The organism is Megalodesulfovibrio gigas DSM 1382 = ATCC 19364, from assembly GCF_000468495.1.
GTDB lineage: Bacteria > Desulfobacterota > Desulfovibrionia > Desulfovibrionales > Desulfovibrionaceae > Megalodesulfovibrio > Megalodesulfovibrio gigas.
This window is the reverse complement of the sequence record NC_022444.1, coordinates 3406739-3460643: the sequence shown is the minus strand read 5'-3', so window position 1 is coordinate 3460643 and position 53905 is coordinate 3406739. Positions and strand designations below refer to the sequence as shown.

Here is a 53905-nt window from a genome sequence, read left to right as displayed (position 1 = left end):
TGTGCAATATGCGGGCTAGGGCGACCACCTGGCGGCTTGGTGGTCAATGAGCACACATTGCGCAAACTTTCCTTATTGCCGGCTCGGCAGATTTTATGCTGACGTCAACGGTCCGTACGCGGATGGTGGCTAGGGTGCATTCCGGGAACGCGGCCTCAGCTTCGGCCACCGTGAGAAAGAGACGTCCATTAAGGGCGCGGAAGCCTCCCGGCTGCTCCCACAACACCAAGCCGGGCGGAATCGGCTTCCGGGCTTCTGCTGAGGACTCCAAGCGGGCGATGCGTCGTGCCATCTTCATAGTTTCCCCTCCATGGCGGCGGCTTCTAAAGCCTGAATGCGCTTCTCTAGCTCGCTGCCTTCGATGGCTTGGCGCAGAACACCAGCGGCGTACACAATGGCCCGTGCGCGGCCTTCCTCCAGCTCTCCCTGCTCAAGCTGGTTGATGACGCTGCCCAGCAGGCGCACCACGTCGTCAAGCGTGCGCAGGCGTCTTTTCTTTTTCACGGCCATAACTCGCAATCTCCAATGATAGCGCGGTTTCTCTGCCGTCTGCATGGCTTTTTTCAGCGGCTTGAGGGTGTTCTATTGCGCTATTAAACGACTGTTTAATACAACATACACCGCATTATGCGTCACTGCAAGGCTGCTCATGGTCGCACCGCCACAGAAGCCGCGCTGCTTCCCTCGCACCGGGGCAGGCGTGCATGGTCTTGCAGGCGCAGACCCAACCACGCGGGGCACATGTCGGTTCCCAGGCGTCCAGCGTTCCGCAGTCCGGGCATGGTGACGATGGACGATCAGGCCACGCCTCACAGCTCGGATGCGTGCCGCCTTGCCTGATTGGTCCCAGCGTAGCGCGTGACGGCGGGGCCGGATCGGGGCGCAGTTCATCCAGCAGGGCCTGCCGATGGGCGGCGGCCAACTGCTTGACCATCTCGGCGCGGGCGGCGTCCAGGGAAGCCAGGCCCACGATGCCCAGCTTCCCGCCTCGCCACACAGGTTCCACGCCATAGCGGCGCAGGGCCGCGACCACGTTCATGAGGTGGCCTCGCTCGGGATTTCCCAGAAGTCCGCGTCCTGCTGCTCCGCCTGTGGCGCAGGTTCTGGCGCAGGTTCTGGCGCAGGCGGCGGGGCTGGCGCATGCAGTTGTGAGGCTGCGAGGAACTGTTCAAGCGCCCCATCCCACACAAGACACCGGACGCCGCGCTTGCCGTTGGCGTCATGCTTTCCGGGGGTCAGCTTCATGCCGCAGGATCGCAGTAGCCCGCCCATGGCGTGCGGGCTGGATATCTTTTCAATTTCGGGAGCAGCAGCGTTGTAGCGCTCATGAACATGCCCCACGGCCAGGCGTTCGTTGTTGGCCTCCCCTCGCAGGGACTCCAGCACAACGGCCAACCGCCGGGAACGCTCTGAGACCTCCACCAGTGTGGCAGGGGCGCATCCCAGCAGCAACTGCACGGCGCTCACGGCCTGTCCCAGGTAAAACATGGACGCGCCAATACCACGTTGGATGGCTGGAACGTCTATCACTCCGTGCGGCTCGCGGCCGGCGGCAAATTCGTGCATGAGGTGCAACACCCCGGCGAGGCGGGCGGCGTAGCCGACAGCCTTCGGCAGGAAGCCGCGCAACTGCTCGGGCAGGTCTGCCTTGCTTGCAAACAGCTCATTGCGCCAGTCGTAGAAGCGGGCGGCGGCCTCGGGCGTGAGGGTCATGACAAGCGGGTCTTGCCGGACGTCTGCCCACTCCAGGGCGCGGGAAACAGCCCGATGCCAGGGCGCGGCATCGGCCTCGCTCCATTCAGCGGCTGTCAACTCATGGGACGCGGCGGGCTCGAAGACCGTCAGCAGACGGAAGATGGATCCATCCACCAGATATTGCCCATCCTCCGACGAAAAGCAGCGGCGGAAAGTGACAGGCTGGATTCCTCCGCAGACCTGCACCCTTGAGCAGGCAATGAATATAGATTTTGATTGGCGCAGGAATCGGGCTGCCCCGCCGCCGTGCAAGGTCAACCACGCCTCGCGGTCTGTTCCCTTGCTTTTGTATTGATTTTGACCATTTATCAGCGCGGAAAACTCTTCCAGGATCACCAGCAGGCCGGCAGTGTGGTGGCCCACCAGGTCTTGCCGAACGCCCTCGAGGGTCAAGTTTGTGGCGAAGTATCCACGCGGTTTCTCGGGGTCCGGGGTTTTGGCTTTTTCGTCGCGTGGCAGTGCGGCATGGGCTCGCACCTGCTCGTCATAGCGCTCATGGGCAGCCATCTGCCGGCGGTCAAATTCCGCCTTCAGCATGTGTGCGGGTGCGGTCTTGCCTTCGCCAGATTCCCGGATATCCGCATGCCAGAAGATGAGCGGCTCTCTCCAGGATGATTTGATCTGCACGTCTGCCATGCGGCCCACGGCGGCGGCGATGATGCAGCAGGCGTACCCCGGCAACGGCGTGGCACTTGTGGCGCAGGACCGGGCCAAGCTCTTGAGGGAAGCCGCAATGGAAGCCGGCAGCACCTCCCAGGGGAACGGCACGCGGGGCAGAATCTTTTGTGCAAGCTCCCATCCCTGCGGGAGCGCGGGCTCTTGCGCGTCCTCCCACACCGGGGCGACGGCCACCAGCTCCCGCAACGCCTCCAGCGTTCCGCCAGCGGCCAGCCAGTCGGATGCATCGCCCTTGGCCGGCAGGCCAGGGAGTTCTACCACCTTCACCGATGCGGCCACGCCATGCAGGTGCTTGGCCACCGCCTCCCCATGGGCGCGGCCCGGTTCGTCATTGTCCGACAGGATGACCACCTGCTTGCCCTGAAAGTGCGGCCCGTACTCTTCACGCCATTTGCCCGCGCCCTGCGCATTAGTCGTGGCCACCAGTCCCAGCTTGCCCAGGGCCAGGGCGTCTTTCTCGCCTTCAGTGATGAAGACTTCATCGGCGGCCAGGACTGCCGGCAGGTTGAACGGGACCAGGGCCACGCCCTGCATGTTGTTGATCCAGCCGCCGCGACCATCCGGCTTGCGTTGGGTGAAGGATTTCGGCTCCCATCGCGTCACCTGAAAGACGACTTCCCCGGCGGCGTCGTGATAGTCGTAGCCGGCCACGACGCGGCGGCTTGGCCTGGGCTTCGCGCTCGGCACGGCGTTGAAGTCAACAACGCGCCCACCTGCGGCGGGGCGCGGCGATGTGTCCAGCCGCAGGACTTCGGCCAGCCTGCGGGCAGCCTCGCCTTGTTTGAGACGAAGGGCGGCGGCGTACAGACTCACGGGGTCACGTCCGCCCTCATCGGTGGAGAAGTCCTTCCAGACGCCGGACGCGGTGTTGATGCTCAGGCTTCTGCCGGGATTGCCGGCCAGGTCGCCTACAAGATATTCCTGGCCCTGGAGCTTGCCGGCAGGGAACAGATTCTCCAGTAGGGGCAAGAGGTTCTGCAAGGTGGCGGTGTTGACGCGGGCAATGAGTTCGGCTATGGTTTCCGCATCTCGTCCGCTTTGATTTTTCCCTTGGAGACCCCGCCGGCCAGCGGGGTTTTCTCGTTTATCCATGGGCCACCTCCTGCACCGGCTGCACCTTCCGGGGGCGGCCACGGCCACGCTTGACACCGGGCGCGGGGGGCGCGGGGGGCGCGGGGGGCGCGGGGGGCGCGGGATCAGCCGGCGCAGGTGGTGGAGCAGCAGGCGGAGTGCTCGCGGCGGTGGAGATGCCCAGGGCAGTCAGGACGGCGGCGCGGTCGAAGCGGGAGGCCCGGCCCAACTTCACGGGTTTTTGAATCTGGCCACTGCGGACCATATTCCAGACGGTTGCGCGGGAAATTCCAAGAATGCCAGCCAATTGAGAATCAGTTACGAGCAGGGGTTCCAAGACGCAATCCTCTTTTTGGTTGCGCCGGGGGCTCCATCGTGGCAAAATTCACACGCTTTGTGTTGCCGCGTCGGGGGGAGCACCCCGGCAGGTTCTTCAAGGCCAGTCGTTGGCGCGGCTGGCCTTGTTTTTTGCTTTATACTCCAGAGAAAAAGCGGTGCCAAGACGTTAACATGTAGCAATAAAAGAACAAAAAAATGGTATCCGCACGGTTGCTGCCGACAATAGCCGGTTTTCAAGGGCTTGTGGTGTGTAATTGTGTATCAAAACGTCGCATTGTGTAACATGCTACGCCGGTTTCTCATCCCGCAACGCGTCCAGGTAGTCTGCCCATGCCTGCAACATCTGCCGGCGCACGGGCAGCAGTTGCGACAGGTTGTAGGTTCCCCGCACGGCGTCCCTCGGCTCATGGCTCAGTTGTCGCTCAATGGCATCGGCTGGCCATCCCTGTTCATTCATCCAGGTTGACGCCATGTGCCGGAATCCATGCGGCGTCTGGCGTCCAGCATAGCCCATTGCGGCCAATGCGGCGGCAAGGGCGTTCTCGCTCATGGGCCTCTCACATTTCCCGCCGTGGCGCGTCCTGGCGCTTGGGAAGACGAATTTGCAGTGCCCGGTCAAGGGCTGGAGCGAGCGCAGCAGCTCCACTGCCTGCGTGGGCAGCGGCACAATCAGGCACTTATGCAGCTTCCGGCCATCCTTGCGGGCGTCCAGCTCGGCAGGGGCATGGTCAAGCCGCAGTTCGGCGGCGTCCAGATCGACTTCCCGCCAAAGCAGAGAGCGCAGTTCGCCGGGGCGCAAGAGCAAAAGCGGCATGAGACGCAGGGCAACGATTGTCACGAAGTCGCCACCATAGGCGTAGATTGCACGCATGAGGCCGCCGATTTCTTTCGGGTGCGTCATGTGGGCGTGGTGGTGTGCGCGGCTCTTGGCTGGCAATGCGCCCCGCAGGGAGGCCGCTGCGTCAAAGGCGGTCAAGCCGCGTGCCATGGCGAAGCGCAGCACCTGGCCGGCAATGATTTTGGTCTTGGCCGCAGTGTCCAGATGCCCGGCCTTGACCATCGGTTGCAGCGCATCCAGCAGAACCGGCGGCGTCACCTCGGCAATGGGCAGGCTGCCCAGGGGCGGCAGCAGGTAATGGTCCAGCCGCTGGCGCACCGTGGCGGCGTGGCGCGGGCTCCATGTGGGTTCCATGCCCGTGAACCATTCTCCGGCTACTGCGCCGAAGGTGGCCCGCTCCAATTCGGCTTCATGTCGTGCGGCCTCGCGTTCCTTCCGCTTCTCCCCGGCAGGGTCCAGGCCATCCAGCAGCAAGCGGCGATGCTCCAGGGCCAGGGCGCGGGCATCGGCAAGCGTCCTATCCGGGTACGGCCCAATCCCGATGGAATTTGCCTTGCCGCTCTTCTCCCAGCGTAGCACCCAGCTTTTGCCACCCGCCGGCCTGATCTCCAGGTAGAGACCCCGCACTGTGCCGTCAGGCAGGCGCTTGACCTTCTCGCCTGGCTTGGCGGCGCGTATCTCCTTGTCAGTCAATGGCTTTTTGGCTTTCGTGGTCATGGCGTGGCCCTCCACCGTGTTTTTGCCATGCAGACTTCATGCAGACAATGCAGACATTGCAGACTTCATGTCTGCGTCTGGGAAGGCGCGCCAGCATTGGCTTTGCAGACAATGCAGACAATCCGGACTTTCCTTCAGGTATTAATTTGCAGGGATGATGCTCCCGGGTAATTTCGGGAAGCATCTCCAGAGAGAATCCATTACCCAGGAAATTACCGGGTAAGAATCTAGCAGTCAACAGACGGGAAAAGACACGGAAAAACAGAAGCAGACAATAATTACTAGCAATAAAAGGAATTTATACACAAAAAAACCCGTCCGAAGACGGGTGTAATCAACTATGTGGCGGAGGGAGAGGGATTCGAACCCCCGGACAGGTCTCCCCGTCAACGGTTTTCAAGACCGCCGCCTTCAACCGCTCGGCCATCCCTCCGCTGTGGAGCGTTTGTGTATACCAGTTTGCCCCGGCGCGCCAGTGCTTTGCCGGCAGTGCCCGTGTTTACGCCACCTCCGCCCCGGACGGGGACAGGCGGAACTGCATCGCCTGCGCATGCCGCCCCAACAGATAGAACGGGTACAGCCCGATGAGCAGCCCTGAGAACATGGCGCCGATGGTCAGCGCGAAGGCCCAGGCCACATAGCCCTTGCCCAGGCGCGCGGCAATGGTTCCCATGAGGTGGAAATAAAAACCCAGATTCACCAGCGGCACCAGGAACAGCAAGAGGGACCAGCCGGAATAGCCCGCCGCCTTGACAACCAGGTACAGGTTCCAGATCGGGATAAGGAACTGCGCGAAGGAGCCGATCCCCAGGGGCGCGCAGATGCGGCCCAGGCACCAGGCCATCAGCACGTAGGAAAGCACGCTCACAGCCTGCAGCACCCACATGAAGCGCATCAGGACGTTGAATGCTCCCAGCGGCACCGGAGCCTGCTGGGCAAGCATGGTCATCAGCTGCAGATGGGCCTGGCGCTCCTCCTCGGACATCTGCGCCCAATGCTCCCGAAATTCCGGATCAAACGCAAGCATGCGCTGCACATATTCTTCCGCCGCCGGATCCGTCGGCAGCGTGCCGGCCGGGGCGAGCGAGTCCATGGCCTGCTGCTCCTGCATGCGGCGCAGGGGGTGGGGCTCGGTGGCGGACTCGGTGGCGGACTCGGTGGCGGACTCGGTAGCGGGCTCGGTGGCGGTGGCGGTGGCGGGGGCGGCTGACGCTGGCCCGGGCCGGCCGGCGTCTTCCTGTTGCCCTGGGCGATCCGCAGTGGCGGCAGTGGTGGCGTTGGCTGGTTCCTGCATAACACGTGGCGCGGGCCGTGTCGCAATGGGTCGCTTGTCCTGGATGACGATGGACCCGTCCTGGCCCTCCCACATGTGCAGCCCCTGGGCCGCGGCAGGAGCGCAGGACAGGGTGAGGGCGCACGCCAGACACACACGCAGCAAGACCAAATGCATGGAATCCCCCCGGAAAGATATGGCGATGGCCAGGATTGTCGAATTTATGCATATTGTTTACGAAAGAACCGTGTTTGGTGCAACTGCTTGTTTGAGTGCGCCGACATGTCGATTGCGCAATCCACCCACTTGCGTTACAGCACGTCGTGTTGCATTTCCGCGCACATCAACCAGTTGTAACGCCATGATCTCCAATACTCTGCAAAGTGTTGCCAGCGACAATAACGCCGGCGTGCATCCCCGCATCCTGCAGGCCATGGCCGACGCCAACCAGGCGGACGCCATCGCCTACGGCGACGATCCCTGGACCAAGGCCCTGGCGGCGCAGTTTCAGGCGCTGCTGGGACCGGACTGCCGCAGCTTCCCGGTGTTCCTGGGCACGGCGGCCAATGTGCTCTGCCTGCAGGCCATGACCCAGCCCTGGGAGGCCGTGATCTGCGCCCCGTCCGCGCACATCAACCGCGACGAGTGCGGCGCCGCGGAGGCCGTGGCCGGGCGCAAGCTCCTGACCACCGCGCCCAACCCGCAGGGCCACGGAAAGATTTTCCCCAGGGATATCGAACCGCTGCTAGGATCCCGCGGCTTCGTGCATCAGGTGCAGCCGCGGGTGGTCAGCATTACGCAGTCCACGGAACTCGGGGTCTGCTATTCGTTGGACGAGTTGCGGGATCTGGCCGATTTCTGCAAACAACACGACCTGTTGCTGCATATGGATGGCGCCCGTCTGCCCAACGCCTGTGCGGCCCTGGGCTGCTCGCTGAAGGAAATGACCGCCGACGTGGGCCTGGATGCCCTGACCCTGGGCGGCACGAAAAACGGCATGATGTTTGGCGAGGCGGTGGTGGTGTTTCGGGACGATCTGGCCGCCGCGCTGCCGTTCCTGCGCAAGCAGGGGATGCAGCTCGTCTCCAAGATGCGTTATCTTTCCGCGCAATTGCTGGAACTGTACGGCACGGAGCTCTGGCTGGAGAATGCCCGGCACGCCAATGCCATGGCCGCGATGCTGGCCGGGCGTGTGGCCGGGGTGCCGGGTCTTGAGTTCGTGCACCCGGTGCAAACCAATGCCCTGTTCGTGCGTGCGCCGCGGCCGCTCCTGGCCCGGTTGCGCGAGGAGTTCTTTTTCTATTTCTGGGATGATGGCGCGAGCGATCGCCCCGTGGCCCGCTGGATGACGTCCTGGAGCACCAGCCAGGAGGCGGTGCAGCGGTTTGTGTACCGGCTGGAGGCCGCATTGCAGGGGTGAGACCAACGGGCCAGCAGTCTCTCCATCACACCTGTTGATAGGCGAGCATGGTATCCACAAACCGTTCGATCTGGTCGGCCATTTCGATCTCCAGATCCCGGAAGGCCACGCCCAGGGCGAGCTTGTCGTGTTCCATGAAGGCGGTCTTGACCACCCCTTGCAGGTAGGTGGTCTCCTCCGAGCCGAACAGCCGGAACTTGAAGATGATCTGTTCCCCGGGCGCCTTGCCCCGCAACGCCTCCAGCTCGCCTTCCTCCACCAGCAGGCGACAGCCGCCGACGGAGATGTTGACGATCACCCCGTGCACTTCCTCTCCGCCCAGGTAGAACAGGATGGGCTGAAAACAGGAGACGCGCTCGTGCTTGCGCAGCTTGAGCACCTCCACCCGGCGGGGGTAGGTGAGGAAGAGCAGCGGGTACGGCTTGACGGAGATGTGGGCTACCTGGGACTGAAATCCGCAGATGCGGCCGCCCTCCATGAGAAACCGCACCGTGAGCTCCATGCGCGGGGTCAGCACATCCAGCAGCTGGCGATTCGTGGGCAGCCTGAGCAGAACGAACTGGTCGCGGTCCATGCCCAGAAAGGTGGATTTGAAGCGCCGCTGGGTGCTTCTGACTTCCACCAGCGCCTCGCCGCCAAGGGGGAGGTCAAGGGGGAGGTTCGAGGCATGCCTTCCAGGTGGTGCGGGTGGTTTGGGGTTGCTGGATGCTGGCATGGGGAACACGCTGGGACAAGGGGTGTCTGGGAAGTTCCACTCCGGAGGATGGGGGTTGAGCATGCCACAGAAATATCGTAGAGGGAAGACTTTCCATCCGCCTTGCATGCCGACAGGCGCAGGTCGTGTCGGTGTTCATCGTCCCTCAGTCCTCATAAGGAGTGTTGTCCATGAAACGACTCGTTGCACTGCTGTTGGTGCTTGGCGCGCTGGGTTCGGCCTCTGTGCTGCATGCCAAGCAGTTCGCCATTTCCGTGACCCAGATTGTGGAGCATCCCGCGCTGGACGCCACCCGCAAGGGCTTTGAGGACCGCCTCAAGGAACTCGGCGTGGACGCCAAGTTCACGGTGCACATCGCCCAGGGCAACATCGCCACAGCCAACCAGATCGCCAGCCAGATCCAGGGCGAAAAGCCGGACCTCATCCTGGCCATCGCCACCCCCACGGCCCAGGCTGTGGTGCAGAAGATCAAGAATATCCCCATCCTGGCCACCGCGGTGACGGACTTTGTGGGCGCAGGCCTTGTCAAGAACATGGACAAACCCGGCGCCAACGTCTCCGGCATGACCGACCTCACCCCCATGGACAAGCACGTGGCCCTGGCCAAGGAGTTCCTCCCCGGCCTGAAGACCCTGGGCGTGATGTACAACGCCGGGGAATCCAACTCCGTTACCCTGGTGAACCTGCTCAAGGCGGAAGCCAAAAAGCAGGGCGTGGCCGTGGAAGAAGCCACGGTGGTGAACTCCGCCGGCGTCATGGCTGCGGCCAAGAGCCTGGTGGGCCGCTGCCAGGCCATTTACGTGCCCACGGACAACACCGTGGTCTCGGCCCTGGAAAGCGTGATCAAGGTGGCGGCGGAAAGCGATCTGCCCATCTTCTCCGGCGACACGGACTCCGTGGAGCGCGGCACCATGGCCTCCCTGGGCTTCGACTACTACGGCATGGGCAAGCAGACCGGGGATATGGCCAAGAAAATCCTGGTGGACGGCGTCCCCGTGGGCGACATGCCCGTGGAGATGCTGAAGGAGCTTAATCTGTTCATCAACAAGAAGGCCGCGGCCGACTTCGGCGTCACTGTGCCGGAAGCCCTGCTGGCCCGGGCCTCCAAGATTATTGAATAATTCGGACAGGCGGGCGTCGTCCCCCTGCACCCCCTGCCAGGGGGATCGTCCCTCTGGCCCCGCATTCGTTCGTGGCGGCCGGCGACTGGTGTTGCCGGCCGCCACGAAATCGAAGGGACCGGGGGAAATCATTTCCCCCGGCGGGGGCGTGGGGGCAGAGCCCCCGGAGTGGTGCCGTTCATGACATGGTATGCGTTTTCCGGAGCCCTGGAGCAGGGCTTTGTGTATGGGTTGATGGTGCTGGGGGTGTATATCACCTTTCGGGTGTTGCATTTTCCGGACCTGACCGTGGACGGCAGCCTGCCCCTGGGTGCGGCGGTGGCCTCGGTGTGCATCACCAACGGCTGGGATCCGTATCTGGCCTGCGTGCCGGCCATGCTGGCCGGGTTCGTGGCCGGGATGGTCACGGGCATCCTGAACACAAAATTCAAGATCCTGCACCTGCTGGCCTCCATCCTGACCATGATTGCCCTGTATTCCATCAATATCCGCATCATGGGCCGGCCGAACATGGCGCTGCTGAACCAGCAGAGCGTGCTGGATCCGCTTTTTTCCCTGGGCCTGACGCAGGCCGTGGCCGGGCCGCTGCTCTTTGGCGTCATGGCTGTGGTGGTGGTGGGGCTGCTGGTCTGGTTTCTGAATACGGAGCAGGGGCAGGCCATGCGGGCCACGGGGGACAACCCGCAGATGATTACCGCCCAGGGCGTGGACACGCACAAGATGATCATCGCCGGGGTGGGCCTTTCCAACGCGCTGGTGGCGCTGGCCGGGGCCCTGGTGGCCCAGAGCCAGGGCGCGGCGGATGTGAACATGGGCGTGGGGGTCATCGTGGCCGGGCTGGCGTCGGTGATTGTGGGCGAGACGCTGTTTGGCGCGCGCAGCATTGGCCGGCGCATTGCCGCGGCCCTGCTGGGGTCGGTGATTTATCGCCTGGCCATCGCCCTGGCGCTCTCCCTCAAGCTGGGGGCCTTCTCCTTCACCCCGTCGGACATCAACCTCATCACCGCCATTCTGGTGGTGCTGGCGCTGGTTTCCCCGCAACTCAAGCAAAAGGTGCAGGCCCGTGCTCGTTCTTGAGAAGGTCGTCAAGTATTTCAACAAGGGCACCATCAACGAGGTCCTGGCCATCAACAGGCTGGATCTCATCGTGGAGCGGGCGGACTTCATCACCATCATCGGCTCCAACGGCGCGGGCAAGTCCACCATGCTTTCCTGCATGGCCGGGACCATCATCCCCGACGCCGGCCGGCTGGTGCTTTCCGATCAGGACGTGACCACCTGGCCCGAGTGGAAGCGCGCGCGCTTCATCGGCCGCGTGTTTCAGGATCCCCTCAAGGGCACCAGCGCCTCCCTGTCCATCGAAGAGAATCTGGCCCTGGCCATGCGCCGCGGCAAACGCCGGGGATTTGCCGCCGGCGTGACCCGCGACGATCGCGACCTTTTCCGCGAGCGGCTCCGGGAACTGGGCCTGGGCCTGGAAGACCGTCTCAAGGATCAGGTGGGCCTGCTCTCCGGCGGGCAGCGTCAGGCCCTGACTCTGCTCATGGCCACCATGGTCCGGCCCGAAGTGCTGCTGCTGGACGAGCATACCGCGGCCCTGGATCCCAAAACGGCCCAGCAGATTCTTGAATTGACACAGAAAATCGTGGATGCCCAAAAGCTGACCACCCTGATGGTCACGCACAACATGCGCCAGGCCATTGCCCTGGGCAACCGGCTGGTGATGCTGCACCAGGGCGAAGTCATTCTGGATCTGGAAGGCGAGGCCAAGCGCGCCCTTACCGTGGACGACCTGCTGCAGCAGTTCTACGCCATCCGCGGGGAAACACTCGCCTCGGACAGGCTGCTGCTGGGATAGGGCAAGTGATCTGTAGAAAAGAGTTCTCGGGGGAAAACCTTTCTAAAGAAAGGTTCTTCCCCNGAGCGCGAGAGGGGAGAACCTTTTGCAAAAAGGTTTCCCCTCTCGCAACGTCCTTTTGCAAAATTAACGTGCCCTAATCAAAATCCGCCAGCAGCGCGCCGATGTGCAGGTCCTTGCCCAGGGTCAGGTTCTGGTAGCGGCTGCGCATGCGCCAGAGGCCTTCCTGGAGCTGCTCCGAGGAGATGCCGTTGCGCAGGGCGGTATAGGCCTCGATGTAGGCAGCCAGGGTATCGCAGACCTTGAGGAGCTGGCCGTCCTTGGGATCAAAGCGATCCTCGTTGCAATGGGCGAACAGGGCTTCTTCGCTCACGGCCTCGCGCTGGCCCGTCTCCTGATTGAGGATGGACGGGACGAACTCGCCGCCCACATCCAGACCCAGGTGAAAGCGCAAATCGGCCACCAGCTCGGGATGCCCGCTGCGCTCCAGGGGCAGGAGCACCCGGCGCTGCAGCTCCTTTTTCTCGTATTCTTCAATAAGTTCAGAGATGTGCTGCACGGATTTCTTCACCGGGGAGATGATGTCCCGGGTGAGCAGTTCGGGCAGGTCGTGGAACAGGCCGGAAAAGAAATTGTTCACCCGCCGGGCGCGGCAGGCATCCACGGCCAGGGAAAAGCAGTAGCCGTAGCAGGCCACGATGTACATGTGGCCGAGGACGGACGTTTCCGGCACGCGCGGCGTCTGGGACCAGCGTTTCTGAAAGCGCAGCTGCCCGCACAGATGCAGGAACCGGCCCAGGGGGGAGGTGTGCCCGGCCAGGAGCTGGTCCACGCCGGGGATGTCCAGCAGGGCGGTGAGGCCGTCCTTGAAGGACGCGTCAATTTCCTGCAGCTCGTCGTCCAGGGGGGAGAGTCCCTTGATGAGATTGAATTCCCAGTTGCTGGCGTACAGATGCGCCGCGGCCAGGATGCGCCGGGCCGGGTCCTGGTCCACGGCCGGGCCTTGCAGCAGCAGATAGGCCCGCAGGCGCTGCCAGAGGTCCTGCCCCAGGGGTACCACCCGCTGCTCCAGCTGCTCCAGCACCCATTCCGTAAGCAGCTGGTAATGATCCGGATTGGCCTTGATCTGATAGAAAATTGGTGGCTTGATGTCTGTGATGATCAGGCGGTAAAAATAGTCGAACAGCGCGCCTTCCACAATGCGCTCGCCCAGATCCAGGGCCTCCTGCCGGGGCATGTCGGCGGCGGCGATGCGGTACAGGGCCCAGGCGGCGATCATCTTGTGCGCCTGCTTGTCCACTTCCTGCAGTTCCATGGGGCGCAGCTTGTCGTTCCAGCGCTTCATGAATGCGCCGGAGAAAATGAATTGCAGCAGGCTTTTGCGGATGGATGGCATGGGGGGTCAGTCCAGAACCTGCACGTCGAGCTGCGGCAGGTCGGCAAGACGGATGCGCATGACGGCGCGCACCGAGCCGTCGGGCTGCAGGTCCACATCGCCCACCTGGAGTAGTCCCGGGGGGATGTCGGCCTGCATGGTGTAGTGCTGGGGAACCTGGCCGCGTTCCTTGCGGTAGGTATCCACACAGAGGAGCAGGTTGCGGGTGGCGTCTTCGCGGGCCTGTTTTTCGATCATCAATGGCGAACCGGCTCCGGGCAGGCCAACGCCTGCGGTCTGGAGGTGCGTGGCTGTCACCTGGCATTCCGGCCGTCCGGCGGCCGTGGGCTGCTGTGCTGCCGGGCTGGGCCTGGCTGCCGGGACTGCCGGGGCTGCCGGAACAGGCTGGGCAGGGGGCGTGACCACCGGGATGGAGCCCGGCACCGTCGCGACACTCGCGGCCGTGGCAGTCGTGGCCGCAATGGGCACGGCCGCCGGCTTGGTCAGGGGCACCGTCTGGGACACCGGCGCCGGCGCGGCGGGCGGGGGGGCGCGTCGGGGCCTGGCGTCGGGCGCACCCAGCCCGTTGAGCACGCCCCGGCGTTCCTGCTCGGTGCCATGCAGGCGGATCAGTACGCGGGTGTACTGTTGGCCGTTGACCAGGGCCTCTTCGAAAAAGACATCGTGTCCCTTGGCGGCCAGTTGATCGCGGTAGGCCTGCGCCCGGGTGCGATCCAGAAACGCCTGGAGCTGGTACACGGTGGCTCCGGCGGCAGTGCCGGCGGCGGGCCGGGGGGCCGGGGGCGCGGCCGGCGCAGGGGGCGCCTGACTGGCCGAGCGCAGGGCGGCCAGCTCCTCTTCGGCAGAGGGGGCAAAGGGGCCGTCGGACCTGCCGGAGGGAGCGGGTGGCGCAGGCGCAACCGGTGCCGGCGCGGCAGGTGCTGCGTAGGGGTCATAATATGGTTGCGCCGGCTGTGCCGCGACGATGGGCACGGACGCAACACCGGCAGGCGCGGGTGCGACTGGTGCGGCGGGCGCTTCACTCAGGGTTGTTTCCTGCAGTGTCCCGGATTGCCCCGCGACCGGGGCCGCCGGCTGGGCGTATTGCCCATTGGACTGGCCGTACCGGGCAGGATCGATGGTGGTTTTGGAACAGGCCGGCAGGAACACCGCGACCAGCGCGGCGCACAGCGCGCCCCTGCCGAGTCTGGTGCTCCAGGCGCAGAGTCGTTGTGTGGATGCGTACATGGGGAGGCCTCCAAGCGTCATGCGGCGGACTCTATCCTGCGCCCCATCAGGGGTCAACGCGCTGTGGTGTAAAAATATCCAGGCCGGGATCTGCCTTCGCCGGAAAAGCGCTTGACACGAGCGCGCCCGGGGGACTATATGATCCGTCTTTGCGTCACAGAAGATTGTGGAGCCCAACCGAACAGTTCCGGTCGCTCCCCGCCGTACGTCGGGAGCGTCCTGATCGTTTTGCTGCAACGAGGACGGCATGAAGACCTTCACCCCCACGCCCAAGGACATTCGCCGCGACTGGTTCGTGGTGAATGCTGAAGACAAGATTCTCGGCCGGCTGGCCACTGAGATCGCCCGCCGCCTGCACGGCAAGCACAAGCCCGAGTTTACCCCGTTTATTGATACCGGGGATTTCATCGTGGTGGTCAATGCCGAAAAGATCAAGGTCACCGGCAAAAAGCTGGAACAGAAAAAGTATTACCGTCATTCCGGCTTCCCCGGCGGTCTCAAGGAGACGGCCCTCAAGGATATGCTGGACCGTCACCCCGAGCGTGTCATCCTGCACGCGGTCAAGGGCATGCTGCCCCGCAACCGCATGGGCCGCGCCCTGCTCAAGAAGCTCAAAGTCTATGCCGGGCCGGATCATCCCCATGCCGCCCAGCAGCCGGCTGTCCTCGACATCTAATTTCGCCCAGCATTCGGAGTGATTCCATGAGCGATTTTCATTACGGTACCGGCCGTCGTAAAACGGCCACCTCCCGCACTCGCCTGTATCCTGGCACCGGGCAGATTCTCATCAATGAGCGCCCGATGGAAGAATATTTCCCCCGTCCCTGCCTGCAGGTGTTTGTGCGGCAGCCGCTGCAGGCCACCAGCAAGCTGGGCCAGCTGGACGTCAAGGCCAGCGTGGCTGGCGGCGGCGTGGCCGGCCAGGCCGAAGCTGTGCGCCACGGCATTGCCCGCGCCCTGCTTGAGCTTGACCCCGAACTGCGCACCGTGCTCAAGCGGGCCGGCTTCCTCACCCGCGACGCCCGCAAGAAAGAGCGTAAAAAGTACGGCCAGCGCGGCGCCCGCGCCCGGTTCCAGTACTCCAAGCGCTAATCGCCTGCCGCTTGGCGGCGGGTATGGCGCACGAGTGCCATGTACCTTCTGTGCTTTCAGCCCGGCCCCGCACAACACGGGGTCGGGCTTTTGGCGTTTTGGTCGTGTCATGGGCCGCTGCAGGCAGTGTGCAATGGTGCCATTGCCTTCCCTGGCCTCCATCGCTAGAGTGCGCCCCATGCAACTGCCTTCCCTGGCTCCCGCCGCTCCCACGCTGTTCGAGGCCCTGCTGCCTGCCCAGACTGCGGGCGCGCCTGCGCCGGTGCTCACCCTGGTGGGCATGTCCGGCTCGGGCAAGTCCACCGTGGGCCGGCTGTTGGCCCGGACCCTCGAATGCGGGCATCTGGATACGGATTCCCTCATCGAGGCCTTCTACGGCATGGAGCTGGAGCCGCTGTACCAGGCCCTGGGGCGCGACGCCTTTCTGGAGGCCGAAGCCGGCATTGTCGGTGGGCTGTGGCTGGCCCGGGCCGTGGTTTCCACCGGCGGCAGCGTCATCTATTCCGCCAACGCCATGCGCCACCTGCAGTCCCGGGGGCCCGTGATCTGGCTGCGGACCTCGCCGGCCACGGTGACGGCGCGGCTGCAGGCCTGCGGGACACGCGGTCTGGCCATCGCGCCGGGGCAGACTCTGGACGCCCTGGTGCTTGAGCGCGAACCGCTCTATGCCGCAGCGGCGGATCATCATGTCGAAACCGACGGCCTGGCCCCGGAGGCCGTGGCCGACCACATCATCCACTGGCTCAAGGAACGCTCCCGCTCATGAATCCCGTGCAACGCTCCCGCCGGCGCAAGCAATGCTTCGCCCGGTTGGCTGATCTGTATTCCAGAATGGATGCCGCCTATCAGGCAGCCGCCGACCGCGTGCAGTTCACCTGCGCAGACTGCGCCCACAATTGCTGCGTGAGCCACTTCCAGCACCACACCATGGTGGAATGGGCGTATTTTCTGGAAGGAATCAAGGGCCATTCGCCCGAGGCGCAGGCGCAGTTCCTGGCGTTGGCGCAGGCCAATCTCACGGAAGTGCAGCGTGCCCTGGCCCTGGGCGAGACTCCCCAGGCCATGTGCCCCATGAACCAGGCCGGGCTGTGCGGCATCTATGCGCATCGCTTCATGATCTGCCGGCTGCATGGCGTGGCGCACGTCATCACGCCTCCCGGTCGGGAGACGCACGCGTTTCCCGGCTGTCCGCGCTATGAGGCCCTGGCCATGACCGGCGCCGGCGATCCCATGGACCGCACGCCGTTCTACCAGGAACTGGCTGCCGTGGACCGCGCCTTCCGCGAGACCCTGGCCGGGCCGCGGCCCAAGGTGGATCTGACCCTGTCTGAAATGCTGCTGCTGGGGCCGCCGCGCTGAACGACGGCCCCGGCCGGCGAGTTATTTCATGCCGAAGGCGAAGCGCACCCAGCGGTATGGCCAGATGGCATACCGCACCAGCAGCACGATGAGGATCGAGGACACCACGGCGATGACGGAGAATTTGCCGGCGATGCTCCAATCCCTCGGGATGACGAACGCGCCGATGATGAGCAGCACCGTCTGATGCAGGATGTAGACCGGCATGGCCGCCGCGGCCATGGCGCGCAGGGCAGGGCCGCCGGCCGGCAGAAAACGCATGCCCAGGCCGAGCAACGCCGCCACCCAGCCGAAGATGCCGCCGCCCCGGACAAGCCGCACGAGCACCACCTTCCAATACGGCAGATCCCCCGTCAGCGGCGAGGCGAAACCGCCAAGCATCATGCCAAGGTAGAGGAGGGTGCAGAGCAGGGCCAGACCCAGCAGCCAGGCCCAGGCCCTGGCTGGCGCGTCCCGGAGTCTGGGAGAGGTCATCAGACAGGCGCCGATGATGAAGTGTGTCAGAAAACAGCCGAAGCTCTCCCAGGTGAAGCGGCCGGGCATGGGCCGCAGCATCAGGTCCATGGCGCTGACCAGGAGCAGAAACGGCGTCAGGGTCACCAGGGCCTGCAACCCTGTCCGCCGGCTCGGCACCAGCCCGGCCAGGGCCTCGGCGCGGCGTTCCAGCCAGCCCTGCGCCCAGGCCGAGCGCAAGGCCAGCACAATGGGCAGGCCGGCCATGGACACCAGAAAGAGCATGCGCAGGAACCACAGATGCCCGGACCAGAACCCCAGGAAAAACGGCGACGGGCCAAGGTGCAATGTGCTAAAGTAGTCTGGATAGAAGGACAAAAAGCTTTCCGTCAGGCCTGCATGGGTGATGCGGTCGAACCAGCACTGCGGCGGCAGCAGCACAAACACGCCGACCCCGTAGTATGGGATCAGGAGACGCAGGCTTCGCTCCTGCACATAGCGCCAGGGGCTGCGGCCGCCCAGGGAAAGCCAGCTGGCCATGCCGGACAGCAGGAAAAACAGCGGCATCAGCCACAAATCCATCACCGCCACCGCCAGGAACAGCGCGGTGCTCGTGGTGGCGTTTTTCATGTGCCAGTCTACCGGGGTGAAAAACATGCAGCAATGGAAGAGCACCACCGCCGCCGTGGCCAGCACCCGCAACCAGTCCATGTATTCGAGTCGTTCGCGCTGCATGGAAACCTCCACAGCGTTTCGGATATTCTGCTCCAAAAAATCAGGGAGACGTTGACTCCTTGAACCTGTCTGACGTGCCTTGTCAAGGCGCGTGTTTTTGCCTAGTTTCACGCATCTTTCATCGATAAGGACAACGCAGCCCATGGCCGATCTCCCCATCCGTGCGATCCTCATCCTCACCGGCAAGCCCATGCATGCCAAGCATGACAAAATGGCGCTGGCGCGGATGAAGCCGGAGAAGATTCACGTCCTTGCCTCAGGCGTCAAGGCGCTGGAGTTGTTGCGCAATTATAGTGTGCCCCTGGTGCTTCTGGATTCCGAGCTGGAGGACATGCCCGGCCTGGAGTTCATGCGCCGGCTGCGCCAGGTGCCGGAATTGCGGCAGACCATGGTCATCATGGTCACGGCCGAGGCCCGGCGTGATCGCGTGCTGGACAGCATCAGCGCTGGCGTCGGGGGCTACATCCTGCGGCCGTATTCCATTGCCACCTTTGAGCGGCATATTCGCCTGGCTCAGCGCACGGAAATGTTTACGGAAATAGAGCAGGAACAGGTGCGCGAGGGCAGGGAGCTGGTGGAAGCCGGCGCCTTTGACGAAGCCATCGAGTCCTTTGAGGAGCTGGTGACGGAGCAGGACGAGTCCCACCGCTACTACGACATGGGCATGCGCTACCTGATGGACGGCAAGTACGGCAAAGCCATCGTCGCTTTCAAGAAAGCCGTGCAGATCAATGATCTGTTCGCCGAAGCCTACAAGGGGCTGGCCGAGGCCTACAAGGGCAAGGGCGAAACCGCCGCCCATGCCCGGTATCTGCAAAAGGCCGCCGAGGTGTACGCGCAGCTGGACAAGCTGGAGGAAACCAAGGAACTCTTTATCCAGATCCTCAAGTACGAGAACAAGACACCAAACCCGTTCAATACCCTGGGCGTCAAGCTGCGCCGCCAGGGCGACTATCGCGGCGCGGTGCACGCCTACCGGCGGGCCATTGAACTCACCCCGGACAACGAGGCGCTGTACTTCAATCTGGCCAGGGCCTTTCTCTTCATGGGCGACCGGGAACAGGCGGAAAAGCATGCCCTGCAGGCTCTCATCATGCGTGGGGAGTTCCCCGAGGCCCTGGATTTGTACGAAGAAATCACCGGCCGGCGGTTCGAGCGTCGCGCCTCGGATGAGCAGGCGCCTTCACCCGTGGACCGCATGCAGGAGCTCGACAACGGCGATTGATCGTCCCTGTTCCTGCTCCTGTTACATGAAGGCCAGCACCACCTCGCCCACCAGCACGGCCACCCAGGCAGCGATGGACAGGCCGGCCGCTGCGGCCGCCATGTCCTTGATGGCCGCCACCCGGCGGTCCTCCCGGGCTGTCAGGTAGTCGCACACCGCCTCCAGGGCGCTGTTGAAGATTTCGGCCATGAGCATCTGGGCCGTGGCCACGGCCACCAGCAGCACATCCACGGTATCGCGCATCAGCAGGGCCACCGCCAGCACCACGGCCGAAAGCGCCAGCTTGTATGCCACGCTGAAATCGTAGCGCATGGCCAGGGCCAGACCGTGCAGGCAGATGCGGATTTTTCTGAGGGGATGATAGCCGGGCTGGCCGGTTCCCAGGAATTTGTTGCGCATTCAGTCCCTCCGTGTGCACTCAATGACTGGTTCCTGCCAGGCTGTCCAGCCGGTGTCGTCCTGGCCGAGCTGTTTGGAAAAAGCCTGCGCGGCGGCCGGTGCAAAGCCGTCGTCGGCGTGCTCCCAGCGCTGCACCTGCAGGCAGGCCGTTGCGTGTTGGCCGCCGAGGGGATTCACGGTCACGTCGAGCAGCAAAAAGCTGTTGGCTTCGCCGCGCAGACGGCGGGAGAGGGCCGTGCCGGCCACCAGCTGCAGCACCCCGGCCGGGGTGGTGGCCGTGCGCAGCAGTTCCACCCGGGAGTGATGGTCGTGTCCGGCCAGTACCACGTCGGCCATGGGCATGGCCGTGACTGCGGGCGGGTGGGGTCGGGGAGTGCCACCGAGGGGGTGATGCACGGCCAGCACCCGCACCTGACCAGCCCCTGCGCCGCCGCACCAGCCTGGGGCCCGACCGGATTTCCAGCGCCAGCGGCGGGTGGAGTCCGCCCCGTGCACCAGCACCTGCTCCGAACGCCAGCACGGCGCCCGATCCATGGTCGCCAGTTGCTGGAACCGTCGCCGCGGTCGCAACAGCCGGGACCACAGGGCGAGCAGGGGGAGATCGTGGTTGCCGGGCACCAGCAGGACGGGGCGGGCCAGGGCGTCCAGCCAGGCCTTGGCCTCCAGGAACTGGCCGGGCCGGGCGCGCTGGGTGAGATCGCCGCTGACGATCACCAGATCCGGGGCGGCATGCTCCAGGGCCAGGGCCAGGGATCGGGCCAGGCCGCCGGGCTGGTCGCCGAAATGCAGATCCGAAAGATGAGCCAGGCGGGTGGTGGACGAAGGGGCGAGGTGGTGGCGCAGCAAGACGTTTCCGCGGTGGCGTGATGGAACAGGGTTGCGTGGATGGGATTTTCTGATACGTTCTGCCCCAGGCGTATATACCCATCCCCAGCAAAGAGTCCATGCCCAGCCGTTCCACTTGTTGCAATCGCAGATATCGCCGGTCCTTGCGTACTGCATGGACCGTTGCCGCCCTTGCAGCCGCAGTGCTGTGGCCCGGCAGGATGGCGCACGCCCAGCCGCCGTCTTTCTGGTGGGACACGCCCGCGCGCCTGCTGGAGAATCACCTGCCAGCCACGTTGACTGCCGCGGGATTGCTGGCGGTACTGGGGTTGATTGCGTTTCACCTTGCGGTGGTCAACACGCGCCGCACGCGGCAGGCCGCAGCGCTGCGCGCCACCAAGGCCCGGCTGCAGGCCGTGCTGGCCGCCATGCCGGACGCCGCCTTTGTATTGGACGATTCCGGCCGCGTGGTGGAGGTCCTTAACGACGCCAGCACCCTCTTTACCCTGCCGGCCAGCGTCTCGCCGCCGCCGGGGGCGCCCCTGGGCCAGGGCCGGTTCCTGGAGGAACTGCTGCCCCTGCCGTGCGCCCGGCTGCTTTCCGGGGCTGCCCGCGCCGCCATGGGGATTTCCACAGGTGCCGACGCCGTGCAAGAGGTGGTGTTCTCCCTGCGCGGCGCATGGTTCGAGGCCCGGGTGGCGCCACTGCGGCATGCGCCCAATGGCGGACGCGACGAAGCCGTATGCGTCATTCGCGACATCACCACCCGCAAGGAGTTGCAGCGTTCCCTGCAGGCGGCCACGCGAGAGGCCGAGGCCATGAACGTCCGGCTCAAGGAACTGGACCAGCTCAAGACGGAGCTGCTCTCTGCCGTGTCCCAGGAAATCCGCACCCCCCTGACCTCGGTATTCGGTTTTGTGGTGCTGGTGCGCAAGGAATTACAGCGCCGGCTGCTGCCGGTCATCCGTGAGGCGGCCACGCGCCGCCCCCCTGGCGATGCCGCTGCCATTGATGCCGCTGCCAGCCGCATCCTGGACAACCTGCGCATTGTGCAGGAGGAGGGGGCCCGGCTGGGCCGTCTGGTGGATGACCTGCTGGATCTTTCCAACATCGAGGCTGGCAAGAGCGAATGGCGCGATGAGGTGATCACCCTGGCGGGCGTGGTGGAAAAAAGTGTGGCCAGCCTGGCCAGCCAGATTGCGGATCGCACGCGGGTGACGCTGCAGGTGGATCTGGCGCCCACGTTGCCGCCGCTGCTGATGGATCGCGACCGCCTGCAGCAGGTGGTGGTCCATCTGTTGGACAATGCCCTGAAGGTCACCGAAGAGGGGCCTGTCCGCATCATCGGCCGGTTGACGGAGACGGGGGCTGTGGAACTGGCCGTGGAGGATGCCGGCCCCGGCATTCCCGCCGCGGATCTGCATCGTATCTTCGAGAAATTCCAGCATGCCCCGGGCGACGAAGGCATCCGGCGCGCGCACAAGGGCTCCGGGCTGGGCCTGGCCATCTGTCGCAACATCGTGCGGCATTATGGCGGCGATATCCGGGCCGTCTCCCCCCCGGGGCCGGGCAGAACCGGGGCCCGGTTCGTGGTGCGGCTGCCACCGGCGCCCATGGTGGCGGAAGGCGGAAGCCGCCAGTAGAGCGCGTTGTTTTTGAAAAGAACTCTCGCAACGTCCTTTTTCAAGGGCAACATGCTCTAGAAGCACACTGCATCCCGATACGCATGCGGCGACACAACAAAACGGGCCGCGCCAAGTGCATGGCACGGCCCGTCTGCAGGGCATGTCTTTTGGGGGATGCAAGTGGAACGGCAGCTATTCGCCGACCTTTTTGCGCTTTTCCCAGAGCTTCATGTCCTTCATCTTCTTGCGGCGCTCACGCTGCAGGCCCTTGGAGACCAGCGGCGCGCCCTTCTTGTAGCCGTACTTTTCGCGGTACGCCTCAGGGGTGAGCCCGTGGGTGCCCAGGTGCTTCTTGGTGAGGATTTTGAAGGTCTTGCCGCACTCAAGGCAGGTGACGGACTTTTCCTTCACGGCCTTTTTGGGGTCCATGGCAGGCCCTTGCGCGCCGTCCTCTTCCACGACCGTATCGCCGCTGATGCCCCGGAAACCTTCCGCAAGCTTCTGCACCATGGAGGTGATTTCCTCTTCGGTCATGGTGCGAACGCTCGCCTGCGCTTTTACAATTTCCAAGGCTTCTTTCAGATAATCATCCATAGGTGGCTCCTCGCGTGAATTGCTGTATGTATGCTCATACAGCACAAGTGCAGCGCTGTAAATACGGGCATGCAATTTTGCCCTGAATTTCACATGCGCAGCGTGCAAGCCATTCATCATGGGCGCAACGCACGCTGCAGCAACGCTATTGCGCACACGGCAGGAGCAGCCCTGCAGAGGCAGTGCATCTGCCGAAGGTGCGGCGAGTTTTTGTTGCACAAAAAAACGCTGCGCAATGGCGCAGCGCAAGGCATCCAAAACGGGAAAGGGGGCTTCGGCCGCACCGCGCCCCATGGTCCTTCATGGTCGAGGCGGCAACTTCGCACGAGGCATGAAGCGCAGTACAGGGGATTGCGGTGCGGGTCAATCCCTGTGTGGCACAGGTGCAGGCTCGCGGAACCATGGCCGGGCCGGCTTCTGGCCCGGATCGGATGTGCTTGACAAATACGGGCCGTGTAGCTAAAAGTACCAATTCGCGCATGCAGCTGTGTCGCAGCGCAGCGTGTCGCATTCTGGAGAGGTGTCCGAGTCGGCCGAAGGAGCTCGCCTGCTAAGCGGGTATCGGGGCTTAAACCCTGATCGAGGGTTCGAATCCCTCCCTCTCCGCCAGCAAATAAAATGAAGGGGTTACGCCTTGCGGTGTGACCCCTTCGTCGTTGTTGCCGGGATTCCATTGCCACCACCATTGAGACCAGCCGTCTGGAAGGCCCCCGGGGGGCCGGTGTTGTTATCGCGCCACGATGCCGGCATCGTGGTACAGACCCACCCCATATTCCTGGCGGCGGAAGAAGTGCTCCGGCGGCGGCCCGAGGATCTGCATTTCCGGGTGCTCGCGCTGCATGTCCAGGGCGATGCGCATCTCCTTGGTGCAGCCGGTGGAGAAGGTGGCGTCCTTGCCGATCCATGCCGCGGGCATGGGCTCGTCCAGCAGCTCGAAGCTTTTCTCCACGTCCGCCACGGTCTGGAATCGCCACACCTCCAGCAGGCCGGAGCGCTGCACCTGTTCCCACATGAACATCAGGTCGTCGCCGTCCAGGCCGGGCTCGAAGTGCTCGGCAGGGTTGATGATGAACGCCCCGCGCAGGTTGGCCCGCAAATGCGTCACAAAGGCCGTCACCACCCGGATGGCGGTTTTGGTCTGTCCGGGGATGGAGCCGATGATGGCGGAATAGAACATGGGCCGTCGGCCCTGGACCTTGGCCTCGCGCATGCTTTGGATGATCTGCCCGGCCTTGGCCCGCAGGCCGGCCTCGGTGTGCTTGTGCACGTGGGCCGGCTTTTCCTTGACGTGCAGGTGGAAGCCGCGCTCGTCGCGGTGGAAGCAGCAGATGGTGCGCGTGAACTGGTGGCCCGTCTGGATGAGCCGGCGCACATGGGGTTCGCCCTTGGCGATGATCACATCCGCTTCCTTCCAGGCCCGGGCAAAGGTGACGGAGGAGCGGTACAGGTTGCAGCGCTCCTGGGAGCCGTCCCCGATGATGACGAACTGATGTTCGCGCAGGGTCTTGAGCAGGGCGTTCTTGCCCAGGCTGCTGTCTGCAATGCAGTGCGCCCCGGCCAGGGCCTTGGCCAGCACGGGATCGCGGTCCACGTCCCAGATGGTGGGCGTCTGGAAGTAGAAGCCGCTTTTCAGGGCCAGGATCACCTTGTGCCCCATGCGCAGCAGGCAGCGGATGATGCGGATATCGAACAGGATCCCGCCCGAGGCGTTGGGCAGGTAGAGGATCTTGAGGGGCTCGGGGTGGTCGGGGCCGAAGATGTCCGTCAGGCGGTCGAATTCGGTGCAGGGCTGGGCCAGAATCTCGCGGGCCTGCAGGATGTTGGGCGTGTCCTCGTGCCAGAGATCCACCCAGGACGAGAGCATGAACAGCCGCTGCAGTTCCAGCAGATCCAGTTCCCAGCGCAGATCCTTGATGCGCGCGCAGGAAAGCGAGCTGGCCGGGCAGGCGTACAGCAGGGACTCCAGCACTGGGCTGTCCAGAAAGGCTTGGGCGCGCTGGTTATACTGCTGCTTGCGCTCAAGGTAGGGATCGTCGATGCCGGTGAGGCTGGAAAAGATGTTCTGCAACCGCTTCATCAGCCGCGAGGGGATGAGGATGTGATGATGCAGCGTGCCCTGGAACTGCCGGCGGGCGAACTGGAAGATGGTGCGGCGGATGTACGGATCCTTGATATGCTGATGCGCCAGACGCACCAAGACCTTCCAACAGACAAGATAGCCGCGCAGCAGCCCCTGGGTGAGCTCCGGCGCCATCAGATCCTGGAACAGCACATCGGAGCAGGGGATGTACACCTGATCCTCATCCAGGCAGACCATGAACCGCAACTGCTCCGGGGAGGCGTTGGAGTGCGGATTGATGAGATATTCAAGGTTGTTCTGGGTGATGCAATGCAGCAGCCAGGCGTCGAGATCGGCATCGACTCCCTTGCGCAGCTCCACCATGTTCTGGATGGGCGGCAGTCTGTCACTCATGCGGGTCCTGTGGGGGTTCGGCGGTCGGAGGGATGGGCGCGGCGGCTTCGCAGCCGTACTCCTGCCAGCTAAGGCCAGGATCGGCATTGCGGTGGAGGAAGCCTTTCACCTTGAGCCGTTGCAGGTAGTTGGACCCCTGCAGGGTGGCAAAACGCAGAGCCCTGGGCAGGCCTTCGATCTGCACCGTGTCCCCCGTCTGCAGGGGCCAGCCCTCCTGGCCATCAATGGTCAGCCAGACTTCAGAGCGGCAGGGCAGCAGCGTCACTTCCGTGCGCCGGGTGCAGGGCAGCACCAGCGGGTAGAAGGTGTCCAGAAACGGGCAGATCGGGGTGAGGCAATAGGCATCCACATCGGGATGGATGAGCGGGCCGCCGGCGGAAACGGCATAGCCCGTGGAGCCCGAGGGCGTGGAGGCCATGAGCCCGTCGCAGCGCAGGGCGCCCAGCCGCTCGTCCTGGACGGCGATGTCCAGCACGGCCAGCTTGGCCACGTTGCCCCGGCTGATGACCAGCTCGTTCACCGCCTTGCCGGCAGCCACGGGCGAGCCGCCGCGGCGGATCATCCAGCCCAGGGCCATGCGCTGGTGCACGGCCACGCCCACTTCCAGCACCTGGGCCAGGGCCTCCCGCCAGGCGCCGGGGCACAGCTCCGTCAAAAAGCCCACCTTGCCCAGATTGAAGCCCAGGATGGCCGGCGATGGCTGCGGCAGTTGCCGGGCCACGCTCAGGAAGGTGCCGTCCCCGCCAATGACGATGACCAGATCGCTCTTGAACTGCGGCTCCACGCTGCGGGCGCGGGAGTTCGAGCCGAGCTGGTTGGTCCAGCAACGCACGGCCACCCCCCGGGACTTGAGCCAGTCCCGCATGGTGTGGGCCAGATCCCTGGCGTCTTCGTCTCCGGGCTTGTCCACCACCTCCACGGCGCGGATGGTGTCCAGCACCTGGCAGACGGCATCGTGAGAATCGGTTGGCATGCAGCGCATCCATGCAGGCCGGGATGCGGCCGCAGAGTTGAGATTCGGCAGAAGGGGCAGCTCCGGTGCCGCAGGTCCGTCGCGCGAGGCGATCAGGTGATGGCGAAGCCGCGTTCCCGGAACAGCCGCAGGCAGTGCCGCACGGCCAGGGGATCGTAGCGTGTTCCGGCATGCATTTCAATCTCTTCCAGGGCCAGGTCCAGGCCCAGGGCGGCGCGGTAGGGGCGGTGGGAGCTCATGGCTTCCACCACGTCGGCCACCATGATGATGCGGGACTCCATAAGGATGGTATCGGCGCGCATGCCGCGGGGGTAGCCGGTGCCGTCCAGCCGTTCGTGGTGCTGCAGCACCATTTCGGCCACCGGCCAGGGGAAGGAGATGCCTTTGAGGATGTCGTATCCCACCTCGGGGTGGGTCTTCATCAGATTCATTTCATGGATGGTGAGCATGGCCGGCTTGGAGAGGATTTCTGCCGGGATGTAGATTTTGCCGATGTCGTGCAGCAGGCTGGCCACGCGGATGCCCTGGATCTGGTCCTCGGTCAGGCGCATGTCCCGGGCGATGGCCTCGGCGATGGTGCCCACCCGCAACTGGTGGCCGGCGGTGTAGGGGTCGCGTTTTTCGGTGGTGGTGGCCAGGGCGGCGACAATCTCTTCCAGGGTGCGGCCCAGGGTGCGCACGCTATCCTTGAGGGCGGCCTCGGTGCGGCGGGCATCGGTCATGTCCCGAAACACGAGGACCACGCCGTGGATGTCGCCCTCCTGTTCCGCAAAGGGCGATTCGCCCACGATGGCCGAGGCGGAAAGGTCGATGGGCCGCTCTTCCCCCTTGCGGGAGACGAGGATGGCGGATTCCTTGAGGCAGAAGCTGCGCCGCTGCCGGAGGGCGTTATCCACCAGAATGCCCAGGTCCTCGCCCGTGTTTTCATCCAGGATGCGCAGGGCGGTCTGCAGGGGCTGGCCCAGGGCATGGCCCTTGGGCATGGCGCACAAATGCTCGGCCACGGGGTTCATGAACCGGATGCGGCCCTCGCGGTCTGTGGAGATCACGGCATCGCCGATGGAGCGCAGGGTGGTGGAGAGCCAGCGTTCGCTGCGTTGCAGCCGGGCATCCATCTTATGCTTGAACAGGGCCATCTGGATGCAGGTTTCCAGCTCCCGATCCTCGAAGGGCTTGATGATGTAGCCGAAGGGCTCGGTGATCTTGGCGCGGTGCAGGGTCTCCTCATCGGCAAAGGCGGTGAGGTAGATGACGGGGATGTTGGCCCGCTTGCGGATGACGGCGGCGGCGTCGATGCCGTCCATGTCGCCTTCCAGCATGATGTCCATGAGCACCAGATCAGGGTGCTGGGTCTCGGCGGCCCGGGCTGCGGCCTCGCCCGAGGAGACGCAGTCCACCACCGCATAGCCCAGGTGGCCCAGACGGCGGCGGATGTCCAGGGCCACGATGGGCTCGTCCTCCACCACCAGAATGCGGGGCTGGGCCTCGGGAGTCCCGGCCGCGCGGTCCTCGATGGACGGGATGGTCGAGTCGCCGAACAGATTGGGCAGCATGCGTCATCACCTTTCGCAGGGGCATGTGGGTGCGTGCCGGCGGGAGGACGTCATGCAGCGAGGCCTCCTTGCCGGCGGTGGGTGGAATTGCCCAGGATGGCTTGCAGCGCCAGGGCCAGGGTCGGGTAGGTGAAGACAAACCCAGCGGCGTGCAGTCGGGTCGGCGTCACGCGTTGGCTGGCGAGCAGCAGTTCCCTGGCCATTTGCCCCAGGGCCAGCTTGAGGATGGCCGCCGGCATGGGCAGGGCGCAGGTTCGATGCAGGGCGCGGGCCAGGGTCTGGCAGAATTCCCGGTTGGTGACCGGGGTGGGAGCCACAAAGTTCACCGGGCCGGAAATATCCGGCGTGTCCAGGCAGAACAGCATGGCCCGGACCTCATCCTCGCGATGAATCCAGGGGAACCACTGCTTGCCGTTGCCCAACGGACCGCCCAGAAAGTATTTGAAGGCCGGAAGCATGCGATCCAGCACGCCGCCGCCGGCATCCAGCACCACCCCGGTGCGCACCAGCACACGGCGAGTGCCCAGGGTCGGCACGTCCCGGGATTCATCTTCCCAGGCCTTGGCCGTCTCGGCCAGGAACCCTTTGCCGGGGGGGGCGGTTTCGTCCAGCAGGGCATCCCCGGCATCGCCGTAGTAGCCCACGGCCGAGCCCTGGAGGAGCACTGCCGGGGGCGACTGCGTGGCGCGCAGGGCGGTAGTCATGGTTCGGACGCTGTAGACGCGGCTGTCGCGGATGCGCTGCTTCTGGGCGGCGGTCCAGGGACGGGCGGCAATGTCCTCGCCGGCCAGATTGACCACGGCGGCCGAGCCGTCCAGGGCGGTGGTCAGGTCGTCATAGGAGCACAGGGCCAGATGGTTGGAGGCCATGGCGGCAGCGGCCCAAGGCAGGGACCGCAAGCCCCGGGAGGCCCCGCCCGGCCCGTCCGGATGGCGTGAGACGATGCGCACCGTCTCGCCGCGCTCCAGGAGCCGCTGCACAAGCAGCCGGCCGATGAATCCCGTCCCTCCAATGACAACAATCGCGCGCGTGCCCGCGTCCATAGGTGTCCCCCCTTGGCGTGTGGTGGAACTGTAATGAACGCATGGTACACCTTCAGTTAAAAAGCGCAAGCGCAGAGCCGGGAACGGGCGCGGCTACATGCCCTGCGCCTTGGCCAGGCAATCCCTGGCATCCTGGGGCCGGCCCAGGGCGTCCAGGGCGCGGGCCAGCTCCTTGATGAAGGGCGCATGTCCGGGCATGAGGGCCACGCTCTGCGAGGCCAGCACCTTGGCCAGCTCGGGATCCTCGCCGGCGTCCAGGTACATGCGGGCCAGCAGATGGAGGGAATGGGCGTCCTTGGGATCGTAGGACAAGGCCTGGTGCAGGCATTCGCGGGCTTCTTCCAGGCGGCCCATGGTGTGATACAGGCGGGCCAGAGGGCGACGGGTGAGGGCATACCCGCCGTGCAGGGCCGCGGCCTTGTTGAACCAGCTCAGGGCCTGAGGCAGGGCGCCGTCGGCTTCGGACAGTTGGCCAAGGCGGATATAGGCATACAGGTGGCCGGGGTCCAGGGCGATGCAGCGACGGAAGGCCTTGCGGGCGGCGGCGGCCTCTCCCTGGCGTTGGCAGACGCAGCCGAGATTGTACAGGGCCTTGGGATCGCTGGGATCCCGGGTCACGGCTTCCTCGAAGTGTTCCCTGGCCTGGGGCAGCCGGGCCAGCCGGGCCTCGCACACGCCCAGGGAGACGCGGGCCAGATTGTTGTTTTCGTCTGCCAGCAGGGCCAGTTTGTATTCTTCCAGGGCGTTGAAGAGGTCGTTCTGGCTGAACAGCTTGTCGCCATGGATGGTCAGGGCCAGGGAATCGCACAGGCCCAGGTGGGGAGCTGGCAGCAGCAGGGCATACTCCAGGGCCTTGCGGCAATTGTCCAGCATGTCCGCCTTTCTGTAATGCAGGAACGGGTAGCCGGCCACGCCCACGGCGGCCTCCACGCCCCGGCGGTCCAGGCGTTCGGCCAGGGCCTTGTGTGCGGCGAGGACGGCTTCTGCAGACTGGCCGGGATGGAAAAAGATGCAGCTGTTGAGGCTGAAGCGGCCGCCCACCGCCTCCGGCCCCAGCAGTTCGCGCGCCAGACTGGCGGCTTCGGCCACCAGCCGTTCCGCGTGCTCGTGGAATCGTTCCCCAGCCTCGTCGCCGTCGGAGGCTTTCGGCCGCACGCGCACCAACGCCAGGGAGAAGACATCCTGAGCCTCGCGGGCATTGCGCAGGTGCTCCAGAAAATCGCGATACAGCAGCAGGCCGGTGAGCAGATCCCGCGCCGGGCCGCCAGGGGTGGCGGCGCCGGGAACGGTCTCGTTGCGCGCATCCCTGACCAGGGTGAGCCGGTCGCCCACCTCCACGGTCCAGGAAGGATCGGAAAGATGCATGACCTCGGCCTGGCTCTGCTCGCGGGAGGTCTCCATGATCAGCAGCTCGCCCTTGAACAGCGGGGAGAGCCCGTTGCCGCCGGCGGCGGTGCGGGGCTTGTCCTTGCCCCAGACCAGGAACCGCTGCCCCTCCTGCGCCCCCAGGGAGGCCCCCAGGGTGATGATGCAGCGATGCATGGGCAGCAGGCGGGAGACGCGGCCGCCTTCCTCCAGGACCTGCCGGAAGGCGAATACCCGTTCCGGCGAGGCGTCCCGGGCGGCAGCGGCGGCCTTGCGGGCGCGGTCCAGGAGCACGCGGGCCAGCTCCGCGGGATTGCGCTCGGCCTGACTGCCGTCGATGTCCTGCGGAAAACAGGCATGTCCGCAACTGGCGGCCACGCGGAAATTGCAGCCCGTCACCTCGTGGGTCAGCACCAGATCGTCCAGGGCCTGCCGCACGGCCAGGGCGGTTTCCCGGCACAGGCGGGGGGTGGCTTCCCGCACGAACACGGCAAAGAGCGCATCGCCAACCCGGGCGGGCAGGGCGGTTTCTGGCAGGGCCTGGGCCAGAGCCCGGGCCGCCTTGCGCAGGGCGTCCTCGGCAAAACAGTGGCCGGCGCGCTGGACAATGTGCTCCAGACCGCCAAGCTGCACGGCCACCAGCCCCATGGCGGCCCGCCAGGGAATGCCCGCGGGCATGGGGTCTATTTCGCTGCAGGCCGGCAGGGCTGCGGGATCGGCGCCATCCTCGACGACGGCGGCGTCCGGGGGTAGTTGCAGGCCGCCTGCTGCGGCGCTGTGGGTGTAATGCGGACGTGAGGCCAGCCGCACGGCGTCGATTTCCCGGGCCACCTCGGCCAGAAAGGCCTGGCGGTGGGGCAGGCCGGTCAGGGGATCGCTGGTGGCCAGTTTGTGCAGAAACAATTGCTCCAGACAGGACGTCGCCAGCTGTGGCAGGCTGGCCAGGGTGGTCTTGGGAGCCTTGAGGCTCACCCCCTTGAGCACCATCATCCCCAGCAATTTCCCCTCAAACAGCAGCGGCACCAGCACCTTGCGTTCCCGCGCAAGATGCGCGGCGCGGTAGGCGCCATCCTCGCCGCGCGTTTCCGCAGGCAGGCTTTGCGGGAAAAAAAGATGGCCGGCCTTGAAGGCGATGAACCGCCCCAGGGATTCCTTGAGCAGCGGCTCATAGGCCACCAGATCCTGACGCAACAAGGTGACGGTGCTGGCCGTGGGGATTGTTCTGGAGTGCATGCCCCCAACATGCCTTATTCTAGAGTTTATCTCAAGAAATTTTAATGTGCCTGCCGGATATCCCCCCTGGAGACGGCGGATGCGCTCGGGGCATTTGGCGGTAAAGAGCGCGCAACTGACGAGCAGCAGGGGGGATGCATCGTGTTCTGAATCGATCACCGCAGGGATTTTAGCCACACGTCGCCCGTGGCAGTGTGGAAGAAGAGTTTGCGGCCGTGCTCTCCGCCCACATGCTCGCTGCTGAGCCGCACGCCCTCGCGTTTGAGCATGGCGCGGGCCACCTCCACATTGCGTGCGCCGACGTTCAGATTCCAGTACGCCTCGGATTTAATTTGCTCCGGCCGCAGGCGCTGGGATGCGAGCAGGCTGCAGGCCCCACCGAAGAGCTTGGCTTCCAGCGCATCTGGTTTGATGTCGCAGCGGCGGAACCGGTTCAGGATGGTGGAAACAGCCACATCGACAAACCGGCAGGCGGCCATGCCGCCCTTGGCGCCGGTATCGGCCTCGGGGAGCATGGCATGGCAGATGCCCGCCATGCCCGAGGGGGCATGGAACAGGGTGACTGAAATACAGGAGCCCAGCACTGTGGTCACCATGCAGGGCTTGCGGGTGACGATGCATTCGCTGATGCGCAAATGCAGCACCGGCAAGGAGGAGTCCAGGAGGCTATTCAATGTCGGCACGGAATGCTCCGGGACCAGAGGGGCAGGAGATGGTGGACAAGGCGCAACACGCCGGCAACGGCGTGTATTCACCGCTGCCGGCGCAATTGAGGCGCATGGATGGTGCAGCTCAGACGTTCAGTACGTCCTTGAGTTCCTTGCCGGCGCGGAACGCAGGCAGTTTCTTGGGCGGCACGGCCACGTTGGAGCCTGTCTTGGGATTGCGGCCGAGGTAGCTTTTGTATTCCTTGACCTTGAAGGAACCAAATCCACGGATTTCCACCCGTTCCCCCCGAACCATGGCATCGCGAAGGCAGTCGAAGAAGGTATCCACCATCATGGCTGCTTCATCGATGGGCAGCATGTGTTCTTCTGCCAACGCCTTGACGAGTTCGCTTTTGTTCATGTCGAGTTGCCCCCGGTTTGTCCATATTACCACAGTCTACATAAATACTCCGCTTCTGGAAGACTGGCAAGAGGGGGGAGAATCCCGGGACGGTTCGTTTCCGGTGCAGCGGCAGCTTGTGCTAAGGCAAACATCGACGTACAAGCGGGGCATGAATATCTCACGACCACGTGCCGTGTTGTTCGATTTTGGCGGCGTCATTGCCCGGGAAGGGTTTCTGGACGCCTTGACCTGTCAGGCGCTGGCCCGGAGCCTGGAGCCGTCTGCCGTCATCGCGGCGGCGGTTGAGGCCATGTACGGCAGCGGCTACCTGACCAACACTGCCGGGGAGGACGTTTTCTGGGACATGTTCGAGGCCCGCAGCGGCCTTCGGGGCGAGCGGCTCGCCATGCGTCAGGCCATTCTCGATGGCTGCATCCCCCGGCAGGAAATGCTGGCCCTGGCTTCGGCCCTGGCTGTCCAGGGCGTGGTGCCGGCCATCCTGTCCGACCATACCGATTGGCTGGACGAACTGGAGCGCCGTCACGGGTTCTTCATGCACTTTGAGTATGTCTTCAATTCATACCACACGGGCAGCACCAAGCGCCAGACGGAAAGCTTCCGGCATGCGCTGGGCGTTCTGGACATGCCTGCGTCGGACGTGTTGTTCATCGACGACGCCCGGCGCAATGTGGCCCTGGCCAGGGAACTGGGCATTCGGTCGATATTGTTTGAAGAACCGGCAGTCTTTGCCCGGGAGTTTCTGGAGCTGTTCCCGGACATGGCGCAAGTGCTGGAGCCGTTTGGCGGCGGATAGATTCATCAACATGGAACACGCAGTCGGTTTTCAGGCTGGCACCCGAGGGGCGCCGGCAGTGGAGCGTTAATGCAACCTGTGCTCATTGTTGAGGATTCAAATCTTTTCGCCTCGTTGCTGGCGCAGCGGGTCCAGGCCCGTCTGGGGTTGGAAACGGAACGCGCCAGCGATTTGCACGAGACAAAATCCCGACTGGAAAGCCGGCCCGGCGGCTATTTTGCCGCCCTGCTGGACCTGAACCTGCCGGACGCCCCCAACGGCGAGGTGGTGGATCTGGTGACCCGGCACGGCGTGCCGAGCATCATTTTCACCGGTTCCTTCAACGACGAAATCCGCGACATTATCTGGTCCAAGCAGATCGTGGATTACGTGGTGAAGGAAAGTCCACAAACAATAGAATATATTGTTGATTTGTTGGAACGGCTGCGGCGCAACCAGAGCATCAAGGCCCTGGTGGTGGACGACTCGCGCACTGCCCGGCAACTCATCGGCAGCCTGTTGCGGGTGCATCAGTTTCAGGTGGTGGAGGCCCCCTCGGCCCAGGCCGGTCTGGCCATGCTGGAGGAGCACCCGGACGTCAAACTGCTCATCACCGACTACAACATGCCCGGCATGGACGGCTTTGAGTTCACCAAGGCCGTGCGGATGAAGGTGCCGAAAAATCGTCTGGCCATCATCGGCGTTTCCGCCCATGGCGGCAACGTGCTGTCGGCCCGGTTCCTCAAGAGCGGCGCCAACGACTACCTGACCAAGCCCTTCACCAGCGAGGAGCTGTACTGCCGCGTGACCCACAACGTGGAGTTGCTGGAGCACATGGAAACCATCCAGCGGCTTTCGGACACCGACCCTCTGACCGGCCTGTTCAATCGCCGCTATTTTTTTGAGACCTCGGCCAAGCTCCTGGCCCAGGCCCGGCGCGAGAACCTGCACTGTTGCGTGGCCATGCTGGACGTGGACCACTTCAAGAAGATCAACGACACCTTCGGCCATGACGGCGGCGATGCTGTGCTCAAGCACCTGGGCAACATGCTGCTGCGGCGGTTCCGGCAGTCGGATGTGGTGGCCCGCATGGGCGGAGAGGAGTTCTGCGTCTTTGCCGCCTCCATGGAGCCGGACTATGCCGTGGAAATCTTCGAGCAGGTGCGCAAGACCGTGGAAACCACCCCCATTCTGGTGGGCAAGCGCATGATCAACTGCACCCTGAGCATCGGCTTGTGCCGCGAACGCCTGGACAGCGTGGACGCCATGATCAAGGCCGCCGACGAAAAGCTGTATGCGGCCAAGGCTGGCGGCCGTAACACGGTGCTGGGGTAGGGCAGATCCGCTTTGGAACAAGGGTGTTGCGAGAGGAGAGAACCCTCAAGAAGAGGGGGCTACTCCGGGCTTTGCTCCTTTTGGTCGTCGGGTGTGCAGGGCTGCGGGGCACGCTGGAAGAGGCGGAAGGCCGCGCCGCGGCTCTGGCCTTTCGCGTGCTCCCCTTGCCAGATGCCCGTCCTTGGGGCATGCTTTGCCCCATGTTAACCTACGAGCAGACAAAGGCCATGGAGGCCGCCCTTGGGCCGGAGAAGGCCGCGCCGTTTATTGAAGCATTTCATGCCTCGGATGCTCGCGTCATGACTGCGCTCTTGGCCGAGGTGTCCACCAAGAAAGACATTGCGGACTTGCGCGCCGAGTTGCGCGGGGAGATGGCCGCTCAGGAACTGCGCCTTACGGAGCGTCTGACCAAGCTGGAAGGCCGCTTCGATCGCATGGACGTGTTGCTCAAGGTGCTCATCGGCTTGGCCGCCATGGCCGTGGCCTTTTTCTCTCCGGTCGCCGAAAAGCTCCTTGGTTTGCTGTAGACGTCACAACCTGGGCGTGTATTGCATTTCCCCCCCCCCCCGCTTCTCCATTCCAAAGATTGGTGTTGTAATCGTGATATATTATTAAGTTTTTTGAAGGGGAGGGCGCGAGAGGGAGAACCTTTTGCCAAAATGTTTCCCCTCTCGCACAGACCGTTACTCGGAAAGCGTCCAGCCCCGGGCCTGCAGGGTGGCGCGGTTTGCCGCGCTGGCTGCCGTGCCGCTGTTGCTGCTCCAGATGGAGCCGTTCCAGATATTGGTAGCCACGGCATCCGCATAGACCTGATCGATGGATGCGGCTGAAAGCGCCGTATCCATCAGGTGATATTCGCTGACCACGGTGGTGTTGGTCCGGCCCAGGCTGTTCAGGGCTGTTTCCATGTACGCATAGAGGATCTTCAGGGACGGGGTGTTTGCAAACCCGGTCATGGACACCAGATGTCCTTCGCCACCGCTGGCTGCTCCGAAGCGTCGCAGGGCTGCGCCGTTGGAGATGCGCAGGACGTGGGTGTGGGCCCCCGCGCCCAGGCCGGTCTTTTGTGTCGCGGCCCCGGAAGTGGCCGGGGTGGTGGTTCCGTCGGACCACCGCCACGTGGCTGTGGTGGTGTCGTCGCGGAAATCGCAGCGCATGTTTGTGGTGTCCCCGGTGGTGGTGAACGTAATGTCCTGCTGGCCGTTGTTGGGCGGCTGGGGTTCCACGCTCCAGCTGTTGGCATGGATGGTCCAGCCCTTGGTGCCCAGGACCTGGGCGCTGGCATAGCCGGCTGCGCCAGGATTGGCGGCGCCGCGGATGTCTGCAAACAGTTCGCCGTTGCTGTTGAGATCGCTTCTGCCGAGGCTGTCCAGGGTGGCCAGCAGGGTATCCAGGCTGGCGGAACTCAGCTGATTGCCGTTCAGGCGCAGGTCGGTAATCTGCTGACAGCCGGTGATGTTCACGGCGGTGAGGGGATTGTTGTTCAGGCTCACCCATGCCTGGAACACGCCATGCTGCAGCGCGCCGGAAAGGTCCAGGCTGGTGTACTGGTTGTCATCGGCAATGATGGACACCGAGCTGCCCGGGGCCGAGGCCGGGACGCGCAGGGTGCCGGACTGGTTGGTGTTCCAGATGAACAATTCACTGATGACGGGGAACTGGGCCATGTTGGCGAACAGGTTGCGCACGGTCATCTGCGGGTTGTCCCGGATGCAGATGTGCCATGTGTTCGCGCCGACGCTGCCAAAGGTGACGGTCGGGTAGTTGTTCAACGCCCCGCGCAGATCCTCCAGCAGCGGGCTGCCGGAGAGGTCCAGGGCCTGGAGGCTGCAATCCTCGAAGCAGGCCCGTTGCAGGTTGGGCGTGTTGCGCAGGTTCACCTGCTGGAGGGAGGTGGACAGATAGCACTCGATGGTATCCAGCTGCTCAAAATTGCTGAAGTCAAGGCTGGGGATCTGGTTGTAGGAGGAGCACCATTGCCGGAGCCAGGGCCGCACGTGGTGCAGGCCCTCGACCTTGGAGACCTGTTGATCCGGCACGAATTCGATGTCGTATGTGCCGCCGTCGCCGGCATCGTAGCCGATGTTGATACGCTGCACGGCGCTCCAGGGGGTCACCATCAGGGTCTGCCGACGTTTCCCGGCGCTGCCGAAATTTTTGGTGGGTGTGGCGCTGGTGCTGGTGGTGCCGTCGGACCAGATCCACCGGATGGTCGGCGTACCGGTGACGACCAGCACTGGCGAGAAGGAGGCGCCCTCCGTGGTGAAGACGATACCCCGTGCTGCGGGCGGGGCTGTACTGGGCACTGTCAGCAGCATGTCGTCCCCGCTGGCGGCGTGGCCGAAACTGGCGGTGGCATGGATGGCCAGCGCCAAGCCGCAACACAATGCGAGCAGATGCAGGATGTTGTAACGCATGGTTTGGCCCCCCCGGGAAGTTGCGTGGCTGCATGGAAAAGATGCGACAAGGTACCACATGTGCGTTGCGCGGACAATCATTGTGTGGGAGAAAACAGCAGGCCTCGTCCGCCTTGTGCCCGTGCTCATCTTCCTGTGTATCATGCAGCGGAGGGTTGCAGTCATGTCGTGGCGTTGTATCATCATGTGCTGTGTTGCGTTGCCGTGGCTTGTGTGCCGATTGTGGATCCTGCCGGCCGCGGCTGCTGCATCTCCAGCCGCTTCAGACGCCGCAGACACGCTGCTGCTGAGTCTGCCGGCCATGCTGGCCCAGGCCAGGCAGGCCGGCCTGCCCCCTGCCGGCAACCCCCAGGGCCGTTGCAGCATCCCCGCCGAAGCCCAGGCCGAGGACGTCTCCCAGCCGGATCAGGTCATCGGCGACGGCCGGCCCTCCAGTTGCACCAGTCAGGCCGTGGTGGACGCCGTGGCCCGGGGCGGCGTCATCACCTTCAACTGCGGCCCCGCCCCCGTGACCATCGCCTTGCAGGCCACGGCCAAGGTCTTCAACAACACCGGCCCAAAGATCGTCCTGGACGGTGGCGGCAAGGTGACCCTGAGCGGCGGCGGCGCACGCCGCATCCTGTACATGAACACCTGCGACCCGGACCAGGTCTGGACCACGCCCCATTGTGACGATCAGGACCACCCCCGGCTCACGGTGCAGAATCTGACCTTCAGCAACGCCGATTCCACAGGCGAGGCTTATGACGGCGGCGGCGCTATCTACGTCCGCGGCGGCCGCTTCAAGATCGTCAACAGCCGATTCTTCAACAATACCTGCGATGCCGAAGGGCCGGACGTGGGCGGCGCTGCCGTGCGGGTGTTCGATCAATACCAGGACCAGCCCGTCTACGTGGTCAACAGCACCTTCGGCGGCGGATCGCGCTACGGCAATGTGGGCTCCAATGGCGGCGGCCTCTCCAGCATCGGGGTGTCCTTTACCGTGCTCAACAGCCTGTTCTCGTACAACAAGGCCATCGGCACGGGCGCGAACCCGGCCCGCCCTGGCACGCCCGGCGGCGGCAGCGGCGGGGCGATTTACAACGACGGCAACACCTTCACTTTGCGGCTGTGCGGCACGAGCATCGAACACAACACGGCCAACGAAGGCGGCGGCGCCATCTTTTTTGTCAGCAACGACCGCACCGGCACCCTGGTGATCGAAAATTCCACCCTGCGCGACAATCCCAGCGCCGGCTTTGAGACGCCGGGCTATCCGGGCATCTTCTACCTCGGCAACGGCGATCCCCAGGTGACGGATTCGGTGATTGAATGAGGCAGGATATGTCGCGCGTTATGCTGTTTGCTCGATCAATTTTCCTTGACGTGCGGGCGGGGCGGTGCTAGAGGAGGGGCATCTATGGATTGCTTTATTTGCCATATCGCCTCCTGCTCCGCCATTTCCCGTCGCCTCCTGCTACGGGCGCTGTAGCGCTCGTCATCCATTTCTCCGTTCTTCAGGACGGTCTTCGTCCATCGTTTGCCCCAGGCATATCCCCACCGCAAGGCGGGGACTCCCTTCCTGCCGGAAGCCTTTGCCATGCGCCGGGCTTTTCGGTAGGAATCGCCACCGATCGCGGAGCAGCACCATGTCCAATCGCGTCATCATTTTCGACACCACCTTGCGCGACGGCGAGCAATCGCCGGGCGCCACCATGAACCAGCAGGAAAAGATCCGCCTGGCCAAACAGTTGGAAGGCATGGGCGTGGACGTCATCGAAGCCGGCTTTCCTGCGGCCTCCAAGGGCGATTTCCAGGCCGTGCAGGCCATTGCCGCCGCGGTGAAGGATTCCCAGATTGCCGGTCTGGCCCGGGCCATCCAGCCGGACATCGACCGCGCCTGGGAGGCCATCAAGGACGCGGCCCATCCGCGCATCCACACCTTCATCGCCACGTCGCCCATCCACATGGAAAAGAAGCTGCGCAAGGCGCCGGATCAGGTGGTGGAAATGGCCATCGCCGCCGTCAGGCACGCGGCGCAGTACACGGCCAACGTGGAGTTTTCCGCCGAGGACGCCTCGCGTTCCGAGCCGCCGTTCCTGGCGCGCATCTGCGCGGAGGTCATCAAGGCCGGGGCCAGGACCATCAACATTCCGGATACCGTGGGCTATGCCCAGCCCCAGGAGTTCGGGGAGCTGATCGCCTATCTGCTGGAGCATGTTCCCGGCAGCGAGAAGGTGGTCTGGTCCGTGCATTGTCACAACGATCTCGGCTTGGCTGCGGCCAACACCCTGGCGGCGCTCAAGGCCGGGGCCCGGCAGGCGGAAGTGACCGTCTCCGGCATCGGGGAGCGCGCCGGCAACGCCGCGTTGGAAGAGGTGATCATGGCCCTGCGCACGCGGCAGCCGTATTTCCAGCTGGAAACGGGCATCCGCACGGAGCAGTTGTTCCCCACGTGCCGGCTGTTGTCCATGATCATCGGCGCGCCCATCCCGCCGTACAAGGCCATTGTGGGCGCCAACGCCTTTGCCCATGAGAGCGGCATCCATCAGGATGGCATGCTCAAAGACAGCCGCACGTACGAGATCATGACCCCCGAAGCCGTGGGCCGCACCCGCACGGAACTGGTGTTGGGCAAGCATTCCGGCCGCAACGCCCTGGGCACCAAGTGTCGGGAGCTGGGCTTCACCCTCTCCGACGAGCAGCTGGGCATCGTCTTTGAAGCCATCAAGAAGCTGGCGGACAAGAAGGAACAGATTTTCGACGAGGACGTGGAAGCCGTGGTCCTGGAAGAGGTCTTCCGCATTCCGGACAAGTACCGGTTGAGGAACCTCACCGTGGTGGCCGGGGTCGATCCGCCTTCCGCCGCCCTGGTGCTGGAAATGGACGGCCGCGAGATCCGCGAAGCCACTTTCGGCGTGGGGCCGGTGGACGCCGCCTTCAGCGCCATCAACAAGGCCGTGGGCAAGTCCCCGGTATTGGAACACTATCAGGTCAACGCCGTCACCTCGGGCACGGACGCCCAGGCCGAGGTGATGGTCCGGCTGCGCATGGATGCGCACGCCGCCGTGGGTCGCGGGGCCGACGGCGACGTCATCAAGGCCGGGGCCAAGGCCTATCTCAACGCCCTCAATCGCCTCGCCAAAAAGGAGGAGGAACGTCAATGCGTCACGCTGTAGCGCACACCCTTGCCATGAAACTGCTTCAGGCCGCCAGCGACGAAGTGATCAAGGAGGCCGGGCAGATTATCCGCTGCCGCGTCTCCCTGGTGCTGGCGAACGACATCACCGCGCCCCTGGCCATCAAGAGCTTCCGGCAGATGGGCGCGGCCACGGTCTTCGACAAGACCAAGATCGCCCTGGTGATGGACCATTTCACCCCCAACAAGGACATTGCCTCCGCCGAACAGGTGCGCGGCATCCGGGAATTCGCCCAGGAGCAGGACATCCTGCACTATTATGAGGGCGGGGACTGCGGCGTGGAACACGCGCTGCTGCCCGAACTGGGCCTGGTGGGCCCCGGCGACGTGGTGGTGGGGGCAGACAGCCACACCTGCACCTACGGCGGCCTGTGCGCCTTTGCCACGGGCATGGGCTCCACGGACATCGCCGGAGCCATGGCCCTGGGCGAGACCTGGTTCAAGGTGCCCCAGACCATCTATGTGCAGATCGACGGCGAGCTGTCGGCCTACGTGGGCGCGAAGGATCTGATCCTCCACACCATCGGCAAGACCGGCGTGGACGGCGCACGCTACAAGGCCCTGGAGTTCGGCGGCAGCACCGTGGCCGCCCTTTCCGTGGAAGGTCGCCTGACCATGGCCAACATGGCCATTGAGGCTGGCGGCAAGGTCGGGCTTTTTGCGGCGGATGCCAAGACCCTGGCCTTCGCCAAGGCCCACGGCCACACCGCCACGCAGGAAATCGCCCCCGACGCCGGCGCGCCCTATGACGAGATCATCAAGATTGACGCCGCCTCCCTGTCGCCGCAGGTGGCCTGCCCGCACCTGCCGGACAACGTGCGCGGCGTGGATGAGCTGGCCGCCGAGCATATCGTGGTCAACCAGTCCGTCATCGGTTCCTGCACCAACGGCCGCATTGAGGACCTGCGCGAAGCCGCGGCCATCCTCAAGGGCCGCAAGGTGAAGAAGTCCGTGCGCTGCGTGGTGCTGCCGGCCACGCCGAAAATCTGGACCCAGGCTCTTAGGGAAGGGCTGCTGGAAACCTTCATGGAAGCCGGCTGCATCGTGGGGCCGCCCACCTGCGGGCCCTGCCTGGGTGGCCACATGGGCATTCTGGCCAAGGGCGAACGCGCCATCGCCACCACCAACCGCAATTTCAAGGGCCGCATGGGACACCTGGAGAGCGAGGTGTATCTGTCTTCCCCGTCCCTGGCCGCCGCCGCGGCCGTGGCTGGCGAAATCGTCCACCCTGCGTCTCTGTAACCGCCTGCGAGGATTCGAATCATGAAACTTTCCGGCGCTGCCCATCTGGTGGGCGAGCATATCGATACCGACGCCATCATCCCGGCCCCGTTTCTTGTGACCACCGATCCTGTGGAGCTCGGCAAGCACTGCATGGAAGGCCTGGAGCCCGGCTGGAACAAACGCATCCAGAAGGGCGACTTCATCGTGGCTGGCCGCAACTTCGGCTGCGGCTCCTCCCGCGAGCACGCCCCGGTGGCCATCCTGGGCGCGGGCGTGAGTGTGGTCATTGCCCATTCCTATGCCCGCATCTTCTACCGCAACAGCTTCAACATGGGCCTGCCCCTGCTGGAAGTGGGAGACGACATCAGCCGCATCCAGGACGGCGATCCCCTGGAAGTGGACATCATCACCGGGCAGATCCTTAACAAGCGCACCGGCGAGACCATCGCCGCCCAGCCCGTGCCGCCCTTCATGCAGGGGATCCTGAACGCCGGCGGCCTGGTGAACTACGTCAAACAGCGTCTGACGGCGTAAGGTCATACAATGGCAGGAGAGAGTGGGGGCACTGAGTTCCCCCACACCCCCTCCATTCGGTGTTGTCACTGGGCGGCGCTGGAACGCGCCGCCCAGTGACAACACGAATGCGGGGTCCAGGGGGGTCAGCCCCCTGGCGGGGTTCGGGGCAGCGCCCCGAGTCTTCACGTTTTTACAACCATAGAGTTTTCCTCATGAATTACTCCATCTGCCTCATGCCCGGCGACGGCATCGGCCCCGAGATCGTGACCCAGGCCGTGCGGGTGCTGGATCTGGTGGGCCGCAAGTTCGGCCACACGTTCACGTACACCAATGTTCTGGCCGGCGGCGCGGCCATCGACGCCGTGGGCGAGCCCATGCCCGACGCCACGGTCCAGGCCTGCAAGGAAAGCGACGCCGTGCTGCTCGGCGCCGTGGGCGGTCCCAAGTGGGACAACCTGCCCCGCCACCTGCGCGCGGAAACCGGCCTGCTAAAGATCCGCAAGGAGCTGAACTGCTTTGCCAACTTCCGCCCGGCCACGCTCTTTCCGCAACTGGCCTCGGCCAGCTATCTGCGGCCGGACATCGTGGCCAAGGGCCTGGACGTGCTGGTGGTGCGCGAGCTGACCGGCTGCGTCTACTTTGGTCAGCCCAAGGGCATTGTGGAAGAAAACGGCGAGCGCATGGGCTTCAACACCATGCGCTACACCGAGTCCGAAGTCCGCCGCATCGCCAAGGTGGCCTTCGAGGCTGCCCGCAAGCGCGGCAAGCGCCTGTGCAGCGTGGACAAGGCCAACGTGCTGGACGTCTCCCAGCTCTGGCGGGATGTGGTCATCGAAGTCCACAAGGACTACCAGGACGTGGAACTGAGCCACATGTACGTGGACAACGCCGCCATGCAGCTGGTGCGCGATCCCAGCCAGTTCGACGTCATCGTCACCGGCAACCTGTTCGGGGATATCCTCTCCGACGCCGCCGCGGCCATCACCGGTTCCATCGGCATGCTGCCCTCGGCCTCGGTGGGCGAATCCGGCCCCGGCATCTACGAGCCCATCCACGGCTCGGCTCCGGACATCGCCGGCCAGGACAAGGCCAACCCCCTGGCCACCATCCTGTCCGTGGCCATGATGCTGCGCTTTGCCCTGGGCCTGGAGGCCGAGGCCGCCGTCATCGAGCAGGCTGTCTCTGCCGTGCTGGACAAGGGCCTGCGCACTGGCGACATCTACAACAGCGCCCAGCCCGGTCTGACCCTCGTGGGCTGCACAGCCATGGGCGATGCCGTGGTTGACGCACTGGGATAAGCATATGCGCGGGGGAAGCGCCGTTCCGCGGAACGGTGCTTCCCCCGCATCCCCCTTCCAAAAGACTTTTCACTGTGGGCCACTTGTGGCATGACTCGCCGGTTGGAGCGTCTTCCGGCGGCGTGTCGCCATGTTCTTTTTGCTTTTCCAGGAATCTCGCGTGAATTGTTCCATACAAGGCATCACCAAGAGTTACGGGGCCCGGGATCTGTTCAAGGATTTTTCCCTGGAGCTGGTCTCCGGGGTGCGTCTGGCCGTGGTCGGGGCCAATGGCGCGGGCAAGTCCACTTTTCTGAAGGTCATCGCCGGCGTCAGCGCGCCGGATGCCGGGCGCATCACCATGCCCAAGGGCGCGCGGCTGGGCTACGTGGCCCAGGAAATGGACGAAGACGTCCTGGCCACCCCGCTGATTGCCTGGGTGCTGGAGGTGCTGCCTTCCTGGAACGATTTCTGGAAGGAATGGGAAGCCGCCACCGCCGTGCACGACGAAAAAGCCCTGGCCCGTCTGGCCACCCGGCAGGCAGAGCTGGAGGCCGTCTACGGGCACAATCCCGAACAGCGCGCCCATGTGGTGCTGGAAGGGCTGGGATTCCCCGCCGCCCGGCATCATGACCCGCTGCAGAGCTTTTCCGGCGGCTGGCGGGAGCGCGCCAAGCTGGCCCGCGTGCTGGTGGCCGGGGCAGACATCCTGCTCCTGGACGAACCCACCAACCACCTGGACCTGGAAGCCGTGGAGTGGCTGGAGCAGTTTCTGCTGGCGTATGAAGGCGTGCTGGTCTTCGTGGCCCACGACCGCATCTTCATGGACCGCCTGGCCACGCACACCTTGTATTTCGGCGGCCCCAAGCCGATGTTCCGCAAGGGCACCTTCTCGCAGTTCCTGGTCTGGCAGGACGAGCAGGAAGAGCAGCGCCAGCGCGAGACCAAACGCCTGAACGAGGAGCTGGAACGCAAGCTCGCCTTCGTGGCCCGGTTCAAATACAAGGCCACCAAGGCCCGACAGGCCGGTTCGCGTCAGAAGCAGGCCAGAAAGCTGGAAAAGGAGCTGGAGGGCCTGAAGCCGGACGCCAGGAAGAAAACCCTTTCGTTCAAATGGCCGGAACCCCAGCGCGGCGACCGCACCCCCATGGCCGTGGTGGGCCTTGCCGCGGCTTACGGCAGCGGGCAGCAGCTGTGGAAGCCGATTGATTTTCAGATTTTTCGCGGGCAGAAGATCGCCCTGGCCGGTCCTAACGGCTGCGGCAAGTCCACGTTGCTCAAGTGCGTCACCGGCCGGCATCAGCCCCTGGCCGGCCGGGTGGAAGTGAGCTCCAACACCAAGATGGGCATCTTTGCCCAGCATCAGTTGGAGATTCTGGATCCCGAAAAGACCACGCTTTCGGAAATCCGCCGCCTGTGCGACCCCCGCACCACCGAAGAAGAGCTCATGAGCGTGCTCGGGCTTTTCCTGCTCGGGCAGGAATACTTCGACCGCCCCGTGTCTTCCCTGTCCGGCGGCGAGAAAAGCCGGCTCATCCTGGCCACGCTCTTTCTGTCCCGGTCCAATTTTCTGGTGCTGGACGAACCCACCAACCACCTGGACCTGGAAAGTCGCGAGGCCCTCATCGAGGCCTTGGAAGATTTCGAAGGCACCGTGCTCTTCGTGGCCCACGACCGCTGGCTCATGCAGCGCGTGGCGGAACAGGTCTGGGAACTCACGCCCCAGGGTTTCGTCATCCACGAAGAAGGCTTCGAGGCCTACGAAAGATCCCGGCAGGCCAATCCTGCAGTTGTGCCCGGCAAGGGAACTGTGGTAGTGGATGATTCGAAATCTCTTGGCGACAAGCCCGGGGAAAGCCGGGCCGAGCGCCAGGATCGCAAGCGGCAGGAGGCGGAACGGCGAAAGGCCATGGCCAAACTGCTGGGCCCCAAAAAACAGGCCTACGCGGACAAGGAACAGGAGCTGGAAAACATCCTCTCCCGCCAGGCCGAGGTGGAACAGCAGCTGGCAGACCCGGCCGTGTTTGCCGATGCCGCCAAAAGCGCCACCCTGCTGGGCGAATACAACGTGACCCAGGAACGGGCCGAACGTTGCATCGCCGCCATGGAGCAGCTGGAAACGGAAATTCAGGCGTTGGAGGAGGGCTGCTGACAGCCCCCTCCCATGCCGCAGAGGAGCAGCGCATGGACCCTGGGCACCCCACATCGCCAACGTCTTCCCCGTCTGCGGCCGATAACGCGCATCCAGTGAAGATGCATACCTTTTTTGCGGACCCTCAAGGTATGGTCACCATCGTTTGTCCGCATTGCTCCCGGGAAAGACGCATTGATGCCGCCCGGTACAAGCAGGGGAAGAAGCCGCTGCTTGTCACCTGCTCATGCGGCCACCGGTTCGAAAGTCATCTGGAGCTGCGACAGGCGCCGCGCAAGCGCGTGCAGCTCGCCGGGGAGTACACGCACCTGGAGACCCAGGAAAGGGACGAGCTCCTCATCCAGAATCTCTCCCTCACAGGCATGCGCTTTTCCATCCCCGACCCGCACGACGTGCGCATGGGCGACAGGCTGCGCGTGTCCTTTGTCCTGGAAACGCCCCTGCGGCCCACCATCACCCGGGAGCTTGAGATTACGGGGATCAGCCGGCAGGTAATCCATGGTCGGTTCACCAATGCGCCGGCCAGGGATGCGGATCTCGGCTTTTACCTCATGTCCCAGCCCCAGGATTGATGGCCGCGCATTGCGCTGCGCCCGGTCTTCCGTTAGCACGGCCGCATGAACGCATACGACGACTGCAGATGCTTCACCGTGGAGGCCGCCGGCGTGCGCTGGCAGCTCGCCAGCCTGGCGGACCTGGAAACCCTCTGGGACCGTCTGGCCGACGATGAAGAAGACGATGACCTGCTGGACACAGACCCCGCGGCCCTGCGCCGCCGCCGGCAATTTGAAGCGGACGAACGCCTGCCGTACTGGACGGAGCTGTGGCCCTCCAGCTATCTCCTGGCCCAGTGGCTGGAGCGCAGTCAGTCGCGCATCTGCGGCCGCCGCTGTCTGGACCTCGGCTGTGGCCTGGGCTTTACGGCCCTGGTGGGCAGCCGCCTGGGCGCCCGGGTGACGGCCATGGATTACGAGGCCGATGCCCTGGCCTTTGCCCGGCGCAACACGGTAGAAAATCAGGCGCACCTTGACGGCCGCGCCCCGGCTTGGCTGTGTATGGACTGGCGCGCCCCGGCCTTCCGCAAACGGGTGTTCGACGTGGTCTGGGCCGGGGATGTGGTGTACGAGCACCGCTTCATCCCGCCCGTGGCCGATTTTCTGGATCGCGTGGTGGCCCCCGAGGGCGTGGCCTGGATTGCCGAGCCAGACCGCGCCGTGTATCGCCCGTTCATCGAAGCCATGCACCGCCGCGGGTTCGATGCCTCCAAGGCCTACGCGGCCAAAGTCCATGCCCGCAACTGGCCCGCCGGCGGCGTGCCGGCCAGCCTGTGGGAGTTCCGCCGCCGCTGACGGCTGCGGTGGCGCGATGCCCCACGGCGGGGGCCGACAGCCGCCGCAATATTTCGCTTGTCTTGGGGCGATGCATCGGATAAGAACCCTTGCTTCGTGGGGACGTAGCTCAGTTGGGAGAGCGGCGCGTTCGCAACGCGTAGGTCGAGGGTTCAAATCCCTTCGTCTCCACCACGGGTATTTCAAGGGCTTGGATCACAGATCCAGGCCCTTTTTTGGTGTGGTATTCCAGATAGGCGTTGTAGATTCAGTCTTTCCTGTTTCTGAGGCATTGTATTGTTTTTGGAAACAAGATCCGTGCGAGAACGGGGACCCTTTTGGGCGAGGTGCTCCTCTCTTTTACAATCCAGTAATTTAGTATGGAATAAGAATAACAAGCCGTTGCGAAGGAGTTCCCCCGAGAGCTCGTTTCAAAGGCAAAATGGTCTGAAATAATGGCGTTGGGAAGTGGGGGAGGGCTATCCTCGTTGCCTGGGAGGCAAATTTGCCTCCACGCGGACCGAAGAGGTCTGCGGCGCAATCGTGTGGCGTGGTGGGCCTGCGCACGAATACGGCGCATGCGCGGGTGGCAAAAATGCCACCATTTTTGTTGCATATTCCAATAACAGTCCGCAGAAATTCAATCATAGTCTATGCCTCTGCATTTAATCAGATCTTCTTCGGTGGAATAGTTACTCTTATTTTTTGCTGTATGCCTCGCAGTGGAGGTTTTTGTACCTCCATTCTGTGGCCCCTCCCCCGGAAGACGGGCGAATACTGCTCGTTATTGCCCTTAAATAATAGACTAAAATGCATAGGCCGATCCTGGCGCAGGTCTTGCTTTGCGGGACCTCATGCATGGAGGTGCCTATGGCGAACATTCTGGTTGCTGACGATGATCTGTTTTACCGCAAGATCATTGCCCACGCGCTCAGCGCCATGGGGCACGAGGTGCAAGTGGTCCCCAATGGAGAGGACGTGCTCAAGCTCATGGCCACGAACACCTATGATTTGCTGGTGTTGGACGTGTTCATGGACAAGGTGAGCGGCCTGGAGATTCTGCAGGAGCTGACGCAACTCGCGGAGACCATGGGGACGCCCCGAATCCCGGCAATCATCATTACAAGCGATGATTCGGAGTGCACGGAAAGGGCGGCGCGCGTGGCGCAGGCCACATTTTTCTTGCTCAAGCCTTTTTCTGCGGAGCTTCTGGGCAGTGTTGTCGAGGAGGCTGTGAAAAAAGGCGTCCGGGTTCTTTGAGACGATATCTTGATATCGATAATCGTAAGCCGGCTCATGCAATTCACCTAGGACAAGTGGAGGATTCTCTGATGGCAAAACTGGCTCCCCCCCCGAGTGCAGCAAATCAGCGGCGCACACCAGGATATGCCGAGGCCGATCGGAACGCGGCGCAAGATCTTGTGGAAAAGCGCCGTATTGCCAAGGAGCGGGCGGCCCAGCGGGCAGCCAGCCGCACCGCCGCCAAACGGCAGCAGGTGGCCGAACGCATTGCCTCGGCTACGGAAGAGCTTGCCAGCGGCATCGCTCAGGCCAACGCCGCGGCCGAGCAGCTGGACAAGGCCATGGAGCAGATTTCCTCCGGAGCCACCCAGGCCAGCGCCGCGGCCCAGCAAGGGCAAACCGCGGCCCAGCGGCTCAACATTACCGCCAAGAACACCAGCGAGGTTGCCCAGGCCTCCATGGAAAAGACCAATGCGCTGCAGGAGCTGGTGCGCCAGACCTCGGCAGACATTGAAGCCATCATCGCCAATGTAGGCCTTTCAGCGGACCGGAACGTCCAGTCTGCCAGGCTCATTTCCGAGTTGGAAAAGCAGGCGGACGAGATTGGCCAAGTGGTCAAGACCGTGGCAGGCATTGCGGATCAGACCAACCTGCTGGCTCTGAACGCCGCCATTGAGGCAGCGCGTGCAGGCGAGCATGGCCGTGGCTTTGCCGTGGTGGCGGACGAGGTCCGCAACCTGGCCGAGGGCGCGGAAAAATCGGCCCGTTCGATCCGCGAGCTGATTTCCGAGATCCAGAAGGACGTGCGCGTGGTGGCCAGGGATGCGGAAGAAGCGGGCAACACCGGCAAGGAAGAGGTGGAAAAGGGCCGCGCCGTCACTGCGCAGCTGACTCAGATTGAAGCGGACATGAAGCAGCTGCAGGGCGAGTGCGCCTTTATCAACGACATGAGCGCCAGCGTGGCCACGGCCATTGTGCAGTTCCTCAAGGGCACGGAAATCATTGCCTCGGCCTCAGAAGAAGCCGCCAGCGCAGCGGCCCAGGCATCGACCTCCACGGCCGAGCAGATGAAGGCCATGAAGGATATCGAAACCGCCACCGAAGAGTTGGCCCAGATGGCTGAAGACCTCAAGGTCAATACGGATTCCGAAAAATCCAGCGAGCAGCTCGCCGCCACGGCCGAGGAACTCTCCGCCACCATCTCCCAGGCCAATGCCGCCTCCCAGCAGATCATGAGCGCCATCCGCCAGATTGCCAAGGGCGCGGAACAGCAGAGCGCTGCTGCGGAAGAATCCTCCTCGGCCATCACCCAGGTGAATCGCCAAAGCCAGGAGATCGCCCAGAAGGCTGTGGATGCCCTGGAAAAGGTCGTCAACATGGTCACGCTGCTGACCGAAAGCAAGGTCGCGGTGGACAACCTCATTGTGGGCATCAGCACCAGCGCCAACGTCAGCACCACGTCGGCTGAAAATGTGAAGAGCCTCGAAGTGCGTGTGCGCCAGATCGACAAGATCGTGGATGCCATCACCAACGTGGCCATGCAGACGAACATGCTGGCCGTGAACGGCGCCATTGAAGCCGCGCGGGCCGGTGAATACGGCAAGGGCTTTGCCGTCGTGGCCTCCGACATCCGCACCCTGGCCAACGATTCGGAACAGAACGCGGAAAAGATCAAAGACCTCGTGCGCTCCATCCAGGATCAGGTGCTCATCGTCTCCAGGGACATCCTCGAACTGGGTTCCATGGCCAACAAAGACGCGCACAATGCCAAAAAATCCACTGCGGATTTGTTGCGCATCGAGAAAGAGATCGGCGAGGTGCGCGTGGGCATCGTCAGCATTCAGAGCAATACAGGGCAGGCTGCACTCGCCGTGGAACAGGCGCAGCAGGGCGTGGACCAGATTGCTTCCGCGGCCCAGCAGGGTTCCAGCGCCGCCCAGCAGGCGTCGGCCAGTGCGACCGAGCAGGCCAAGGGAATGCAGGAACTCAGCCAGGCCATTGAGGATATCTCGGCACTCGCAGACGAACTGCAGGCGGCCTAATCGGCATTGTCCGGGGAGAGCCTTATGACGAAAGAAGAACTGATCGTGGAAACCGGGGAAGGTCAGCTTGTGACCTTTTCGCTCTCTGGCGAAGAGCTGGCGTTTCCCATCGGCCTGGTCCAGGAGATCGTGCGACCGCCGGTCATTACCAAGGTGCCCAATACGCCCAGCTACATGAATGGCATTGCCAACCTGCGCGGCAGCATCCTGCCGGTCATCAACCTGCGTCAGCGTCTGGGGATGGATTCCAAGGAGATGGACGATTCCACCCGCGTGGTGGTTCTGGATTGCGGCGGCACGTCCACAGGCATCATTGTGGATTCCGTGTCCGAGGTGCTGCACATTGACGATAAGATCATCGAGGTCCCGCCCAAGGTGGTGGCTGGCATCGAAGGCCAGTACCTGCGGGGAGTGGCCAAAATCGGCAATGGCAACCGCCTGGTGATGATCCTGGATGCGGACATGCTCATACCGGCGGCCATGGGGGCCACGGGAGCCAAGGGCACCACTGCCAAGGCCGGCCGCACCGGGATGGTGGAAAGCAAGGCCCTGGAAGAGGAAGAGCTGATGGTGACCTTCAGGCTTGCCGAAGAGGAATTCGCCATCGATATCATGCAGGTGCAGGAGATCATCCGCGTCACGGAAATCACCACCGTGCCCAAGGCGCCGGATTTCATCAAGGGCGTGATGTCCTTGCGCAACCGGCTGTTGCCCATCATGGACCTGCGCACCAGATTCGGCCTGGAGGCGGACGAGACGGCGTCCGCAGTTGGTGGCAGCGCGGCCGTGGATGATGACGAGATCGACGCCCGGCGCATCGTGGTGCTGGATTTGGACGGAGTGCTCACAGGCATTCAGGTCGATTCCGTATCCGAGGTCATGCGTCTGCCAAAATCCAGCATCGAACTCCCGCCCGCCATCATCAACTCGGAAGATGCCTCCCGGCTCAAGGGTGTGGGCAAGCTGAACAAGGGGGAACGTCTGCTCATGCTCCTGGACGCCGCCCGCCTGCTTTCGGACGAAGAGCGGCAAGAGGTGGCGGCCACCGCAGGCAGCGCCACGAGACACGAGCTCAAGGCCGCCCAGGAAATCGACGACGAAGCCCAGCTGGTCTGCTTTCATGTCGCGCACGAGGAATACGGCATCGATATCATGCGCGTGCAGGAGATCATCCGCATCGAGGAAATCACCACGGTGCCCAAGGCTCCGGACTTTGTGGAAGGCATCGTGAATCTGCGGGGCAACGTCCTTCCGGTCATCGACATGCGCACCAGATTCAACCTGGAGAAAGGCGAGCGCACGGAACAGAACCGCATTGTCGTGCTCAGCATCCAGGGACGGACAACCGGCGTCATCGTGGATTCCGTGTCCGAGGTGCTGCGCATGGCCAAGAAAGACATCGAACCGCCGCCTTCGGTCCTCTCCGGCAGCAGCCCGGACAAACGATTCATCGACGGTCTGGGCAAACTGAACAAAGGCAAACGCATCATCATCCTCTTGAATGTGGACTCCATCCTCTCCGGCGAGGAAGGGCTCGAACTCATGGAACTGGCTGCGGACACCCCTGCTGGTGACCGCCCTGGCGAGGCTGAACGGTCGGCTGCAGCAGGGGGAAAGGAAAAAGCCAGGTCAGGCAAGGGCCGGGCAACCGTGGTGGCGCAATGACCAGACGGCGGTCCGGAGAAAGAATATGGGTCCGGAACAGGTAGTCCTGACGGGCGAATTCAAGATGGCTCGCAATGCCGGCCTGCTGGTGGCCAGGGGGGTGGGCTCGTGCGTGGTGGCCTGCCTCTGGGACCAGGCGCGCAAGCTGGGCGGCATGGCGCACATCCCCATGCCGTCCTCCTCGCTGGACGTGCAAGAGGCCGCACACTCGCCAGGATTATATGCCGACACCGCCCTGGTGGGGCTTCTGCTCCCCATGGAACGCCGAGGCGCGCGGCGCGAGCACATGTCCGTGCGTCTCGCGGGGGCCGGCAACATGTTCGAGGGCTGCGAAGTGGGCTTCATGGGTCAGCTCCCCACAGGAATTCTGACCAGTGTGACGGAGGTGCTGCGCACACTGGGCTTGCATGTTGCGGCGCAATCCGTGGGCGGCGCCTTCGGCCGCAGCGTGTTCTTTGATGTGGGCAGTGGCGCCATTGAAGTCAAATTGACCAATGGCAAGCGCGTGTTGCTGTAGCGTGCGCGGTCTGTTCGGGGTGGCCTTCACTCCATCACTTTGTGAGGACGGTACATGCGAAAGGTCAAGGTCCTGATTGCCGACGACTCGGCGCTCATGCGCAGGGAAATCAAAAAAATCATGGAAAGCTCCGGGGAGATCGAGGTCATTGGCGTGGCCAAGGACGGACGCGAGGCCGTGGACAAGGCCAAGGAGCTGGAACCGGACGTGGTGGCCCTGGATATCAACATGCCCGTCATGGATGGCCTGACGGCCCTGCAGTACATCATGATGGAATCGCCCCGGCCTGTGGTCATGATCAGTTCCCTGACCCGGGAAGGCGCGCTGACGACATACGAGGCCCTGGAGCTGGGCGCGGTGGATTTTGTGGCCAAGCCCGGGGGGACCATCTCCAAGAACATGGATCAGATTGCTGCAGAGATCATCTTCAAAATCCGTGCGGCAGCCAGCGTCAATATCGGACGCGCCGGCAGACGCAAGAAGGCCCAGCCGCAAGCGCGCCCGCGTCCCACTCCGGCGCGCACTCCCAGGGTAACCACTCCGGCCAGCCCTGCGAACAAAATTGTGGTCATTGGCCTGTCCACTGGTGGTCCCAAGTCGATCATGGATGTCCTTCCGCAACTGCCGGCGGATTTTGGCGTGCCCGTCATCGTCATCCAGCACATGCCCGGGAGCTTCACCACCTCCTTTGCACAGCGCCTGAACAGCAACTGCGCCTTCCCGTTCAAGGAGGCGCAGCGCGCAGACATCATCGAGCCCAACCACGGCTACCTGGCGCCGGGAGACGTGCATATGACCCTGGCGCCCAGGGGCGCAGGCAAGCCGGGGTTCATGGTCAGACTCTCAGAGCAGCCTGCAGAGACCCTGCACAAGCCCTCGGTGGATGTGACCATGGAATCGGTGCTGGAGTGTTACGGCGGCAATATCATTGCCGTGCTCATGACCGGCATGGGCAACGACGGCGCCCGGGCCATGGCCGCCATACGCAAGGCAGGCGGGCGGACCATCGCCGAGTCGGAAGAAACAGCAGTGGTCTTCGGCATGCCTGCCGAGGCCATACGTCTGGGCGGAGCGGAATTTGTGCTGCCTGTGCAAGCCATTGCAAGCAAGATTATCAGTCTGGTCACATCCTAGGATGACCCAGGAGGCGATGAATGCAAGAGCTTGATCGGCTCGTTCACAATCTCCAGACCGGCGACGAAACAGTGCGCCGTTACGCGGCTGAGGATTTGGGATCCCTGGGCCTGGAAGGGGCAGTGCCGGCGCTTGTCACGGCCCTGGAAGATCCGGTGGTGGCTGTGCGCGAGGCGGCGGCCGAGGCCCTGGGAGTCATCGGCGGGCGCGAAACTGCCCGGCGCGTGGTTCCGCTCATGGCTTCAGAAGAGGTGCCCCTGCGCAATATCAGCTTTGAAATACTGGAAGCGCTCAGTCTGGATGCGCTGGAGGAGCTGACAGCCTGCTGCACCTCGCCCGTCTCGGACATTCGCAAATTCGCCGTGGATATTCTGGGCAAGATAGGGGAGGTCAGCGAGATCGACGCAGAAGCTCTCTTCGTGCGCATGCTTGACGATCCCAACCCCAATGTGGCCGGCGCAGCAGCCGAAGCCATCGGCAGGGTTGGGTACAAAGGCGCCGTGCCTGCGCTGCTGCAACACCTGGACTCGCATGCCTGGCTGCAATGCAACATTCTGCACGCCATTGCCAGAATTGGAGGCGAGGCCGCCCAAAAGGCGTTTGCAACCATCAATACCGCCCGGCTTTCGCCAGAGGCGCAGTATTATCATCGTACTGCGTTGATGCATTGCGGATTGGCA

Annotated in this window: 48 protein-coding genes, 3 tRNA genes and 1 pseudogene (1 of these 52 only partly in view); 30 read left to right on the top strand and 22 right to left on the bottom strand. The window is 63.9% G+C overall.

What is annotated here, in order from left to right; all coding sequences use genetic code 11:
- Nucleotides 1–294 precede the first annotated feature (294 nt).
- From DGI_RS15300 to DGI_RS18905, 7 genes are all read right to left on the bottom strand, one after another.
- Nucleotides 295–510, bottom strand: a complete 216-nt coding sequence (locus tag DGI_RS15300) for a hypothetical protein (protein WP_027193084.1) — start codon at nucleotides 508–510, stop codon at nucleotides 295–297.
- Nucleotides 511–625: 115 nt separating this feature from the next.
- Nucleotides 626–1039: a hypothetical protein gene (locus DGI_RS18545; RefSeq protein ID WP_021762103.1), complete on the bottom strand. Its 414-nt coding sequence runs from the start codon at nucleotides 1037–1039 to the stop codon at nucleotides 626–628.
- Nucleotides 1036–3525, bottom strand: a complete 2490-nt coding sequence (locus DGI_RS17555) for a DUF3987 domain-containing protein (protein ID WP_021762102.1) — start codon at nucleotides 3523–3525, stop codon at nucleotides 1036–1038. Before DGI_RS17555 ends, DGI_RS18545 begins: the two co-directional genes overlap by 4 nt.
- Entirely contained in the window at nucleotides 3518–3841 is a 324-nt protein-coding gene (locus DGI_RS18095; RefSeq protein ID WP_021762101.1) for a helix-turn-helix transcriptional regulator, read from the bottom strand. The genes DGI_RS17555 and DGI_RS18095 overlap by 8 nt, the downstream gene beginning before the upstream one ends.
- Nucleotides 3842–4129: 288 nt before the next feature.
- Nucleotides 4130–5398, bottom strand: coding sequence for a tyrosine-type recombinase/integrase (locus DGI_RS15290; RefSeq protein ID WP_027193085.1), 1269 nt, complete (start codon nucleotides 5396–5398; stop codon nucleotides 4130–4132).
- Nucleotides 5399–5741: 343 nt separating this feature from the next.
- Nucleotides 5742–5831, bottom strand: a tRNA-Ser gene (locus DGI_RS15285).
- Between the two features lie 66 nt (nucleotides 5832–5897).
- The gene (locus tag DGI_RS18905) at nucleotides 5898–6848 is read right to left on the bottom strand and encodes a hypothetical protein (protein WP_021762099.1); all 951 of its coding nucleotides are present in this window, start codon (nucleotides 6846–6848) and stop codon (nucleotides 5898–5900) included.
- A gap of 184 nt (nucleotides 6849–7032) precedes the next feature.
- Here DGI_RS18905 and DGI_RS15275 point away from each other — a divergent pair, with 184 nt between their 5' ends.
- Nucleotides 7033–8091, top strand: a complete 1059-nt coding sequence (locus DGI_RS15275; RefSeq protein WP_021762098.1) for a threonine aldolase family protein — start codon at nucleotides 7033–7035, stop codon at nucleotides 8089–8091.
- Between the two features lie 25 nt (nucleotides 8092–8116).
- Here the strand turns inward: DGI_RS15275 and DGI_RS15270 are convergent, their stop codons facing one another.
- Nucleotides 8117–8806, bottom strand: a complete 690-nt coding sequence (locus tag DGI_RS15270) for a flagellar brake protein (RefSeq protein WP_021762097.1) — start codon at nucleotides 8804–8806, stop codon at nucleotides 8117–8119.
- 170 nt (nucleotides 8807–8976) lie between these two features.
- Here DGI_RS15270 and DGI_RS15265 point away from each other — a divergent pair, with 170 nt between their 5' ends.
- The 3 genes from DGI_RS15265 to DGI_RS15255 all read left to right on the top strand — a co-directional run bounded on the left by DGI_RS15265 (nucleotide 8977) and on the right by DGI_RS15255 (nucleotide 11785).
- A complete protein-coding gene (locus DGI_RS15265) occupies nucleotides 8977–9927 on the top strand; it encodes an ABC transporter substrate-binding protein (protein WP_027193088.1) in 951 nt (316 codons plus the stop codon).
- A gap of 180 nt (nucleotides 9928–10107) precedes the next feature.
- On the top strand, nucleotides 10108–11004 hold the full coding sequence (locus DGI_RS15260) for an ABC transporter permease (RefSeq protein ID WP_021762095.1): 897 nt from the start codon (nucleotides 10108–10110) through the stop codon (nucleotides 11002–11004).
- On the top strand, nucleotides 10991–11785 hold the full coding sequence (locus DGI_RS15255; protein ID WP_021762094.1) for an ABC transporter ATP-binding protein: 795 nt from the start codon (nucleotides 10991–10993) through the stop codon (nucleotides 11783–11785). The genes DGI_RS15260 and DGI_RS15255 overlap by 14 nt, the downstream gene beginning before the upstream one ends.
- Nucleotides 11786–11921: 136 nt before the next feature.
- Here DGI_RS15255 and DGI_RS15250 read toward each other — a convergent pair whose 3' ends face one another.
- Both DGI_RS15250 and DGI_RS15245 read right to left on the bottom strand, forming a co-directional pair.
- On the bottom strand, nucleotides 11922–13181 hold the full coding sequence (locus tag DGI_RS15250; protein WP_021762093.1) for an HD domain-containing protein: 1260 nt from the start codon (nucleotides 13179–13181) through the stop codon (nucleotides 11922–11924).
- A 6-nt stretch (nucleotides 13182–13187) separates the two neighbouring features.
- On the bottom strand, nucleotides 13188–14408 hold the full coding sequence (locus tag DGI_RS15245; protein WP_027193089.1) for an SPOR domain-containing protein: 1221 nt from the start codon (nucleotides 14406–14408) through the stop codon (nucleotides 13188–13190).
- 247 nt (nucleotides 14409–14655) lie between these two features.
- On the opposite strand from DGI_RS15245, the gene rplM reads away from it, so the two are divergent.
- The 4 genes from rplM (at nucleotide 14656) to DGI_RS15225 (ending at nucleotide 16859) form a co-directional block, all read left to right on the top strand.
- Nucleotides 14656–15084 (top strand): 50S ribosomal protein L13, encoded by a 429-nt coding sequence (gene rplM, locus DGI_RS15240; RefSeq protein ID WP_021762091.1) that lies wholly within the window; start codon nucleotides 14656–14658, stop codon nucleotides 15082–15084.
- 26 nt (nucleotides 15085–15110) lie between these two features.
- The gene (gene rpsI / locus DGI_RS15235; protein ID WP_021762089.1) at nucleotides 15111–15500 is read left to right on the top strand and encodes a 30S ribosomal protein S9; all 390 of its coding nucleotides are present in this window, start codon (nucleotides 15111–15113) and stop codon (nucleotides 15498–15500) included.
- A gap of 178 nt (nucleotides 15501–15678) precedes the next feature.
- Nucleotides 15679–16266: a shikimate kinase gene (locus DGI_RS15230; RefSeq protein WP_021762087.1), complete on the top strand. Its 588-nt coding sequence runs from the start codon at nucleotides 15679–15681 to the stop codon at nucleotides 16264–16266.
- On the top strand, nucleotides 16263–16859 hold the full coding sequence (locus tag DGI_RS15225) for a hypothetical protein (RefSeq protein ID WP_027193091.1): 597 nt from the start codon (nucleotides 16263–16265) through the stop codon (nucleotides 16857–16859). Before DGI_RS15230 ends, DGI_RS15225 begins: the two co-directional genes overlap by 4 nt.
- A 21-nt stretch (nucleotides 16860–16880) precedes the next feature.
- On the opposite strand, the gene DGI_RS17550 is transcribed toward DGI_RS15225, so the two are convergent.
- On the bottom strand, nucleotides 16881–18047 hold the full coding sequence (locus DGI_RS17550) for an acyltransferase family protein (RefSeq protein WP_158407345.1): 1167 nt from the start codon (nucleotides 18045–18047) through the stop codon (nucleotides 16881–16883).
- A gap of 142 nt (nucleotides 18048–18189) precedes the next feature.
- Here DGI_RS17550 and DGI_RS15215 point away from each other — a divergent pair, with 142 nt between their 5' ends.
- Entirely contained in the window at nucleotides 18190–19272 is a 1083-nt protein-coding gene (locus tag DGI_RS15215) for a tetratricopeptide repeat protein (RefSeq protein WP_021762082.1), read from the top strand.
- 21 nt (nucleotides 19273–19293) lie between these two features.
- Here DGI_RS15215 and DGI_RS15210 read toward each other — a convergent pair whose 3' ends face one another.
- Both DGI_RS15210 and DGI_RS15205 read right to left on the bottom strand, forming a co-directional pair.
- Nucleotides 19294–19671, bottom strand: coding sequence for a diacylglycerol kinase (locus tag DGI_RS15210; protein WP_021762080.1), 378 nt, complete (start codon nucleotides 19669–19671; stop codon nucleotides 19294–19296).
- Nucleotides 19672–20517, bottom strand: a complete 846-nt coding sequence (locus DGI_RS15205; protein ID WP_021762078.1) for a metallophosphoesterase family protein — start codon at nucleotides 20515–20517, stop codon at nucleotides 19672–19674.
- Nucleotides 20518–20717: 200 nt separating this feature from the next.
- Between DGI_RS15205 and DGI_RS17545 the strand changes: the two genes are divergently transcribed.
- Nucleotides 20718–22139: a sensor histidine kinase gene (locus DGI_RS17545; RefSeq protein ID WP_051286492.1), complete on the top strand. Its 1422-nt coding sequence runs from the start codon at nucleotides 20718–20720 to the stop codon at nucleotides 22137–22139.
- Nucleotides 22140–22313: 174 nt separating this feature from the next.
- Here the strand turns inward: DGI_RS17545 and DGI_RS15195 are convergent, their stop codons facing one another.
- Nucleotides 22314–22715, bottom strand: coding sequence for a MucR family transcriptional regulator (locus tag DGI_RS15195; RefSeq protein ID WP_021762076.1), 402 nt, complete (start codon nucleotides 22713–22715; stop codon nucleotides 22314–22316).
- 514 nt (nucleotides 22716–23229) lie between these two features.
- On the opposite strand from DGI_RS15195, the gene DGI_RS15190 reads away from it, so the two are divergent.
- A tRNA-Ser gene (locus DGI_RS15190) sits at nucleotides 23230–23324 on the top strand.
- Between the two features lie 118 nt (nucleotides 23325–23442).
- Here the strand turns inward: DGI_RS15190 and DGI_RS15185 are convergent.
- The 7 genes from DGI_RS15185 to DGI_RS15155 all read right to left on the bottom strand — a co-directional run bounded on the left by DGI_RS15185 (nucleotide 23443) and on the right by DGI_RS15155 (nucleotide 32423).
- A complete protein-coding gene (locus DGI_RS15185) occupies nucleotides 23443–25188 on the bottom strand; it encodes an ARMT1-like domain-containing protein (protein WP_021762075.1) in 1746 nt (581 codons plus the stop codon).
- Nucleotides 25181–26161, bottom strand: coding sequence for an NAD(+)/NADH kinase (locus tag DGI_RS15180; RefSeq protein ID WP_051286494.1), 981 nt, complete (start codon nucleotides 26159–26161; stop codon nucleotides 25181–25183). The genes DGI_RS15185 and DGI_RS15180 overlap by 8 nt, the downstream gene beginning before the upstream one ends.
- A gap of 92 nt (nucleotides 26162–26253) precedes the next feature.
- Nucleotides 26254–27714: an HD domain-containing phosphohydrolase gene (locus tag DGI_RS15175; RefSeq protein WP_193787665.1), complete on the bottom strand. Its 1461-nt coding sequence runs from the start codon at nucleotides 27712–27714 to the stop codon at nucleotides 26254–26256.
- A gap of 50 nt (nucleotides 27715–27764) precedes the next feature.
- Nucleotides 27765–28757, bottom strand: a complete 993-nt coding sequence (locus DGI_RS15170; RefSeq protein WP_021762072.1) for a TIGR01777 family oxidoreductase — start codon at nucleotides 28755–28757, stop codon at nucleotides 27765–27767.
- Between the two features lie 93 nt (nucleotides 28758–28850).
- Nucleotides 28851–31355, bottom strand: a complete 2505-nt coding sequence (locus DGI_RS15165) for a tetratricopeptide repeat-containing diguanylate cyclase (protein WP_021762071.1) — start codon at nucleotides 31353–31355, stop codon at nucleotides 28851–28853.
- 155 nt (nucleotides 31356–31510) lie between these two features.
- Nucleotides 31511–32038: a chemotaxis protein CheD gene (locus DGI_RS15160; RefSeq protein WP_021762070.1), complete on the bottom strand. Its 528-nt coding sequence runs from the start codon at nucleotides 32036–32038 to the stop codon at nucleotides 31511–31513.
- Nucleotides 32039–32147: 109 nt separating this feature from the next.
- Entirely contained in the window at nucleotides 32148–32423 is a 276-nt protein-coding gene (locus DGI_RS15155; RefSeq protein ID WP_021762069.1) for an HU family DNA-binding protein, read from the bottom strand.
- 151 nt (nucleotides 32424–32574) lie between these two features.
- Here DGI_RS15155 and DGI_RS15150 point away from each other — a divergent pair, with 151 nt between their 5' ends.
- From DGI_RS15150 to DGI_RS15140, 3 genes are all read left to right on the top strand, one after another.
- A complete protein-coding gene (locus tag DGI_RS15150; protein ID WP_021762068.1) occupies nucleotides 32575–33219 on the top strand; it encodes an HAD family hydrolase in 645 nt (214 codons plus the stop codon).
- 69 nt (nucleotides 33220–33288) lie between these two features.
- Complete coding sequence (locus DGI_RS15145) at nucleotides 33289–34533, top strand: diguanylate cyclase (RefSeq protein ID WP_021762067.1); 1245 nt, start codon at nucleotides 33289–33291, stop codon at nucleotides 34531–34533.
- A gap of 227 nt (nucleotides 34534–34760) precedes the next feature.
- Nucleotides 34761–35060: a hypothetical protein gene (locus tag DGI_RS15140; RefSeq protein ID WP_144284214.1), complete on the top strand. Its 300-nt coding sequence runs from the start codon at nucleotides 34761–34763 to the stop codon at nucleotides 35058–35060.
- Between the two features lie 156 nt (nucleotides 35061–35216).
- On the opposite strand, the gene DGI_RS15135 is transcribed toward DGI_RS15140, so the two are convergent.
- Nucleotides 35217–36950 (bottom strand): leucine-rich repeat domain-containing protein, encoded by a 1734-nt coding sequence (locus DGI_RS15135; RefSeq protein WP_051286499.1) that lies wholly within the window; start codon nucleotides 36948–36950, stop codon nucleotides 35217–35219.
- Nucleotides 36951–37113: 163 nt separating this feature from the next.
- Here DGI_RS15135 and DGI_RS15130 point away from each other — a divergent pair, with 163 nt between their 5' ends.
- The 16 genes and pseudogenes from DGI_RS15130 to DGI_RS15060 all read left to right on the top strand — a co-directional run.
- Nucleotides 37114–38265, top strand: a complete 1152-nt coding sequence (locus DGI_RS15130; protein ID WP_202961826.1) for a hypothetical protein — start codon at nucleotides 37114–37116, stop codon at nucleotides 38263–38265.
- A gap of 313 nt (nucleotides 38266–38578) precedes the next feature.
- Nucleotides 38579–40108 carry a 2-isopropylmalate synthase gene (locus DGI_RS15125; protein WP_021762062.1) on the top strand — a complete coding sequence of 510 codons (1530 nt, stop codon included), beginning with the start codon at nucleotides 38579–38581 and terminating at the stop codon, nucleotides 40106–40108.
- The gene (gene leuC, locus DGI_RS15120; RefSeq protein ID WP_021762061.1) at nucleotides 40093–41370 is read left to right on the top strand and encodes a 3-isopropylmalate dehydratase large subunit; all 1278 of its coding nucleotides are present in this window, start codon (nucleotides 40093–40095) and stop codon (nucleotides 41368–41370) included. The genes DGI_RS15125 and leuC overlap by 16 nt, the downstream gene beginning before the upstream one ends.
- A 21-nt stretch (nucleotides 41371–41391) precedes the next feature.
- Nucleotides 41392–41886 (top strand): 3-isopropylmalate dehydratase small subunit, encoded by a 495-nt coding sequence (locus DGI_RS15115; RefSeq protein ID WP_021762060.1) that lies wholly within the window; start codon nucleotides 41392–41394, stop codon nucleotides 41884–41886.
- A gap of 194 nt (nucleotides 41887–42080) precedes the next feature.
- Entirely contained in the window at nucleotides 42081–43166 is a 1086-nt protein-coding gene (gene leuB / locus DGI_RS15110) for a 3-isopropylmalate dehydrogenase (RefSeq protein WP_021762059.1), read from the top strand.
- A gap of 160 nt (nucleotides 43167–43326) precedes the next feature.
- Nucleotides 43327–45297, top strand: a complete 1971-nt coding sequence (locus DGI_RS15105) for an ABC-F family ATP-binding cassette domain-containing protein (protein ID WP_021762058.1) — start codon at nucleotides 43327–43329, stop codon at nucleotides 45295–45297.
- Nucleotides 45298–45428: 131 nt separating this feature from the next.
- Entirely contained in the window at nucleotides 45429–45869 is a 441-nt protein-coding gene (locus DGI_RS15100; RefSeq protein ID WP_027193099.1) for a PilZ domain-containing protein, read from the top strand.
- Nucleotides 45870–45914: 45 nt separating this feature from the next.
- The gene (locus DGI_RS15095) at nucleotides 45915–46646 is read left to right on the top strand and encodes a class I SAM-dependent methyltransferase (RefSeq protein WP_021762056.1); all 732 of its coding nucleotides are present in this window, start codon (nucleotides 45915–45917) and stop codon (nucleotides 46644–46646) included.
- Between the two features lie 98 nt (nucleotides 46647–46744).
- Nucleotides 46745–46820 (top strand) — tRNA-Ala (locus DGI_RS15090).
- A gap of 675 nt (nucleotides 46821–47495) precedes the next feature.
- Complete coding sequence (locus tag DGI_RS15085) at nucleotides 47496–47885, top strand: response regulator (RefSeq protein WP_021762054.1); 390 nt, start codon at nucleotides 47496–47498, stop codon at nucleotides 47883–47885.
- 608 nt (nucleotides 47886–48493) lie between these two features.
- Nucleotides 48494–48832, top strand: a pseudogene (locus DGI_RS19605) (methyl-accepting chemotaxis protein); the annotation flags it as partial.
- Nucleotides 48815–49909: a methyl-accepting chemotaxis protein gene (locus DGI_RS19600; protein ID WP_407656297.1), complete on the top strand. Its 1095-nt coding sequence runs from the start codon at nucleotides 48815–48817 to the stop codon at nucleotides 49907–49909. The pseudogene DGI_RS19605 and the gene DGI_RS19600, both read left to right, overlap by 18 nt.
- 24 nt (nucleotides 49910–49933) lie before the next feature.
- Nucleotides 49934–51574: a chemotaxis protein CheW gene (locus tag DGI_RS19550; RefSeq protein WP_021762052.1), complete on the top strand. Its 1641-nt coding sequence runs from the start codon at nucleotides 49934–49936 to the stop codon at nucleotides 51572–51574.
- A gap of 25 nt (nucleotides 51575–51599) precedes the next feature.
- Nucleotides 51600–52091: a chemotaxis protein CheD gene (locus DGI_RS15070; protein WP_021762051.1), complete on the top strand. Its 492-nt coding sequence runs from the start codon at nucleotides 51600–51602 to the stop codon at nucleotides 52089–52091.
- 54 nt (nucleotides 52092–52145) lie between these two features.
- On the top strand, nucleotides 52146–53225 hold the full coding sequence (locus DGI_RS15065; RefSeq protein ID WP_021762049.1) for a protein-glutamate methylesterase/protein-glutamine glutaminase: 1080 nt from the start codon (nucleotides 52146–52148) through the stop codon (nucleotides 53223–53225).
- A 20-nt stretch (nucleotides 53226–53245) separates the two neighbouring features.
- Nucleotides 53246–53905, top strand: partial view of a HEAT repeat domain-containing protein gene (locus tag DGI_RS15060; RefSeq protein WP_021762047.1) — the 5' portion only. Its footprint extends 3 nt past the window's final position; the window shows 660 of its 663 coding nt (coding positions 1–660); the start codon lies at nucleotides 53246–53248; its stop codon lies beyond the right edge, outside the window.

What these genes read in the sequence shown, in the direction of transcription:
- DGI_RS15300 (WP_027193084.1), bottom strand. Translation starts at nt 510, where the DNA reads ATGGCCGTGAAAAAGAAAAGACGCCTGCGCACGCTTGACGACGTGGTG.
- DGI_RS18545 (WP_021762103.1), bottom strand. Translation starts at nt 1,039, where the DNA reads ATGAACGTGGTCGCGGCCCTGCGCCGCTATGGCGTGGAACCTGTGTGG.
- DGI_RS17555 (WP_021762102.1), bottom strand. Translation starts at nt 3,525, where the DNA reads ATGGATAAACGAGAAAACCCCGCTGGCCGGCGGGGTCTCCAAGGGAAA.
- DGI_RS15290 (WP_027193085.1), bottom strand. Translation starts at nt 5,398, where the DNA reads ATGACCACGAAAGCCAAAAAGCCATTGACTGACAAGGAGATACGCGCC.
- DGI_RS18905 (WP_021762099.1), bottom strand. Translation starts at nt 6,848, where the DNA reads ATGCATTTGGTCTTGCTGCGTGTGTGTCTGGCGTGCGCCCTCACCCTG.
- DGI_RS15275 (WP_021762098.1), top strand. Translation starts at nt 7,033, where the DNA reads ATGATCTCCAATACTCTGCAAAGTGTTGCCAGCGACAATAACGCCGGC.
- DGI_RS15270 (WP_021762097.1), bottom strand. Translation starts at nt 8,806, where the DNA reads ATGCCAGCATCCAGCAACCCCAAACCACCCGCACCACCTGGAAGGCAT.
- DGI_RS15265 (WP_027193088.1), top strand. Translation starts at nt 8,977, where the DNA reads ATGAAACGACTCGTTGCACTGCTGTTGGTGCTTGGCGCGCTGGGTTCG.
- DGI_RS15260 (WP_021762095.1), top strand. Translation starts at nt 10,108, where the DNA reads ATGACATGGTATGCGTTTTCCGGAGCCCTGGAGCAGGGCTTTGTGTAT.
- DGI_RS15250 (WP_021762093.1), bottom strand. Translation starts at nt 13,181, where the DNA reads ATGCCATCCATCCGCAAAAGCCTGCTGCAATTCATTTTCTCCGGCGCA.
- DGI_RS15245 (WP_027193089.1), bottom strand. Translation starts at nt 14,408, where the DNA reads ATGTACGCATCCACACAACGACTCTGCGCCTGGAGCACCAGACTCGGC.
- rplM (WP_021762091.1), top strand. Translation starts at nt 14,656, where the DNA reads ATGAAGACCTTCACCCCCACGCCCAAGGACATTCGCCGCGACTGGTTC.
- rpsI (WP_021762089.1), top strand. Translation starts at nt 15,111, where the DNA reads ATGAGCGATTTTCATTACGGTACCGGCCGTCGTAAAACGGCCACCTCC.
- DGI_RS15230 (WP_021762087.1), top strand. Translation starts at nt 15,679, where the DNA reads ATGCAACTGCCTTCCCTGGCTCCCGCCGCTCCCACGCTGTTCGAGGCC.
- DGI_RS15225 (WP_027193091.1), top strand. Translation starts at nt 16,263, where the DNA reads ATGAATCCCGTGCAACGCTCCCGCCGGCGCAAGCAATGCTTCGCCCGG.
- DGI_RS17550 (WP_158407345.1), bottom strand. Translation starts at nt 18,047, where the DNA reads ATGCAGCGCGAACGACTCGAATACATGGACTGGTTGCGGGTGCTGGCC.
- DGI_RS15215 (WP_021762082.1), top strand. Translation starts at nt 18,190, where the DNA reads ATGGCCGATCTCCCCATCCGTGCGATCCTCATCCTCACCGGCAAGCCC.
- DGI_RS15210 (WP_021762080.1), bottom strand. Translation starts at nt 19,671, where the DNA reads ATGCGCAACAAATTCCTGGGAACCGGCCAGCCCGGCTATCATCCCCTC.
- DGI_RS17545 (WP_051286492.1), top strand. Translation starts at nt 20,718, where the DNA reads ATGGCGCACGCCCAGCCGCCGTCTTTCTGGTGGGACACGCCCGCGCGC.
- DGI_RS15195 (WP_021762076.1), bottom strand. Translation starts at nt 22,715, where the DNA reads ATGGATGATTATCTGAAAGAAGCCTTGGAAATTGTAAAAGCGCAGGCG.
- DGI_RS15185 (WP_021762075.1), bottom strand. Translation starts at nt 25,188, where the DNA reads ATGAGTGACAGACTGCCGCCCATCCAGAACATGGTGGAGCTGCGCAAG.
- DGI_RS15180 (WP_051286494.1), bottom strand. Translation starts at nt 26,161, where the DNA reads ATGCCAACCGATTCTCACGATGCCGTCTGCCAGGTGCTGGACACCATC.
- DGI_RS15175 (WP_193787665.1), bottom strand. Translation starts at nt 27,714, where the DNA reads ATGCTGCCCAATCTGTTCGGCGACTCGACCATCCCGTCCATCGAGGAC.
- DGI_RS15170 (WP_021762072.1), bottom strand. Translation starts at nt 28,757, where the DNA reads ATGGACGCGGGCACGCGCGCGATTGTTGTCATTGGAGGGACGGGATTC.
- DGI_RS15165 (WP_021762071.1), bottom strand. Translation starts at nt 31,355, where the DNA reads ATGCACTCCAGAACAATCCCCACGGCCAGCACCGTCACCTTGTTGCGT.
- DGI_RS15155 (WP_021762069.1), bottom strand. Translation starts at nt 32,423, where the DNA reads ATGAACAAAAGCGAACTCGTCAAGGCGTTGGCAGAAGAACACATGCTG.
- DGI_RS15150 (WP_021762068.1), top strand. Translation starts at nt 32,575, where the DNA reads ATGAATATCTCACGACCACGTGCCGTGTTGTTCGATTTTGGCGGCGTC.
- DGI_RS15145 (WP_021762067.1), top strand. Translation starts at nt 33,289, where the DNA reads ATGCAACCTGTGCTCATTGTTGAGGATTCAAATCTTTTCGCCTCGTTG.
- DGI_RS15140 (WP_144284214.1), top strand. Translation starts at nt 34,761, where the DNA reads ATGGAGGCCGCCCTTGGGCCGGAGAAGGCCGCGCCGTTTATTGAAGCA.
- DGI_RS15135 (WP_051286499.1), bottom strand. Translation starts at nt 36,950, where the DNA reads ATGCGTTACAACATCCTGCATCTGCTCGCATTGTGTTGCGGCTTGGCG.
- DGI_RS15130 (WP_202961826.1), top strand. Translation starts at nt 37,114, where the DNA reads ATGTCGTGGCGTTGTATCATCATGTGCTGTGTTGCGTTGCCGTGGCTT.
- DGI_RS15125 (WP_021762062.1), top strand. Translation starts at nt 38,579, where the DNA reads ATGTCCAATCGCGTCATCATTTTCGACACCACCTTGCGCGACGGCGAG.
- leuC (WP_021762061.1), top strand. Translation starts at nt 40,093, where the DNA reads ATGCGTCACGCTGTAGCGCACACCCTTGCCATGAAACTGCTTCAGGCC.
- DGI_RS15115 (WP_021762060.1), top strand. Translation starts at nt 41,392, where the DNA reads ATGAAACTTTCCGGCGCTGCCCATCTGGTGGGCGAGCATATCGATACC.
- leuB (WP_021762059.1), top strand. Translation starts at nt 42,081, where the DNA reads ATGAATTACTCCATCTGCCTCATGCCCGGCGACGGCATCGGCCCCGAG.
- DGI_RS15100 (WP_027193099.1), top strand. Translation starts at nt 45,429, where the DNA reads ATGGTCACCATCGTTTGTCCGCATTGCTCCCGGGAAAGACGCATTGAT.
- DGI_RS15095 (WP_021762056.1), top strand. Translation starts at nt 45,915, where the DNA reads ATGAACGCATACGACGACTGCAGATGCTTCACCGTGGAGGCCGCCGGC.
- DGI_RS15085 (WP_021762054.1), top strand. Translation starts at nt 47,496, where the DNA reads ATGGCGAACATTCTGGTTGCTGACGATGATCTGTTTTACCGCAAGATC.
- DGI_RS19600 (WP_407656297.1), top strand. Translation starts at nt 48,815, where the DNA reads ATGAGCGCCAGCGTGGCCACGGCCATTGTGCAGTTCCTCAAGGGCACG.
- DGI_RS19550 (WP_021762052.1), top strand. Translation starts at nt 49,934, where the DNA reads ATGACGAAAGAAGAACTGATCGTGGAAACCGGGGAAGGTCAGCTTGTG.
- DGI_RS15070 (WP_021762051.1), top strand. Translation starts at nt 51,600, where the DNA reads ATGGGTCCGGAACAGGTAGTCCTGACGGGCGAATTCAAGATGGCTCGC.
- DGI_RS15065 (WP_021762049.1), top strand. Translation starts at nt 52,146, where the DNA reads ATGCGAAAGGTCAAGGTCCTGATTGCCGACGACTCGGCGCTCATGCGC.